Annotated in this window: 41 protein-coding genes and 15 pseudogenes; 55 read left to right on the forward strand and 1 reads right to left on the reverse strand. The window is 32.2% G+C overall.

Features of this window, described 5'->3' with window-relative positions:
- The first annotated feature begins 148 nt into the window (after positions 1-148).
- The 55 genes and pseudogenes from RFX69_RS06980 (at position 149) to RFX69_RS07245 (ending at position 41169) form a co-directional block, all read left to right on the forward strand.
- Positions 149-454, forward strand: coding sequence for a hypothetical protein (locus RFX69_RS06980; protein WP_005128981.1), 306 nt, complete (start codon positions 149-151; stop codon positions 452-454).
- A 1-nt stretch (position 455) separates the two neighbouring features.
- Positions 456-1176, forward strand: a pseudogene (locus tag RFX69_RS06985) (RHS repeat domain-containing protein); the annotation flags it as partial.
- A 332-nt stretch (positions 1177-1508) separates the two neighbouring features.
- Entirely contained in the window at positions 1509-2153 is a 645-nt protein-coding gene (locus RFX69_RS06990; RefSeq protein ID WP_289333038.1) for a hypothetical protein, read from the forward strand.
- A 150-nt stretch (positions 2154-2303) separates the two neighbouring features.
- Positions 2304-2717 (forward strand): hypothetical protein, encoded by a 414-nt coding sequence (locus RFX69_RS06995; protein WP_005111424.1) that lies wholly within the window; start codon positions 2304-2306, stop codon positions 2715-2717.
- 113 nt (positions 2718-2830) lie between these two features.
- The gene (locus RFX69_RS07000) at positions 2831-3133 is read left to right on the forward strand and encodes a hypothetical protein (RefSeq protein WP_289333037.1); all 303 of its coding nucleotides are present in this window, start codon (positions 2831-2833) and stop codon (positions 3131-3133) included.
- A gap of 126 nt (positions 3134-3259) precedes the next feature.
- Positions 3260-3667 carry a hypothetical protein gene (locus RFX69_RS07005; protein WP_289333036.1) on the forward strand — a complete coding sequence of 136 codons (408 nt, stop codon included), beginning with the start codon at positions 3260-3262 and terminating at the stop codon, positions 3665-3667.
- Between the two features lie 209 nt (positions 3668-3876).
- Complete coding sequence (locus tag RFX69_RS07010; protein WP_000945588.1) at positions 3877-4128, forward strand: hypothetical protein; 252 nt, start codon at positions 3877-3879, stop codon at positions 4126-4128.
- Positions 4129-4504: 376 nt separating this feature from the next.
- Positions 4505-4738 (forward strand): contact-dependent growth inhibition system immunity protein, encoded by a 234-nt coding sequence (locus RFX69_RS07015; protein ID WP_228130642.1) that lies wholly within the window; start codon positions 4505-4507, stop codon positions 4736-4738.
- Between the two features lie 72 nt (positions 4739-4810).
- Positions 4811-4957: pseudogene (locus RFX69_RS07020) on the forward strand (RHS repeat-associated core domain-containing protein); the annotation flags it as partial.
- Between the two features lie 33 nt (positions 4958-4990).
- Positions 4991-5209, forward strand: coding sequence for a hypothetical protein (locus RFX69_RS07025; protein ID WP_032061058.1), 219 nt, complete (start codon positions 4991-4993; stop codon positions 5207-5209).
- Between the two features lie 192 nt (positions 5210-5401).
- Entirely contained in the window at positions 5402-5830 is a 429-nt protein-coding gene (locus tag RFX69_RS07030; RefSeq protein WP_309169039.1) for a hypothetical protein, read from the forward strand.
- Positions 5831-6415: 585 nt separating this feature from the next.
- Positions 6416-6901 (forward strand): DUF4265 domain-containing protein, encoded by a 486-nt coding sequence (locus tag RFX69_RS07035; RefSeq protein ID WP_289333034.1) that lies wholly within the window; start codon positions 6416-6418, stop codon positions 6899-6901.
- A gap of 251 nt (positions 6902-7152) precedes the next feature.
- Entirely contained in the window at positions 7153-7512 is a 360-nt protein-coding gene (locus RFX69_RS07040; RefSeq protein WP_021510479.1) for an immunity 22 family protein, read from the forward strand.
- A 259-nt stretch (positions 7513-7771) separates the two neighbouring features.
- Positions 7772-8101 (forward strand): annotated as a pseudogene (locus RFX69_RS07045) (hypothetical protein).
- A gap of 187 nt (positions 8102-8288) precedes the next feature.
- Positions 8289-9098: pseudogene (locus tag RFX69_RS07050) on the forward strand (RHS repeat-associated core domain-containing protein); the annotation flags it as partial.
- Between the two features lie 12 nt (positions 9099-9110).
- Positions 9111-9779: a hypothetical protein gene (locus RFX69_RS07055; RefSeq protein WP_271050383.1), complete on the forward strand. Its 669-nt coding sequence runs from the start codon at positions 9111-9113 to the stop codon at positions 9777-9779.
- 509 nt (positions 9780-10288) lie between these two features.
- A complete protein-coding gene (locus tag RFX69_RS07060) occupies positions 10289-10594 on the forward strand; it encodes a hypothetical protein (protein WP_021510476.1) in 306 nt (101 codons plus the stop codon).
- Between the two features lie 886 nt (positions 10595-11480).
- On the forward strand, positions 11481-11951 hold the full coding sequence (locus RFX69_RS07065; RefSeq protein WP_000062299.1) for a hypothetical protein: 471 nt from the start codon (positions 11481-11483) through the stop codon (positions 11949-11951).
- Between the two features lie 198 nt (positions 11952-12149).
- A pseudogene (locus RFX69_RS07070) lies at positions 12150-12813 on the forward strand (RHS repeat-associated core domain-containing protein); the annotation flags it as partial.
- Between the two features lie 230 nt (positions 12814-13043).
- Entirely contained in the window at positions 13044-13226 is a 183-nt protein-coding gene (locus RFX69_RS07075; protein ID WP_227551827.1) for a hypothetical protein, read from the forward strand.
- A gap of 10 nt (positions 13227-13236) precedes the next feature.
- Positions 13237-13665 (forward strand): hypothetical protein, encoded by a 429-nt coding sequence (locus RFX69_RS07080; RefSeq protein WP_057053352.1) that lies wholly within the window; start codon positions 13237-13239, stop codon positions 13663-13665.
- A gap of 119 nt (positions 13666-13784) precedes the next feature.
- Positions 13785-14018, forward strand: a pseudogene (locus RFX69_RS19380) (RHS repeat-associated core domain-containing protein); the annotation flags it as partial.
- A 72-nt stretch (positions 14019-14090) separates the two neighbouring features.
- Positions 14091-14465: pseudogene (locus tag RFX69_RS19385) on the forward strand (AHH domain-containing protein); the annotation flags it as partial.
- Positions 14465-14794 (forward strand): hypothetical protein, encoded by a 330-nt coding sequence (locus tag RFX69_RS07090; protein ID WP_289333031.1) that lies wholly within the window; start codon positions 14465-14467, stop codon positions 14792-14794. The pseudogene RFX69_RS19385 and the gene RFX69_RS07090, both read left to right, overlap by 1 nt.
- Before the next feature lie 490 nt (positions 14795-15284).
- On the forward strand, positions 15285-15803 hold the full coding sequence (locus RFX69_RS07095) for a hypothetical protein (protein ID WP_000459780.1): 519 nt from the start codon (positions 15285-15287) through the stop codon (positions 15801-15803).
- A 77-nt stretch (positions 15804-15880) separates the two neighbouring features.
- Positions 15881-16417 (forward strand): hypothetical protein, encoded by a 537-nt coding sequence (locus RFX69_RS07100; RefSeq protein ID WP_001195547.1) that lies wholly within the window; start codon positions 15881-15883, stop codon positions 16415-16417.
- Positions 16418-16547: 130 nt separating this feature from the next.
- A pseudogene (locus RFX69_RS07105) lies at positions 16548-17905 on the forward strand (RHS repeat-associated core domain-containing protein); the annotation flags it as partial.
- Positions 17906-18134: 229 nt separating this feature from the next.
- Positions 18135-18266: a hypothetical protein gene (locus tag RFX69_RS07110; RefSeq protein WP_261471154.1), complete on the forward strand. Its 132-nt coding sequence runs from the start codon at positions 18135-18137 to the stop codon at positions 18264-18266.
- Between the two features lie 79 nt (positions 18267-18345).
- Positions 18346-18759, forward strand: coding sequence for an NTF2 fold immunity protein (locus RFX69_RS07115; protein ID WP_000110135.1), 414 nt, complete (start codon positions 18346-18348; stop codon positions 18757-18759).
- Positions 18760-18998: 239 nt separating this feature from the next.
- Positions 18999-19640 (forward strand): annotated as a pseudogene (locus tag RFX69_RS07120) (RHS repeat domain-containing protein); the annotation flags it as partial.
- 87 nt (positions 19641-19727) lie between these two features.
- Positions 19728-20021, forward strand: coding sequence for an HNH/ENDO VII family nuclease (locus tag RFX69_RS07125; protein ID WP_271049898.1), 294 nt, complete (start codon positions 19728-19730; stop codon positions 20019-20021).
- A gap of 18 nt (positions 20022-20039) precedes the next feature.
- Positions 20040-20492, forward strand: a complete 453-nt coding sequence (locus RFX69_RS07130; protein ID WP_271049899.1) for an SMI1/KNR4 family protein — start codon at positions 20040-20042, stop codon at positions 20490-20492.
- A 348-nt stretch (positions 20493-20840) separates the two neighbouring features.
- On the forward strand, positions 20841-21410 hold the full coding sequence (locus tag RFX69_RS07135) for a hypothetical protein (RefSeq protein WP_289333029.1): 570 nt from the start codon (positions 20841-20843) through the stop codon (positions 21408-21410).
- A gap of 187 nt (positions 21411-21597) precedes the next feature.
- Complete coding sequence (locus tag RFX69_RS07140; RefSeq protein WP_309169048.1) at positions 21598-21882, forward strand: hypothetical protein; 285 nt, start codon at positions 21598-21600, stop codon at positions 21880-21882.
- A 195-nt stretch (positions 21883-22077) separates the two neighbouring features.
- Positions 22078-22869 (forward strand): annotated as a pseudogene (locus tag RFX69_RS07145) (RHS repeat domain-containing protein); the annotation flags it as partial.
- Entirely contained in the window at positions 22857-23252 is a 396-nt protein-coding gene (locus RFX69_RS07150) for a hypothetical protein (protein ID WP_005111383.1), read from the forward strand. The pseudogene RFX69_RS07145 and the gene RFX69_RS07150, both read left to right, overlap by 13 nt.
- A 35-nt stretch (positions 23253-23287) precedes the next feature.
- On the forward strand, positions 23288-23692 hold the full coding sequence (locus RFX69_RS07155; protein ID WP_032011291.1) for a hypothetical protein: 405 nt from the start codon (positions 23288-23290) through the stop codon (positions 23690-23692).
- A 118-nt stretch (positions 23693-23810) separates the two neighbouring features.
- Positions 23811-24149: pseudogene (locus RFX69_RS07160) on the forward strand (hypothetical protein); the annotation flags it as partial.
- Between the two features lie 307 nt (positions 24150-24456).
- A pseudogene (locus RFX69_RS07165) lies at positions 24457-25456 on the forward strand (RHS repeat domain-containing protein); the annotation flags it as partial.
- Positions 25453-26001, forward strand: a complete 549-nt coding sequence (locus RFX69_RS07170; protein ID WP_000670742.1) for a hypothetical protein — start codon at positions 25453-25455, stop codon at positions 25999-26001. The pseudogene RFX69_RS07165 and the gene RFX69_RS07170, both read left to right, overlap by 4 nt.
- A gap of 312 nt (positions 26002-26313) precedes the next feature.
- Entirely contained in the window at positions 26314-26562 is a 249-nt protein-coding gene (locus tag RFX69_RS07175; protein ID WP_005128978.1) for a hypothetical protein, read from the forward strand.
- Between the two features lie 172 nt (positions 26563-26734).
- Positions 26735-27175, forward strand: a complete 441-nt coding sequence (locus tag RFX69_RS07180; protein ID WP_016684911.1) for a hypothetical protein — start codon at positions 26735-26737, stop codon at positions 27173-27175.
- 279 nt (positions 27176-27454) lie between these two features.
- Positions 27455-27772 (forward strand): hypothetical protein, encoded by a 318-nt coding sequence (locus RFX69_RS07185; RefSeq protein ID WP_001038419.1) that lies wholly within the window; start codon positions 27455-27457, stop codon positions 27770-27772.
- A gap of 202 nt (positions 27773-27974) precedes the next feature.
- Entirely contained in the window at positions 27975-28919 is a 945-nt protein-coding gene (locus RFX69_RS07190; protein WP_000731772.1) for a DUF4424 family protein, read from the forward strand.
- Positions 28920-29144: 225 nt separating this feature from the next.
- Positions 29145-29395: pseudogene (locus tag RFX69_RS19390) on the forward strand (short-chain dehydrogenase); the annotation flags it as partial.
- Between the two features lie 155 nt (positions 29396-29550).
- Positions 29551-30462 carry a LysR family transcriptional regulator MumR gene (mumR, locus tag RFX69_RS07200; RefSeq protein ID WP_261471158.1) on the forward strand — a complete coding sequence of 304 codons (912 nt, stop codon included), beginning with the start codon at positions 29551-29553 and terminating at the stop codon, positions 30460-30462.
- Between the two features lie 345 nt (positions 30463-30807).
- Positions 30808-32061 carry an NRAMP family divalent metal transporter gene (locus RFX69_RS07205; protein ID WP_001987220.1) on the forward strand — a complete coding sequence of 418 codons (1254 nt, stop codon included), beginning with the start codon at positions 30808-30810 and terminating at the stop codon, positions 32059-32061.
- A 34-nt stretch (positions 32062-32095) separates the two neighbouring features.
- A complete protein-coding gene (locus RFX69_RS07210) occupies positions 32096-32860 on the forward strand; it encodes a LamB/YcsF family protein (protein ID WP_000496067.1) in 765 nt (254 codons plus the stop codon).
- A gap of 11 nt (positions 32861-32871) precedes the next feature.
- Positions 32872-33678 (forward strand): putative hydro-lyase, encoded by an 807-nt coding sequence (locus RFX69_RS07215; protein ID WP_289333027.1) that lies wholly within the window; start codon positions 32872-32874, stop codon positions 33676-33678.
- A gap of 32 nt (positions 33679-33710) precedes the next feature.
- On the forward strand, positions 33711-35297 hold the full coding sequence (locus tag RFX69_RS07220) for an urea amidolyase family protein (RefSeq protein ID WP_289333025.1): 1587 nt from the start codon (positions 33711-33713) through the stop codon (positions 35295-35297).
- Positions 35294-37012: a biotin carboxylase N-terminal domain-containing protein gene (locus tag RFX69_RS07225; protein WP_309169053.1), complete on the forward strand. Its 1719-nt coding sequence runs from the start codon at positions 35294-35296 to the stop codon at positions 37010-37012. Before RFX69_RS07220 ends, RFX69_RS07225 begins: the two co-directional genes overlap by 4 nt.
- 303 nt (positions 37013-37315) lie before the next feature.
- Complete coding sequence (locus tag RFX69_RS07230; RefSeq protein WP_289333022.1) at positions 37316-38536, forward strand: chloride channel protein; 1221 nt, start codon at positions 37316-37318, stop codon at positions 38534-38536.
- 641 nt (positions 38537-39177) lie between these two features.
- Positions 39178-39552 carry a POTRA domain-containing protein gene (locus tag RFX69_RS19395; protein WP_375143708.1) on the forward strand — a complete coding sequence of 125 codons (375 nt, stop codon included), beginning with the start codon at positions 39178-39180 and terminating at the stop codon, positions 39550-39552.
- A pseudogene (locus RFX69_RS07240) lies at positions 39548-39757 on the forward strand (putative toxin); the annotation flags it as partial. The gene RFX69_RS19395 and the pseudogene RFX69_RS07240, both read left to right, overlap by 5 nt.
- Before the next feature lie 11 nt (positions 39758-39768).
- A complete protein-coding gene (locus RFX69_RS07245) occupies positions 39769-41169 on the forward strand; it encodes a hypothetical protein (protein ID WP_000669679.1) in 1401 nt (466 codons plus the stop codon).
- Positions 41170-41716: 547 nt separating this feature from the next.
- Here the strand turns inward: RFX69_RS07245 and RFX69_RS07250 are convergent.
- Positions 41717-41794: pseudogene (locus RFX69_RS07250) on the reverse strand (IS3 family transposase); the annotation flags it as partial.
- Between the last annotated feature and the right edge of the window lie 107 nt (positions 41795-41901).

Genomic DNA, 41901 nt, shown 5'->3' on the forward strand with positions numbered 1-41901 from the left:
TAATTCAGCGTATATCAGACTATGTAGAATTCGATGTTCAAAAAAATAAAACAGAGTGCATTAAAAACCCTAGGTATCATAATGAAAAGCTTACAATCAAAGGCGAGGTAGATAACCCGTGTAATTTAACTATTCATAGGAGAAAATAATGTTAGTTAATAATCAAACTATATTTTATTCTGGTGATGAAATGGTAGAGGTTTTAAAAGAGATAGAATATATATTAGTTTCTCTGCACAAAGTAGGATCTCACTATGCTGAAACCTTACCTGATTCTTATATCGAATATGCAGATGAAACTACAAAATTTATTGATGATAATAATATTTGTGAAAGACTAGCGAGAATTAGAAGAATTTTATCTAGTAAATTTGATAATAGTTTAGGGGAAGATGATATGGATGATTTAGAAAGAGCTTTTGAAAGTTTAGAATATTGGAAACCCAAAAAATAGCAAAATCTGTCGTCAAAAATCAAGTAAGAGTGATTTACAACTTGAGTGGGATGCATGTGGACGGCTGATTAAAAGTCCTAATGCTGAATATACAGCAGAGTACCGCTATGATGCGTTAGGACGCCGTATTCAAAAGCGAAGTAAACATCATCATACCGGTGGTGAGCATAACATCATTTATGGATGGGATAGCAATACACTTGCTTATGAGTCGAATGAGCAAATTACCAAGTATTATATATATGAGAAAGATTCATTTTTACCGCTGGTACAGACTGTTTATGCAGAAGAAATAAAGCTTCGTCAAACACCTGACTGGGCAGATAAACCCTATAGTTTACAACGTGACCCATTATGGAAAGTAACGAAAACATCAAAAGACTTTAAAGATTTTTGGTTCTATCATTGCGACCATTTAGGTACACCGCAAGAAATGACGGATCATACAGGTTCGGTCATTTGGCAAAGCTTGGGGTGAGTGTAAAGCTGAAAAAGCTAAATCTAACTTCTTTGAAGACTCTGAGATTATCAGTAATAATATCCGTTTCCAAAGGCAGTATTTTGATGAGGAGACAGGGCTTCATTACAACCGTTATCGTTATTATTCACCGTATGTAGGGCGTTTTATTTCCAAAGACCCGATTGGATTATTGGGTGGAGATAATGTATATGCTTATGCACCAAATCCAGTAAGTTGGATTGATCCTTTGGGATTAAGTACTACTAATCAAATTAGAAGAGATTCAACTAAAGGTGATAAAGAGTTTTCAACAAATCGAGCTGCAAGAAGAGAAGCCATGCGTCAAGCTGGTATACCAACCTCACAAAGTTATACTAGTTCTTTAAAATTTATGGGAAATGACTCATCTGGTAAACAATATAATGATAAATTGCAGTTACATCCACAAGGGCATGTTTTTAAAGATAAAAACCCAGTTGAATATGAGAAGCCACATTATTACGTAGTAAAAAATGGCGTAAAACAAGATGGTCATTTAACTTATGATAATGGTAATGCTAGATCTACAAATAAATATGGAGGCGATGACCATAGATGCTAAAGTGTTCTTTTGATGTTATACCAGAATTTCTTAAACTTCCTGATTATTTTAAAAAGGAATCAGTAGTAATTATTCTTGGGCGAAAAAATGAATTTATTGATTTTTTTACGAAAAATATTAATGATTATCTCTTAACTGAAAGTTTTAAAATTAATTATTCAACCCAAATTATTGTTTTGGAATCAATGGAAAAAGTGATTAATTTTAAAGGAGCATTTGGGCAAAATAAGATGTTTAAATATAATAAGGTGAAGGTGTATAGTGAAAAATTTTATATAGATAATAATTTATATATTTATGATATAGCTTATTATCATGATTATTTAGAGGAAAATATGAATCTGTTTAAAAGTGGTTTTGCAGGATTTTCTTTTTTCTCAAAAAAAGATAAAGATAGGGAGAAATATATATTTCCAATTGATTTTCAAAATAATTTTTTTGGTAATATTTATATAAATTTTGATAATAAGTTTATAAATGGTTGTTGTGATATAAAAGAAGAGGATATAGAGGAAGTATATTTAAATGGGTCTGCTAGAGTTTTGGGGGGAGATTTTTTTGAAAGATATAATAATTTAAAAAAAGACGAAAAGATAATTATAAAAAATAAAATTGATAAAATAATATTGAAGAAATAGGATTTTATTTAAAACAAGTGCGGGGTATAACTATTCCATCCAAAAGAAAAATAAGTATTAAAGATGATTCTTATTTTTCTTGCTACTTAATTTAAGTGGTAATCTTTTGATAAATTTTTTTAAAGTATGTGATAGTAGGGAAATTAAGAGTTGGATAATTTGATAGACCAATTGTATGATTTGGAACTAGAGCAAGCATATTTTGTATACATAAAATTTTGCTATAAAATAATACCTTTATTAAATAATATTAATTCAGAATATATTATAGAGTCTATTCAAAAAGCTAAGTCATTCTGGTTTGATGGTAAAAGTAATATTGATGAAAAAGAGATAATTAATAGAAGAATAAAAATAATGAAATATATAGAGGAAAAAGATATTGACTTTAATATTAATAGTGAGCCTGAACTAAAGTTTTCTATTATACCTTTATGGACTAAACCACCTTCTGAAGATATAGGTGATAGTTTAGATTGGGCTTTTACATTACTTAAAGTAATTAATATACCAGCCTATATTATTAAAACTAAACTATATGAAGCTTTAAATGATATAACTTAGTAAATAATGAAATTATTAGGTAGGACGTTTTATTTCCAAAGACTCGATTGGATTAATTGGGGGGAGATAAGGTATATACTTATACGCTGAGTCCAGTAGGGTAGATTGATCCTTTGGGATTGAGTGGTTTTGACCCCTTTACACATGGTGAAATAACATCTTTTCCTGAAAATATACATTTTGGGCAGAAACGAGTTGCACCACAATTCTCAAATATTGGTTCTCAAGCATCAGATTTAATTAGAGGGCGAGATATAAGTGATGTTGCTAAAGATCTAAAAAGTGGCAAAGTCAGCGCTAATGAGTTTGTTATTTCTTATATAATTGACCCTAAAACAGGAGTTCCTATCACTTTAAACAATAGAGGATTAGAGCAGTTAGTGAGGCAAATATTAAACCTGATAGCGCTATTTTAGTGCCATATGATAAAGCCCCGAAACATTTGTTGAAGGATGGTACTTCTAAAACTATTGATGTCACAAAAAACAAAGATGATTCTGGTGAATTAAGAAATGTTTTATGTCCATTTTAAAGGAAATAACATGAACAAGTTAAGTTTTCTAAGTTTTGAACATATATATTTAATAGGAAGTATATTTGAGTTAAATTTAATTCAAGATGATGAGTCTCTGACTATCATTATGGATGGAGAGGAAAAGGAATCTGAAGATTTAGTTTTTTTTAAAATAAATTTTAATACAGTAGCTACATGTTATTATGAGGTTAATGAAATGTGGCCTGAAGAAATTGAAAAGAAATATGATATGAGTATATTTGAAACTACTAATTGGCAAGCTGGTGTTTATAAAGTTGAGAATACGGATAAGGAAGATTTTAAAAGATTTGATCCACTAGGTAGATTGAATTTAAATAAATTTTTAATTATTTCACAAAACTGTTTTTGTGAAATAATAGCCAGATCTGAATTTAATATTGAAAAAATAAATTAAAGTTCAATTTTTTAATATAAATAGGACTTTAATAATTTTATTAAATTGTATAATTCGGGGTATGTTGTTGAGTCTATCCAAAAGCTAATTCATTTTATTTAGTATGCTCATGATCGTTTTGTTAAAGGTATACCCACCAATAAAATTAGATATAGATCAAAGTAAAGTGACTTAAAACGGGTGGGCTATAAAAAAGGATATTCTTTATAATGTTACGTAATATTGATAAAATTGTATTAGATAAACTTCATTTAATTTTAAAAAATGAAATATTTGATTATCAGATAGTTGCTAAAGAAGTATATTTAATTCGTCTTGATATAGATTATTTAGAACTTAGTGAGGATTTACAAAATTTGATTGATGAATTGATTGGAATGGATGCAGGCGAAGAGGGGGATTTTTCACTTACTAAAGATGAAATTGTAGCGAAAATAAATTCTATTGAAAATGTGAGGTAATTATTAGAACTCTTGTGAAGGTTATCTTTAATCATCCAATAGAATTCTCGAAAAAGTTAGAAATCAACTTTAATTATCAATTAAATATCCATCCTCCTAAGATATGGGTATTACAATACTTTAAACCTAAAGGAGATAGTTAATTTATGGTTATTGATGAAATGACTAATAATATTTTTAAAGAAATTGTATTCTGGTGATAAAAAGGTAATAGGAAATGGAATAGATGTGACTGGTGAGGGGCTTGGTAGTAGGTAAAAAACTATAAGTGATAGATATGATGCCAAAGTTGTGCTGAAAAGTACAGGTAATGGTAAATACACAATTTTGACTTCACACCCAGAATAGGAGTTTATTAATACAGGAAAACTTTCAAATTCATTTCCCCTTAACATATCAATTATTAGGAGCTTGGTTTAGTGATGCTGATTATGAAGATCTAAGAGATCAAGAAATAATTAATGAATATAAAAAAGTTTCTAAATCTGAAAGATTAGCTTCTTTAATTCGCGAAATGAATATAATTTTACAGATCAAAAATATTGACAAAGATTATATTTCAAAATTATCAAGTGTTTATTTTGAAGATAAAAATGATTTATTTCAATGATTGAATGAATTATATACTTATTTAACAGAAGACTAAAAAATTATAGAACTATATGTAGAGTAGAAACAGAGCTTATATTACAACCGTTATCGTTACTATTCACCGTATGTAGGGCGTTTTATTTCCAAAGACCCGATTAAGTTATTGGGAGGAGATAACTCATATGCATACGCACCAAATCCAATCGTATGGGTTGATAGTTTAGGACTTCAAAATGAATTCGGAATAGCAGGATATAAAGATAAGTCTCATATGAACGACAATCTTGACGCTCATGAGTTAATTCAAAATGCATGGTTAAGACAAAATGGGAAAATTACTGGTCGTTCAGGTGGTATTGCTAAGACTAATCCAGCGATTGCAATTCAACAAAATGATATGCATAAATATATTTCGAAACTTCAGTCTAAATATGGTATGCATGACCCGCAGAAACTGAAAAAATCAAGACATAATGCAACATATCAATAGAAATACCGCATTAACAAGAAGAGGAATGTACGATGATCTTGTTAAGAACAGAGGTTGGGAACCAGCCAATGCAAAAGCTTTTGCGACACAAAAAGCGCATGAGCTCAGAGATGAAGCTATAAAATATGGTAAGGCAAATAATTTGATACCTTGTGATAAGTAACAATTTTGATTAAATTAGGAAGTAAATTCATGAATTATATTGCAAAAATTAATAGTGAGCAGGCTGGTAGCATTGGGCGTATAGGTGGAAATATACCAATAATACTTACTGAAAAAAAAGATGAATTGAAAGATTATGTTTTCTATATGACTTTTCAAAATCATGAAAATAATAGAGAGTATTTAAGTATATTTGTTCATAAATTATTTGATGAAAGAATAGATAATAATATTTATCCAAATATTGCAGTTAAAATTTTTATACATAAATATTCAAATGAAAGTAATATTACAGATTATACAGCAAAAGAATTGAACACTAAATTTATTGCTGGATATGATGAAGTAGAAGATGATGAATTTAATTTAATTACCTATTCAAAGACACTAAATCTTATTCAAGAAGAAAACTATTATTTTGAAAATTTGAATAAAGATAATTTTGAGTTTTTTATATAAATTGATGAGGATTTTTATACAGACAATACACTTAAGGGTACTTATATCTTTGCTTATGGCGCTTTGTATATATTCAAGCAAAAAGAAACTGGTAAAATAGTTGCAGGTTTTTGGCAGCATTAAATTAATTAATGTGATTTGAGTTATTAATGTAGCTTGAAATTTAGTTATTGAAAAGTCTTTGTCATTGCAAGGTTTTTTTAATAATAAATGTTTTAAATTAAATGGTTCAAGATTTGAAGTTTTTAAAATGTGTATGAGATTAGAATAAATTTTATTTTACTATTAATAATTAAATTGAAAGGTTCTTTTAGCTTAATTTCTTATATTTTTGAAAAATTTCGTCAAAAGAAAAGATAAAATTTTAATGAGAAATGTTCTTTCAAACTTTAAAGAATTAGTTGAGTCATCAATTTTTGTAGAAAATATTAGTAAAAATACTGATAAATTTAATTTATTTTTGTGTTACATATAATAAAATGAATAGAATTGGTAATTCAGATAAAAATATTAATTTAAGCGCAGAAAATAGTGGTTATGTTAAAGAAAGTGTATCTTGTAAAGAGTAAAGTTGTGGAGCGCCATATGCATGATAATTTTAAAACTTTAAGTATTTATGCAGGAAAAACTAGCTCTGGTAAAACTAGATTAGAGGAAGTCCTCGTAGAATGTATAGATGGGAACATCTATAAGCTACTATCTGCGCCAGGATTGGCTCTAAATTTAGCAAAAGGAGATACTTTTGAATTCATTAATAGTGATGAGCCCGTAAAAATTATATGTCGAGGAGGGAATTTTAATATCCATATTTATGAAGCGAATTTAACACTTGAAGATTATGAAGATTTTAAAAGTGAACTTTTAGACTATTTAGGAGGAACTATAGATGGTTTGAGTGGAAACAATATGGCTATTACTGTACCCTCTGCCCAAGGTATTCAAAATATTAACAGTTTTTTTATTAATTTTAGCCAATTGTCAGGTAATAATTGGTCATTTACTAATATTTATAAAAACTATGAATATTTTGAAGATGAAACATTATTAGATTGGTGGGATAAGAAGTGCTAATTTGTAGAATTTTTAAGAGCATCTCTATTTAGTTAATCTTAAATTTATTAGTTCGATATTTTTCTAAGGATAATATTTTAATCAATAGCTAAGTTTTTATTATGACTGGTATAAGTTTTCTATTGTCATAGTAGTGATCTTTATCCTAATTTTTAAAAAATAATGTTAATTCTAAATATATAGGAAAGTTGTACTATTAATACCGTTAAAGATATAATTGAAAAATATATAGAATTAACTAGGGGGCTGTAATGTCTTTCAAAACTAAACTTCATCTTTGGTTGGCATTAACTGAGATAAGTGAACAAGAGTATTGGGATTATTTTGATGATTCCGAAGGATTGCCAAATTTTTGTAAAGAAGTAGGTTTGGATTGGCTAGATCAGGACTTTATGGGATATTATTTTGATAAAGAAGTAGATGATTTAAAGTTTATTATTGAAGAAACTCCAGAGCCTAAACATCATGAAAAGATGCTAAAAGACTGTTTGGAAAAAGGTATTAATAAAGCTAATGCTATGTTTTATTATTGGGGGGATGATCCAATTAAAGTTAGTAAAGATAAAAAATATAATACGCTCACCTATATTGGTGAATATGAGTGGGATTAATTTATGTTGATTATAATAAATTCTACTTTTATTTGTTATCTACTTGTTAGTAAATTTTTAGCAAAAGTCTAGTTATGTTGAATATTTAGTTAATAAAGAAATTCCTTGTTCTTTGAAGGGGGGTAAGAGATTGATTGTTAAATCATAAATAAAAGACTAGATATAGGTAAAGAGACCAAGTGGTAATATGATGAGCGTAGCCGTGTAATAAGCATTGAAAAATGCATCAAAAAAATAAGTGAGGGTTTTAAGTGTAAATATGTCTATAATTGAAATACCAAAAAACATATGTAAAAAATTTAATTCTAAGTTTGTGAAACCTTCGGAAAATGAAATGGTTGCTGTAGCTTTAGATTCATTGGAAAAAATACCAATTACAGGAATACGTAATATACTTGAAGAAGGAGAAAATATCTCATGGTTTTTCTATTGTGGAGAATTTTCTGAAGATGATGATTTCTTTAAACCAATGCATATATCTCATTTAGAAAACTATCTTCCCGAAGTTATTCCTTATTAAGCATTAGAAGAAGGTTTTAGATTTGTAATAGATAAAAAGGGTTACGAAGATGTATGGAAAGAAGAATAGATACTAAATTTATATTTTTTAACTTATTAGATATTTAGTATAATAACTCATTTCTATGAAGACTCTTTAGGATCCTACTATAAATAACTAAGTGATTCAAGAAATAAGTTATTGAAAAGATAACGTCTCTGGACAAGAAATGAATATTTTAATTAAAATAATTTTAAGAAATAAAATTAATATTAAAAATCAAACCCTAGATTGGTCAGATAGACCTTATAATATACACCATGCCCCACTTTGGGAAATTGAAAAACAGGGTAAAGAATTTGATAATGTATGGTTCTATCACTGCGAACATTTAGGCACACCGCAAGAAATGAACGACCATACAGGTGCTATTGTCTGGAAAGCTCAATATAAAGCTTGGGGCGAGTGTAAGGTAGAACCGACTAAGTCAGATTTCTTTGAGAATTCAGAAATTATTAGTAATAACATCCGTTTCCAAGGCCAGTATTTTGATGGGGAAACGGGGCTTTATTACAACCATTATCGTTATTATTCGCCGTATGTAGGGCGGTTTATTAGTAAAGATCCGATTGGATTATTGGGTGGTAATAATGTTTATGTATATGCTAAAAAACCGATTACATGGATAGATAGTAAGGGATTATGCAGTACCACATTAAACAGAAATTTAGGAGGAGTAAAAGGTGATCATTTACAAGCTCATCATATTATTCCTGAAGAAATTTGTGCCAAGCGCAAAGATTTTTTAGATGATATTGGTATTGGTGGAAATAGAGATAAAGCAGAAAATGGCGTTTTAATGCCTCCCAGTGAAGCTAAAGCAAAACAAATGAAGCGCCAATTATATCATTGTGGATCACATCCAATTTAATCTGCAGGTATTAATCAAAATTTAGGAAAAATACAGAGAGAATTTGAAAGTAAGAAAATAACCGCTTCTCAAGCTAGAGATAAAGCGGCAAATTTACAGTCAAGTATGAGACTTGTTTTAATAACATTTGGTACAAAACCAATCAGATTAAGTTAGGATTAAATAAATATGAAGTATTTTGTTTTAAGTGCGACGCAAAGTAGTCTTTGCCCAATTTCAATTGTGGATGATGCTGTTCTATATATGAATAAAGAGCAAGCTAGCCAAAATATCGAATGTGGATCTTTACCATGGTATAGTTATAAAACTAGCAAAAACTTTGATTTACCAATCGAAGGTGTACTTATCTTAAAAAGTAAAAAAATAGAAATAAGTATTAGAAATATAAATGAAAATATATATATTGTTGATGAAGTTTTTAAAAATACTATTGGAAAATATATTAATTCTGATTTTATAAGAGTTGAAGTTTTGAATGAGGGTTTGGAAATAATAAATAACAAAAATTATTATATTTTTAGATTTAATCAAATTTTTGATTTTAAAAATGTCTTAGATTTAAATAAGTCAACTTATAGATTGGATAATGATTTTTTAGTTTTAGAAAAGGCAGAGTTTTTAAATAATTTAGATATTGATATATTGAAAATTGATAACATGGATTCTGCTCAAGATACTTTTTTTATCAGTGAGTTTGTTAAAGAAGAAATTGAAAAAAATAAATATCAAGGTATAAATATTTTTGACCTTAGTTTGGCTCAATGGAGAGATTCTGATGATTTTAGTTTTATGTTTTTGAGCGAAGATGAGTTGAATAAATTTGTGTGGCCAATTTAGTAGATATCTCTCTCATATAAAAAATAATATTTGTAATTATTTTTGATTTGATAAAATGTATATAATAGTCTATTATAAACCTATTATCCAACTTTATGGGTTTTTAAAATGGAATATGAGGTATGGTTCTATTGTTGTGATCATGCCTTTTTAATCAATCCTATGTGAGAATTCAATAAATATTGGATGGAGTAATCATTGAAATAAGCATGTACCAGAAAATAAATTAAGTTGGAAGCAGATAGTAAATAGTACAAAAAATGGTAATACTGCTAAATATAAATCTGATATTAATATTCAGACAATTGAGCGAGTAGCTTGGGCTAATGGTACTAAATTAAATGTTAGTGCAGGTAAGAATTCAATATGGAAAGTATTAAGTCATCCGATATAATTGAAGCTAATAGTGGAAAAGAAATAGAATGTATGCTTATTGATTGTTCGCAAAGGATAATATATGGTCATTCGATATAAAAAGATACATACAATAAATATCTAAAGAGGTCATAATGAATATTTGGTGGAATATTGATATTAAAGATGGAGTTGTTAGTCATGACTCCATTTCTTGGATTGATGATAATTTTGTAATAAATGAAGATACAGTTTTTGATTTATCTGAAGATTTATTACAAATTTCTTTTAATAATAAAAAATTGGATGTCGGATGGTATCCGGATCTAGATGTAGAGGGTTTTTTTAGAGTTGTATTAATAAAAGATATGAATTGGGAATCACCTATAATTGAAAAAGAGTGTAGGGATATAAAGAGCTTAAAGGATAATATATCAAATATTATATCTAATAATATTTAGATGCCGAATATATTGGTTTTGAATATAAACTTTGTTTAAGTGTAGCTAAATCAAGTGAAAATAAAATTTTAAATTTTATTGAGTTTGATGTGGAAAATATTTTTAATTTATTGGGGTTAATTAATATTTTCTACTATTTTTATTGCTTAATTTAAATGAAATTATTCAAGATGAAAACTTATAATATTAGTAATTTTAGAAGATTTAGTAAGGAAGAGTAATTTAGGGGAAATATTAAGAAATTGATGTTTTTTATTAAAAATTAATTAATTTGGATAGGCAGTAAATACACATTTATTGTATAAAAAGGTTTAATCGTAGATGGGAAAAGCTATTGATGAAAAATAAGCTCTGAAAAAAATATAAATTTCAATCTGAATCTAATAAATTTTATTTTATCATATTCAGATTTTAATAAGGAGGATGGAGTTAAGTTAAATTCTTATATAAATAGTGAAAATTTAATAGATAAAGAGGTTGTAGTAATTCAGGAAATAGATTTAACAGATTTACCGTGTTTTAATATCCGAAATACAGATATTGGTATTTTTTGGGAAATATATAGTTTAAATCAAACAGATGTGTATATTATTGATAATAACTTTAATATTAAAGATGTGCTTGAATTAGTGAATAAGCTGAGCCAATTTGGTTATGTCTCTGCGTTAAAATATATTAAATTTAAATATGGATTTAAAGATCATTATATTTTTTTTTGAAAATTAATTAAAATCTGGATTTTATTCTTTGATATTGAAAGAAATAATATTTTTGATGAAGGAAAGGTGACTCAATATATGAGGATTGAAGTCTCATCAACAAATGAATTCCATGGGCATCCTATATCAAAGCAACGTTATAATTCTTATATGAAAAAGGCTGTAAGATGAGTATGAATGATTTAGAATACTTTTTAAATAAAGAATTTTTGTTACCATTAAAGATTCCTTCGAGCTGGTTTATTTCTAAGAACTATCTTTACGATGTCAATTGTAATTGGCTAAATCAGTTAAATGAAGATAATAAATTTAAGATGTCAGAGATTTATCTCTATAAAAATATTTTTTATGCTAAGTTGGAAAGGAAAATTAATAATTCGATTTATAACTTTGTTATTGATGTTTCTGTTTATCCGGAAATAGAAAATGATGAATATAAGAAATTTGAATATGAAATTGGACTAGGTCTATATGAGATGGCAAAAAAGAATAAATTAATTTTTATGAGGAATTGTAGTTTTTATAATATTTTGGATGTTCGTGATTTTTTAAATATAATTTTGATAGATGTTTATCATAACTTAGATGAGTCAATCAATAAGGGTAATATTTTGAAAAATGTAAAAGAGTGGATTTAAATTATAAATTAAGAACTTTTTAGTATATTGGAATTAAGACTGGATGATTCAGTCTTAATTAAAATTAATAAATTTTTTTAATTTTTGGAAATATACTTTGGGCAGATAAATCATTACATCTGATTAGTGATAAGCATCACAACACTAAAAATTAAAAAAAAAGAAGAAATCTGAATCTATCAAATTCTATTATGTGGTGTCTATGGCCGTATGGTGAAGAGCTGTAATAGTCAATATACGGCAGAATATCGCTATGATGCATTCAAAAGAGGAGTAAGCATCACCATACAGGTCGAGAACAGAACATCATTTATGGATGGGATGGCAATACACTTACTTATGAGTCGAATGAGCAAATTACCAAGCATTATATATATGAGAAAGATTCATTTGTACCGCTGGTACAGGCGGTTTATGCAGAAGAAATAGAGCTTCATCAAACACCTGTCTGGGCAGATAAGCCTTATAGTTTACAACGTGACCCATTATGGAAAGTAACCAAAACTGCAAAAGACTTTAAAGATTTTTGGTTCTATCATTGTGATCATTTGGGTACACCACAAAAAATGACTGACCATACTGGTTCAATTATTTGGAAAGCTGAATATAAAGCATGGGGTGAGTGTAAAGCAGAAAAAGCCAAGTCGAATTTCTTCGAAAACAGTGAAATTATTTCAAATAATATACGTTTCCAAGGGCAGTATTTTGATGAAGAGACAGGACTTCACTACAATAGAAACCGCTATTACTCACCTTATGTAGGAAGATTCATTTCTAAAGACCCGATTGGATTATTGGTGGGTCTAATATGTATCAGTATGCTCCTAATCCTATTGTATGGATTGATCCTCTAGGTTTAACAAAGATATTTAATAAAAAGACTACTCATATAGGAACAAAAACAAATATCGAATATACAGTTTATCAACAAGAAATAGACTGGGATCAAAAATTTACTACTCGTGGTGGGAAGACTGAAACAAATCTAGATAGAGCTTTAAGAGGTGATGCACATAGGATTAAACAGCTAATGGCTGGTCATCTGTTAATTTACATCACTCAAAACAAAATGCAAATAGGCCTTTATTCGAATTGTCTGGAAACAGCCATAGTAAAAATAGGGCCTTACCAGCTCTTCATCCGTATAGACCAAAACAGCATCCTGACTATCCTGTTAATAGAGATGATTTTAATGATGATAGGGACGGATATTGGAACGATAGAGCAAATAAAGAGTTAGAAAGACGAAATACTAGTAGTGGCTGTCCTTTATAAAGGTGAAATTATGTTAAGTTCTAAAGTAATTAATTATTTGAAGCAAAAAAATGCTTGGTTTGAAAATGTAGATATCGATTGTGAAAGGTATAGAGAGATTCTGAAAGAGTTAAATTTGGATACGAGCTCTGACTTTGGCATTTTCTATACACATGCAGAGGAAAATCCAGGAGGTTTTTATTCAAAAAAATTTGAATTATGGCAAATATGTTGGATGTATGAAAATAGTGATTATAGAGTTATTAATAATAGTTTAAGAAGAGATTTGAGTTTAAATGATAATTATTATGTAATTTCAGAGTTTGAGGGAGAAAGGGCATATTTTTATAATAAAGAGGAAAATAGTGTCGAAATAATTGGTTACTCTGAAAATGGAGTGGATGTTATTGAAAAGTGGGAATCATTTAATGATTTCTTAGAATGGTATTTTGAGATTTAATTTAGCTTTATAAGAGCCAACTGATCTAGAAAACGAATATAAGGCGTGAGGTGAACTCGTTTCTGCAAAGCAACGCTTTGTACAAATGCAAGACCTTGCGTCATATGGTTCATATGCTCAAAGCAGCAAAGTCAGCATTTAACTTTTTTGAAAATTCAGAAATCGTCACCAATAATATCCGCTTCCATGGTCAGTATTTTGATGAAGAGACAGCGCATCATTACAACCGTTATCGTTATTATTCGCCGTATGTAGGTAGATTTATTAGTAAAGACCCGATTGGATTGCTGGGTGGGTTTAATGTTTATGCATATGCACCGAATTCAACAAGTTGGATCGATGCTTTAGGACTAAAATCAGAATGGCAAAAGAATTGGGAGGTTGTACATGGAACATTACCAAAAGATTATGAAGTTCATCATATAATTCCAAAAAGTGCATCTTCAGTAAGAGCTGCGAAAACTATATGTCCTAATTTTGATGTAAATAATTCGGATAATTTAATAGCACTTCCTAAGAATAGTAATGTGAAACAAATAACAGGAGCTGGTTTTGGGAAAACTACACATAATGGTTACCATAAGGGGTATAGCCAAGCTGCTGAAGGAGCAATGAATATTGCTGCGAGAATGAAATCAAGTGTACCAGGATGTAAAAGATTGGCAATTATACAAGCGGGTTTAAAAAATCAATTAATTATTGGTAGACAAACTATGTATGGTAAAGGGCATCCAAATGGTGTACCAGGTGTGAAAAGCGATTGGAAAGGAACTGTTAGAAATCATGTTAGAGGTAAATAATGAAAAATTGGGATGAGGTCTTAGAGGCTGCTTCTGCATTTATTAATTTTTTAGAACAAGGAAATTTCTTTAATAAACCATTTCTGATAAGTGGAGATTATAAAATCATTACTGATGCTAAGGTTGGTATCAATTATGCTACGAATGATGACTTTGATAGTTTTGATGAATGGGAAACTGTTTCAAATTCATATGAAGTTTTTCCAGAAAGCTTTGAATGGAGCCAAAGAATTTCAGCTAAATTAGAAAAAAAAACTTTTTTGACTTTCATGAAAAAGACTTTAATGGAGCAGTCGAAAAATGGGAATATGATGAGTCTTGTTTATTAATTGAGTTAATGTATCGAGATATAGAAATAATTTTTCAATGCTATGCAAATGATTATTTTCCTAAAATTTGGAAAGATATTCTAGAAGTATATTTAAATGATGGGTTTCCCTGTGGTTGGGATGGCCATTTGCCAGAAGGAAAGTTGGTTGTTTTTTCAAATGAATAGTATTGTGAAGTAATTCTCAAGACGTAAATAAAGCCTCATTATTAAACAAATGAGGCTTTTTATTATAATCTTCCAAAAGAAAAGTATACTAAATCTCCAAGTATTCATACTAACAGTTCGAGTACTGGTCAGAATTGGAATAAAACTTGGGGAGGAATTTTAAACCAAGTTGAAGCTATGAATTTGTCACAAGCTGAATCGAAGGAAATCTTAGAGCAACGCTTGAGAACATTAGCAAGGAAAGAGCGTATTGGAAAGCACAATGCTACAGCTGTTAAAGGTACAAACTTTTTTCAATTACAGTAAGTTAAAAGGTATATGAAATGTTTGATAAATTAATGACAGATCGAGAAATTAAAGCGAAATTATTTGAAAGAAGTAGCGAAATAAAGAAATTTGGCAAACTACCTAAGCTTGATGATAATTATTTATCTTTTTTAAGTAAATATAGAGAAATAGAAATTACACCTGATATTATAATTTTTGGGTACGAAATAGCATTAAAAGAAAATCAATATCTTCATGAAAATTATCCTGAAATTAGTGAGAAAGTTTGGATAATTGGTCGTACTGGTCAAGGTGATGAGTGGTTTGTAAATAAGACAAAAAATAATATCTTGTTTTATGATCATAACCAAGGAAAGTATCTGAATATTAATCAGTTTTTAGATATGAAAATTAATTTTGAAAACTTTCTTAAAATGGCATTTTCTTATCAACAACTTGAAGAAGAATTGGATATAAACGAAGAGCTTAATAAAGTTGAACAAGATCAATTTAAGAAATTAGTCAATTCTATTAATGAAGGTTTATATGAAAGATATCCCTTTGAATATTTTTAGTTTTGTGTTGAGTTTGAGTGATTTTTAGATAAAAATATTTGATATTATTTAATTTTATTAAAAAGGGAGTCTTAATAGTGCAGGTTTGTTTTAAAAAATTATTAGAGGAAGTTGATAAATATAATGAAATAATTTATGGTGAAAGATTCCTTATTAATCCGGATAATTTTGATAATGATGATCTGTTTAAAAGCTATTTAAGTTGTATTCCTGAAAATGATTTTAATATTGATCTAGGAGGGAATATAAATGATTTTTTAGGAAAAGATTCGTTAGACAATATTCAATATATTTTTGAAGATATATTCAATGGGGAAAGTGTTACAGTATTCTTAACACAGCATGATTTAAATGTCGTATACATAAATCATAATAATGGCGAGATAGGAGCATGTATTTCAGGCGATGAATTACATATCATTGCTAAAAATTTATTTGATTTTTTTTCGCAAATTAATGTTGTACAAAATTTAATTATTGACTTATATGAATCTAACCCTAGAGGTGAAAATGGAGGATATAAGACAGGTTTCTTAGAAGAACTAAAGAAAATTCTTATAAAAGAAAATGTAGTATTGGATGTAGACTATTTTTTAGAATTTTTTTATGGTTAAGGTATAAAGGGTATTCCAAAATTAAAAGTAGTACTTCTATATATTTGAAGTACTACTTTAAAATAAGATGTTTAATAGGGTGATTTTTGAGCTCTTAAAAAACTAATTGTTTAATTATATTGTTAGAAATACTGATAAAACTTATATCTACGTAGTAAACAAAAAAATTGTAAATACTGTTAATAAATTTGAACTTGAAATAAATTTCTTGGGATACCAAAACATTAATAGTGTTTCGTATGGTAGCGGTCATGTACAAAGTTTAATAGTAAACGGCCAAGACTTTGTTAGCTCTGAGCGTGATGATTTACACCGTAAAATCGTTCGTCACTATGCCAACGGAATTAGCCAAGAACAACATTACGATACGATGGGACGTTTAACCCAACAAAATATTGTTAATGGTCATGAGTTCGGGTATCCGTCAAATGATCAAGTTAGCCAGACCCAATGCAATTCAAGAAACCCAGCAGTTGAATCAACGTTTATATCAGTACGATAAAACTGGTCAATTAACAAGAATTAATAATACGCGTAGAGGGAATATCAATTATAAATATGACCCAGTTGGGCGTTTGCTTGAGGCTAGTAGTAAGTTAGGTAAAGAAACGTTTAGTTTTGACCCAGCGAGTAATATTCTAGATTCATACCATAGTCAGAAAGTTCAAAGCCATTCACAAAAGCTAGATCAAACAGGCTATGGTTATAATCGTTTGGTTAACAACGTAGTTAAAGAATATTTAGACCAAAAATACAAATATGATGTTTATGGACAACTTGTTTGCCAGAAATCAACTAAGGGTAATTTATATCTTGAGTGGGAAGCATGTGGGCGACTGATTAAAAGTCGTAATGCTGAATATACGGCAGAGTACCGCTATGATGCTTTAGACCGCCGTATTCAAAAAAGAAGTAAACATCATCATACTGGTGGTGAGTATAACATCATTTATAGCATTTATGGATGGGATGGCAATACACTTGCTTATGAGTNNATTATATATATGAGAAAGATTCATTTGTACCGCTGGTACAGGCGGTTTATGCAGAAGAAATAGAGCTTCATCAAACACCTGACTGGGCAGATAAGTCTTATAGTTTACAACGTGACCCATTATGGAAAGTAGCCAAAACTGCAAAAGACTTTAAAGATTTTTGGTTCTATCATTGTGACCATTTGGGTATGCCACAAGAAATGACGGATCATACAGGTGCGTTCATTTGGAAAGCTGAATATAAGGCTTGGGGTGAGTGTAAAGCTGAAAAAGTTAAATCTAACTTCTTTGAAGACTCTGAGATCATCAGTAATAATATCCGTTTCCAAGGTCAGTATTTTGATGAAGAGACAGGATTACATTACAATCGCTATCGATATTATTGCCTTATTTGGGGCGGTTCATAAGTAAAGATCCATTAGGGTTTTTAGGAGGAGAAAATAAATATTTATATGCTCCAAACCCTTTAAAATGGATAGACCCATTAGGGCTTTTAGTTACTCCAAAATAGACTAGAGGTGCCAATGGGCGTGTTGAGAGAGTTCAAGCAACAGTATTAAAGAGTGATTTAAATACAGGAACTAGTACAAATACTAGTTCAATTACTGAAGCAAGAAGAATGGGAAATTGTAGTAAGGTACAAGCTGGTCATTTACTGGCTAAAAGATTAGGGGGCAAGTGGTGATGTTGGTCATGTAGTCCCACAAACTCCTGGGATAAATATGGGAACTTATCGCGTTTATGAAGGAAAAGTGACAAAAGATGTGGAAGCTAATGGTTCTGCAAAAATAGATATAAGATTTATTTACCCTAATCCAACAAGTAAAATGCTGGTAAAATGTCAAGTGGTATAATTTATCAATATGACTCAGGAGGTAAAACGCGTGTTCAACCTTTCGCTAATCCAACTCCGTATAAATAAAGGTAATTATTATGAGCGTAGAAAATGCAAAATTAGTATTAGAAAATTTTATTAATCAAATGAAAGATTGGGAGAAAAAATGGGGAAATATTTTAGAAAAAAATCCTGATCTTATTTTTAATGAGGAGGGGATGGAAAGTCGTTTAAACGAATTAGTAATGATCCAGAATGAATATTTGTCAGATAAAGCATTATCATTAAAACAAGACAGAAGAATTACTTTAACTTTTGGTATTCCTCCTGAGTATGAACAAGTCATATCAAAAGAAAATATTATAAATGAGAGGAAAATTGAGTTTTACACGAAAAATAATGAAGGTAAAGAAAGTAGATTTTATACATTAATTTATGAAAATAATAACTGGAAAATTGATATTATGAAAATTGACTCATTGGATTGGAAGTCTAGTCGACAAGTATTTTAATAAATAAGTTATATTGGTAAAGGCTATTTATTATATGAAACAGATAACCTTCATCAAATACTTGATTGGGTAGATAAGCAACATAATTTATAACGTGACCCATTATAGAAATTAATGAAAACTGGGAAATATTTTTATAATTGTGGGTCACATTTTGTCCAGACGGGCAGATTATTGACTGGTTGACCTATGGTAGCGGTCATGTACAAATTTTAATAGTGAATGGTCAAGACCTTATTAGTACGGCAGAGTGCCGCTATGATGCATTAGGTCGCCGTATTCAAAAAAGAAGTAAACATCATCATACCGGTGGTGAACATAACATCATTTATAGATGGGATGGAGATACACTTGCTTATGAGTCGAATGAGCAAATTACCAAGCATTATATATATGAGAAAGATTCATTTGTACCGCTGGTACAGGCGGTTTATGCAGAAGAAATAGAGCTTCATCAAACACCTGACTGGGCAGATAAGTCTTATAGTTTACAACGTGACCCATTATGGAAAGTAACGAAAACAGCAAAAGACTTTAAAGATTTTTGGTTCTATCATTGTGACCATTTGGGTATGCCACAAGAAATGACGGATCATACAGGTGCGTTCATTTGGAAAGCTGAATACAAGGCTTGGGGTGAATGTAAAGCTGAAAAAGCTAAGTCAAATTTCTTTGAAAATAGTGAAATTATTTCAAATAATATCCGTTTTCAAGGGCAATATTTCGACCAAGAAACAGGTCTTCATTACAACCGTTATCGTTATTATTCACCGTATGTGGGGCGTTTTATTTCCAAAGGTCCTATTGGGTTATTGGGTGGAGATAATGTATATGCTTATACGCCGAAACCAGTGGAATGGGTTGATCCTTTGGGGCTAAATCGTAACCCAATTTCATTCACTGATAGTCGTGGAACAAAATTATAAGTTACAGGATATACAGATTTAAGCCATTTAAGTGATAAACAATTGAAACAATTGTATCATGCAAATAATAATTCTGGTTTTGGTTTATCGGGTAAAGACAAACAAGGAAATACGATTGTATTACATCATTATAAGCAAAATGCAAAAGGTCCTATAGTTGCTATGCCTCAAAAGCATCATGACAAACCTCATACAAACCCTGGACAACATCCTTGTGGTAAGAAAAAAGGTGGAGGATTAACGAGTCAGGAAAGAGATGATTTTAATAATTGGAGAAAAGAGTATTGGAAAGATTCAGCGCAAAGAGAGTTACAGAAGCGTAATTCATCAATATAGTTTAAGATTTTTTGAGAAATGAAAATTGATTTGTTAAATAGATTGTCGGAGTTCTATAAAGATAACCCTGAAATGAAAGGAGTTCCATTAACTTTGAACGATATTAATCAGGTGGAAACTACTTTGCAGATAAAACTTCCTGATGGCTATAAGTTATTTGTTAGTACATATGGTGGATCATATGCAGGTTTAGCTATATATGGTTTAAAAAATGCTGAGATGATGGGAGACGAAACTGTTATTGATTTGACCAATAGAGCAAGAAAGCTTTTAGATGAGTTGAAAGTTAATAATTATATTTTAAAATCAATAGTGATTTCGGATGATGGGGCTGGAAATCCTATTTTTATAAATGAGAAGGGGGAAGTATATATTTATTATGTGGATAATGATGAGTACGAGAAGTTGGGAGATTCTTTAGGAGAGGTAATAGAAGAAACTTTCATGAGTGGTGATTATTTAAATATATGAAAATAGTATATATATTTAAATTTTAAAGACTAGAATTAACTTTAATAAAGAATGAATGGTTATGTGTAATATAATTGATTTAACTTCATATTTTAATTGTTTGAAAGTCATCTATACTATAGGTGTAAATGGCTTTAATTTTTTAACTCTAAAATACTTGATAATTTTGAAGATAAAGTAATAACTTCTTTTAAATAAATTTGGGTTGGTAAAATAAAATATAAATTTTAAAATTAAGTATGTTTTTGAAATGAATTCTATTTTACTATTAATAATTAAGTTGAGATATTTTTTATCTTAACTCTTGGTATCTCTGAGAAATTTGATAAAGGAAAAATTGGAATTTTAATGAGAAATGAACTTTCAAACTTTAAAGAATTAATTGAGTCATCAATTTTTTTAGAAAATATTGGTAAAGAAAATATTAATAAATTTAATTTAAATTATACTTGTATTTCATATGATGAAATAAATGAAATTGCTAATTCAGATAAAACTATAAATTGTGATACTGTAATAATGAATAATTTCAGATCTCTAATTTATAATGATTTAGGTCAAAATGGTTTAAAGGAATATAATAAGTTTGTTGTAGAAAATAGAAATGAATTTTTTTTAATAAAAGATGAAGTTTTTAGTATATTTTCAAGGAGAAGTCTATCTGAAGATGTAGCTTTGAGCTTCATGGAAATATATTTTAACTCAATTTTAGAGGATTATTTTAAAGAAAAATATTCAATTAATTTCTATTTCTTTCATGATTTATTAGAGTTTTTTAACAAGGGTCATGTAGTTTGTGGTTATCAGTTTTTAACAGCTAAACATAGGAAGTTATATAATATATTAAGTTATGCTGTTGATAATTTTTCATTAAAAAATTCTTTGGATAAAGATAAAATTTTAGTTTTTGTTTATTAAACAGTTTCACTCTATATTGTATGGTTTTTAGAATTCTGCAGATAGGGTGTTTATATGAAAATATTGATAAATAATTCAGGTGTAATTTGGAATTTATATCCATATTGCTATACTTTTCCCAAGTTAAGTAGTAAAGCCTCTGGTTTTCTAAGACAATGAATAAAAAATTAGGGTTTTAGGTATAAATATGTCCGTAATTGAAATGCAAAAAAATATATGTAAAAAATTTAATTCTAAGTTTGTGAAACCTTNNCCAATTACAGGAATACGTAATATACTTGAAGAAGGAGAAAATATCTCATGGTTTTTCTATTGTGGAGAATTTTCTGAAGATGATGATTTCTTTAAACCAATGCATATATCTCATTTAGAAAACTATCTTCCCGAAGTTATTCCTTATTTAGCATTAGAAGAAGGTTTTAAATTTGTAATAGATAAACAGGGTTACGAAGATGTATGGAAAGAAGAATAGATACTAAATTTATATTTTTTAACTTATAAGATATTTAGTATAATAACTCATTTCTATGAAGACTCTTTAGGATGCTACTGTAAATAACTAAGTGATTCAAGAAATGATTTATTAAAAAGATAACGTCTCTGTACAACAAATGAATATTTTAATTAAAATACTAAAATAATTTTAAGAAATAAAATTAATATTAAAAATCAAACCTTAGATTGGTCAGATAGATCTTATAATATACACCGAGCTCCGCTTTGGGAAATTGAAAAACAGGGTAAAGAATTTGATGATGTATGGTTCTATCACTGCGACCATTTAGGCACACCGCAAGAAATGACGGATCATACAGGTTCGGTCATTTCGAAAGCTGAATATAAGGCTTGGAGTGAGTGTAAAGCTGAGAAAGCTAAATCTAACTTCTTTGAAGACTCTGAGATCATCAGTAATAATATCCGTTTTCAAGGGCAATATTTCGACCAAGAAACAGGGCTTCATTACAACCGTTGTCGCTATTATTCGCCGTATGTAGGGCGGTTTATTAGTAAGGACCCGATTGGATTGTTGGGTGGCTCTAATATTTATGTTTATGCACCGAGTCCTGTCGGCTGGGTTGATCCTTTGGGATTAGAACGAATAAAATCACCTAAGACAATTCGATATAGTCAAAATGGCTATAGCCCATGTTTTGGAGATGGAGGTAATGTGAATGGTCTGGCGCATAGATTGGTAGCGGATCCGTCTTATGCCGTTAAAGTCGAACCGATTAGATTGGTGAGATTTAAAGATCTTCCACAGAATGTTCAGGCAAAGTTATTGGAACAAGGTGTCAAAAGCAATATGGTGTATTCACTCGACAATAGAAGGTTAGCCGCTGCAAAACAGTCAAAAACTGGCGTAAATACACGATGGGCTACTCCTGAAGAAATACAGCAAGAAGCCACTTTACGTCGATTCACAACAAATGATGCAGGAAAAACTATATGTCACAATTAAATTTTTTACCAATTCATACAAAATTTGGGATTCTTTCATCTCGCACTGATTTTTGGTTAAATGAGTTTAAATTTAATCCACAAGGCAATAACTTGGAAGTTGATTTAACATTTAGTCAGATTAAAAAAGATGAAAAGGGTAAAAGTTTTAAATCTTCTGAGTTGTTATCAATTGTTTTTACAAATGTGAATAACTTTAAAATGTTTCAATATGATGATTTTGAGCATATTTATTCGCATAAATCCAATTCAAATTTAGATTATACAAATTATGACAAGAATGGCTTGAATCTCTATCTTTTATGGACATATGATCACTGCTTTGAAATATATGCGAAAGGTTATTCTTTTTTACCAACTGTAAATGATAGGAATGTAACTTAATTAGAAATAGGTTATATAGAGTTTCATTTAAATCTATGAGTTTATTAGAGATAATTAAAAATAGCGATAATTCAAAGTTATTGGATTTGAGTTGTGATCAACATGAAATTATGTTGACTATAGCTCATGATTATTTTGATAAAATTATTCGTATCACTTTTCCTTTTCAAAACTTTTTTAGTAATTTTTCGAGTAAAAGTGATGGTATATGTTTTTTATCTATTGAAAATATAAAAGACATACTAAATGTAAAAAATGGAGTGTATATTCCTTCTATAGATTTTGGTGATTTTATGTATGAAGTGAGAGAAGGTAATAGCAGTGGATATGGTTTGAGAGAAAGTAAATTTAAAACTTTTTTTAAAGTTATAGGAAGCTTTAAAGTAGTCATTCCTGTTGAAAATTTTGAAAAAATCAAAATTGAATTTTTAAATAATTAATAGATAAAGTTTTAAAAGTATTAGTCTGGCTAATGTTTTTAAAACTTAAATAATTCTTAGGTGTGTTTTTAATATATAGTTGAAATATTCATAACTTTTTAACTAATTTGTAGATTTTATGAGCTTTTATACAATTTATCCGTCTGAGTATGTTGATAGAGATTTTTCTTTTGATTTGAAAGGGAAGCAAGAAATTATTGTTGATTATTTTAAATTTGACTTAAGTAATCAATTTTTAAAAAATCCTAGAATAAATCTAGATTATGATAATATTTTTTCTGATCAATTGAATGAAATATTGGAGATAGATTTTTATTATTCATCTTCAGGAATTTTACTTTTTTCAAAAAGATTTTTTAATGAAATGAAGGAAGTTCTTGCAGACGAATGTGATTTCTATCAATGTTATGTAAGAAATCAAGAAGCAGATATTTACGCCATGTATATTAAAAGAAAAAATAATTTATTAGATGAAGATGACTTTATAAAAAATGATCTTGTAATAGATGACTTTTTTATTGTTAGAGATACTGATAAACCATATATCTACGTAGTGAGCAAAAAATTTGTAGATATTGTTAATAAATTTAAATTCAAAATGAATTTCTTGCAATACTAGAATTAATAATATTTTAATAGTGAATTAATTATTTAAATTATTAATTCACTATTAGGTCTGAAGATTTTTTATTTTTGGCAATATGTGATGTTTAGAATAATGTACAGTGAGTTATATATGGGCAATACGGTTTAGTATATAAAATACGGCAGAATATCGCTATGATGCATTAGGACGCCGTATTCAAAAGTGGAGTAAACATCACCATACAGGTCAAGAACATAACATCATTTATGGATGGGATGGCGATACGCTTGCTTATGAGTCGAATGAGCAAATTACCAAGCATTATATATATGAGAAAGATTCATTTGTACCACTGGTACAGGCCATTTATCCAGAAGAAATAGAGCTTCATCAAACACCTGACTGGGCAGATAAGCCTTATAGTTTACAACGTGACCCATTATGGAAAGTAACGAAAACACCAAAAGACTTTAAAGATTTTTGGTTCTATCATTGTGACCAATTTGGGTACACCACAAGAAATGACGGATCATACAGGTGCGGTCATTTGAAAAGCTGAATATAAGGCTTGGGGTGAGTGTAAAGCTGAAAAAGCTAAATCTAACTTCTTTGAAGACTCTGAGATCATCAGTAATAATATCCGCTTCCAAGGGCAATATTTTGACCAAGAAACAGGGCTTCATTACAACCGTTATCGCTATTATTCCCCATATGTAGGTAGGTTTGTAAGTAAAGACCCAATTGGATTGCTGGGTAGTAGTAATATATATGCATATGCACCGAATCCAGTGGAGTGGATTGATCCTCTTGGATTAATGAGTGAATGTGAAAAAAGACAATTGATTTTTAATCAGAAATTAACAAAAATTAAAAGTTTAATAGCTGTACATGATTATACAAATCGCGGCAACGTTAATTTGAAAATCTCTGGAGGTGTTAGTGGCGCAATTGGTTATACAAAAGCGACAGGAACACTTGTTGGAGGAAGCGATCATATTAAAAAAGGAAAAGATTTATTAAAAGGATTCAAAGATACCATGAAGACTATTGATAAAGCACATAGCCTTTGTGATAAACATAAAGCAAGATTCCATGCTTACGGTGATCCATATATTAGAAAATTAGAAAATTCTCTAGCATTACCAACGAAAGTTCCATTAACTGGGAAGTCGACATGAAGTTTTTAAGTGAAAACATTGAAATATCAATTTTAAAGCAATGGTTGAGCGATGATTTTTTTGAAATTTGGGTTCATCCTCAGTTAGTGACAGGTTTTAATAAGAAAGATCTAAAGACTGCTGAGTTTAAATATATTGAAAATCACTATAACTCTTGTGAAGAGACTAGTGATGAATATGACGTTGTGATAACTGACTATTTGTCTGGCTGTTTAACACAGGACAGTTTTAATTTGGTTAATGAAATTTCGGTTAAAGATTTTATGTCAGCAGTTTTATATTCGATAACAAAACTATATTCATCTTATGCAGCATATCCATTTGCTTGGAATGGAGCTTATTTAGTTAGAAAAGATAATCTGGACTTTATTTTTTATGAAATATATAAAGAATTTTACTCATTAGATAGTGAGCATTTAAAAAATATATTAAGGGTTTTTTGTATTGAATTATTAAGTGGGCATATTGATGGATTAAATAGTGTAAATCAGGATAAGTATAAAGAAATAGAAGATTATAGAACCGATAAAACTTATATGTATTAGTTTTTTATGATAAATGCTTAATATTTTTTAATAGGGTAAAAGAAATAGCTTGATTCTAAAATATGCTTTTACCATTTATATGGTAATTATATTGATTTGATAAAAATTACTGGTAGATGTAATGGTTTTGGTCTGGAAGAGGATTAAATACGAATCTTTAAGTTAATATATATTAAATATTAATAGCTTTTAAGTTTTTAACTTGGAATTTATTAATAATATAATATTGTGTTTTTAAATGAGAGTCCAAAGATTAAGTGGGTCATTTTTAATTTTTATTTAAGTGTAGTAATGTAGTTTAAGTTGTTATTTATGAAATTTGAAGAGTTTAATAAACTTGTAGATAAGCTTTCGGAACAGGAAGAATATGAAAAAGTTGATGAAATCCTAGATGATCAAATAGATGAAATAATAAAGTTAGATAGTAAAGAAATCGAAAAATATTTAATGCTTTATGCCTCATTAGCAGGAGATGCTGAATCTTTAGCTAGATTTTATAAATTATTTAATAAGGCAGTATCTTTAGGAAAAATTAAACAGACTGATTTAAAAAAAATATGAGGAATTATCACCAGCTAATAGATGGTTATAGTTTGTATAAAATTTCAAAATAGAACTTTATATTTGCTATTAGGTGCTATTTTAGATAATTCTGAAAATTTTTCATATGTAAATCAAAAATTAATTTAAATTTTTATTGTAATTTTAATATAGTAGGACTAGTGCATAAGTTATGAATTTAATTAAAGATATTGAAGGGTTTTATAGAAAATATGAGATTGATTTTTCAAAAATGCCATTACATTTAACTGATGAAATTAATGAGTTTATGAGCCCTTTATGGAAGGGAACAACAGGCAAAATGAATTGGGAAATCACAAATACAGACTTTTTAAAATTGAGTTTTCCAAATGAAATTAATAATACAGTGATAAATAAAATTGTCTCGAATTTGAAATTTAAATTATTAAATGAGGAGAGCGTATATTTATATTTTTCTGGATCTGAACCAGTGATTAAGATAAATACTAACGAATTTTTTCTAAATTTATTTAACTTTATGGATGAATTTTGTTTTCTGGATTTTATTTATTTTTTAAGTATAGATAGTTCCAAAAAAGATATAAAATTAGTGGAGTTGAGAATTTTTGAATATATATGCGGGAATTTATGATTTTATGTTAATCTTGATAATTAGGGGGTTACATAAATAATTTTAAATAAATTTTTCTTGAAACACTATAAAATTAATAATCTTATTTCTTAGGTATTGAATAGAAAGAGTAAACATCCATACTTACAAAGAGCATGGTAATATCTTTACGACAACTCAACTATCAATAAAACTGAAAGAATCTAACTTTTATGATCAAGAAAAAGTAGTTATCTTAATCAGACTTGAGCACAAACTCTTAAAGTGCTCCTTTTTAGTTTGATTTTTTAGGTATTTAAAATGAATAAAATGCATGTAACTTTAGCTGTAGTGGTTGGTTTAATTATTGGTGGTGTAGTCGGTGCGATAGGTTACTCTAAAACGGCCGCACGTTATGATGCGATGACCACCGCATGTGTAATGGTGAATCAGGCAGTTGAACATGAAATCTTGAAGCCTGAACAAGTGAAAGAGTTAGGTGAGCTCACAGGTCAAACCCTTAAAAAAGATTATGCTTCTGTTGCATCAAAATTTAAGTTTTCTGAAAAGCAATTAGGTAATGCTTCTGAAGGTTCAAATTGTAGTCAGTTTATTGTTGGTGTGAACGCAGGACAGTAACCACGTGTGATGTTATAAAAATTACCTTCAATTACTTTTAATTTATAACGATCAACCGTCCTTAAGGGCGGTTGATGTAATTTACAGTATTTTATATTTTGTAGGTTTTAGAAGAATGGAAAATATTAACAGCACTTAATCTTAAAACAGCTATCATTTAGGTTGATATTTCATAAACAAAAGACGATATAGAGACTTTAAAATGAAAAAGCTTGCAATAACCTTAGCTGTTTTGATTCCACTTTCAACTTATAGCTTTGCCAATGACTCGACTGGTTATGTCGGTACAGGTGGTATTCAGTATTTAAAAAATGCACAAGTTGCGATGCAAAGTGAGGATCTATTTATTAGTAAAAAAATCATTAAAGTCGATTATCTATATAAAAACTTAAGTAATAAGGATGCGAAGGAAACCGTTTTATTTCCGCTACCACGTGTAGATAACTTTTTTGAAGCAGATTTTGCAAATACTGAAGCACTTTTAAAAAGCTTTAAAATTGTGGTGGATGGTAAAAATATAAAACCAGAAATGCATGTTAGAACGTTTATTCAAAAAGATGAAAAATCACCTTTAATGGATGTAACCGAAGAGTTTAAGCAATGCGGTTTTACTGAAAAAGACATGCTGAATCCATGGATTCGTAGTAACTATGATTATTTGAATTATCAAGATAAGCTAAACAAATGTAATAAACCACAAATGCAGAAAATTTTAGCTCAATTTGAAAAAGATGATGTGATCCCGTGGTCATCTCAAGTCATTTATAGCTGGAAGCAAACCTTTAAAGCCAATAGTTTGACCAAAATTCATCATGAATATAAACCTTTAGTCGGTGGATCTGTAGGTCTCACACCAGATGAAGATAGCAAGCGATTTTGCATGGATAAACAATTTAAACAGGGTCTTAAAAAAGCTCAGGCAGAACATTCGCCGTTTAGTGCTTTAGGTTATATTTTGACAACAGGCGCTAACTGGGCAAAACCTATTGAAAACTTTAAGTTAACGATTGAACGTGATAAAGGCGAACTAGTTTCATTTTGTTGGGATGGCAAAGTCAATAAAATTAGTCCGACTCAATTTGAAATGATAAAAACCAAGTTCGTACCAAAACAAAACTTAGACATTATTTTTGTTCATCTGCCATAAGCTCATACAAACTTTAAATTGTATAAAATGCATCACTTTTGATTGTGTGTCATAACCTAACCATGGCGCACAATAACAAGAGGAAGCCGTATGTTACTCAAGGGAAAAGTATTAGTAATTTTTTTGAGGCAGTGGCGCAATTGGCTCTGCTATTGCAAATGTTTTAATCCGTGAAGGAGCACATGTTTATTTATGCGCAAGAGATTTAAAGAAACTACAAAATTCGGTGGGCGCTCACATGCAATAGTTAATGTTGTTCAAGCGGGTTCGTATACACGTGAATTGTTTGAGTCTAAAGCACAGGTAAGGGGCTTAACATAGGACAATGGCTAGAAGGTGCTGCTCAGAGTACTATGCTAAAGCGATTACCCACACTTTCACAAGTTGCAGAAACCGTTGTTTTTCTTGCATCAGAGCATGTGAACTCAATGGCGGCAACGGTTGTAAACATGACTGCTGGTGCAATAATCAATTAGAATTCTTATCTTTCCATATTTATTTCAAAAACTTAAATTAATATTTACTATTCTGATTTAAAGAAGCTCAAATAAAAACGAATAAATGGGTAGCCTAACTCAGCTAAAAGCTTACATACTATAAAAGTAAAGGAATTTTTAAGACAGGACGAAACGTGAATTTAAAGAATCTTGAAGCATTTTACTGGGTGGTGACTTTAAATAGCTTCAATAAGGCAGCAACTAAATTACAAACCACGCAGCCTGCGGTATCTCAAAAAATCACATCTCTTGAAAATGAATTAGGTTTTAAAGTTTTAGACCGGAGCTTGCGGCAGTTTAAACTGACCCATAAAGGCATGACATTATTTAAGTATGCTGAAAAGTTTATGCGTTTAGAAACTGATTTGGTTGCAGAGCTTACCGAAGATCAGCACCTGACCGGAACCATACGTTTGGGTGTTTCCGAAACTATTGTCTATACGTGGTTAGTTGAATATATCGAAAAGGTTCAACAAGAGTTCCCAAAAATTTCAGTAGAAATTGTGGTAGATCTGACCCCTAACTTGCAAGAAGGTGTTCGGACAGGCGACTTGGACATGGCCTTTTTGCTTGGGCCAACTTTGGCTTTTGAATGTATTGAGCAGTCGCTTTGTAACTTTGAACTGAGTTTCTTGGCGGCACCATCTTTTAAAGGTGGAATTGGGCAAATGTCTTTTAAAGCCTTAATGTCGCATACCATTTTAACCTATCCAAAAATTACCTATCCCTATAAAGAATTAAAGGCAAAAATGAAAGAAAAGGGGATTGATGAACCACTTTCTATTACCAGTTATTCTTTGGCGACGTTATTGCGTCTAGCCGAGCAAGGTTTGGGTATTGCGGTCGTGCCAACCTTAACGGCATTAAAGGAAATTACCGACGGACGATTGGAAATATTAAATACGCCCATCCGTTTAAAAACCTTTCATTTCACGTCTATTTATATTCATGGTAATGACGTTGCTTTGAAAGAAAAATTAACTGAAGTAGCGGTTCAGGTTTCAGAAAGTGCCATGAAAAGACTCAATGAACAAATTAAAAAATAAGATGTTTCTTGAATGCTTTTTATCCCTATTTTTTCTTATTAAAAAAAGCTGTTTTGTAGGTAAAACGATAAAAGCAGCTTATGTACTTTAATAAGTAAAATTTATCCCACTCTTCCTTTTGAAGATAAGTTTATAAAAATCAAATACTTAAAATTTTAAATTTCTGTAAAAAGTCTTATTGTTCGTAGGGATTAGCTATGTTTTTATTTTAAACACAAGATTTGATCACCGATTGTGTTGATTGGGGAACAGGGAATCTTTGTCATTTAAAAGGATTAAAGAATATCGTTTGGGACAAAAAATGATGTTCTTGATTCAATTTGAAAATAGCGTTGTTAAGCTCAAATGGATGAGGAACGCATTAATATGTCTTTACTGAAATCTTCTTTTTTATCAGATCGCCAATGGGCCATTGTTGCCTCAATTTTTATGATGGCGACCTCTGCAATGGGGCCAGGATTTTTAACCCAAACTGCTGTATTTACAGTTAAGTTAGGTGCTGCATTTGGCTTTGCAATTTTAATTTCTATTTTGATTGATTATGTCGTCCAACAAAATATCTGGCGAGTGGTGACACTTACCCAGATGCGTGCATCTGATATTGCCAATAAAGCCTTACCGGGTAGCGGTTATTTATTGGCGTTTCTGGTGATTTTGGGTGGTTTTTTCTTTAGTGTCGGTAATATTGCAGGTGCAGCTTTAGGTTTAAATGCACTTTTTGGCCTAGACACTAAGTGGGGCGGTATTTTAAGTGGTGCCTTAGCCATTTTGATTTTTGCTTCCAAAAAAGCAACGCTTGCCATGGATAAAAGCATGATCGTGTTGGGATTGCTTAAAATCTTGCTGATTATTATTGTGGCCGTCATTGTAATGCCTCCTGTTGGGCAAGCAGTTCAGCAAACCTTTGCTCCAGACCAAATCGACTTTGCCATTATTACCACGATTGTTGGTGGTACAGTTGGTGGTTATATCTGTTACGCAGGTGCGCATCGCTTACTCGATAAAGGCGCTGTTGGACCTGAAAATATTAATGAAGTTGCCAAAGCTGCGACCAAGGGCATTGTTGTAGTCGGCATCATGCGTTATGTGTTGTTCTTAGCATTCTTAGGTGTGGTGGTAAGCGGTGCTCATATTGATTTAGCCAGTCACGATGCCAATCCGGCAGCCCAAGCATTCCAATATGCGGCAGGCACATTTGGTTTTAAATTATTTGGTTTAATTTTCTGGGCAGCTGGTATTAGTAGCACGATCGGCGCAGCATATACCTCAGTTTCATTCTTTACTGCATTTAAAAAGAACTTAACACCAAAACAGACCAACTATACGACCATTACCTTTATCGCATTAGCGTTATTGCTCTATGTGTTATTGGGTGCAACTCCGGCAGGCCTACTCATTTTCGTAGGTGGTTTTAACGGATTGGTGTTGCCAATTGGCCTTACAATTTTTGTGTATGTGGCTGCATGCCGTAAAGATTTAATGGGTAATTATAACTATCCAAAGTGGTTGCTTATTTTAGGTGGATTAACATGTTTGTTGACGTGGTGGATGGGCTATATGTCATTTACGACAGTATTTAATTATTTGACCAAACTTTAAGCCAGACGACATGAATTGATAAAGGAATAATGCCATGTTTGTAGATTTAAATAGTGATTTGGGCGAAAGCTTTGGCTCATGGAAAATGGGTAACGATGACCAAATTTTACCTGTCGTGACCAGTGCGAACATTGCTTGTGGTTTTCATGCTGGTGATCCGCTCGGCATTTTAAAAACGGTTCGTAAAGCGGTTGAACTTGGCGTGACCATCGGTGCTCATGTGTCTTACCCGGACCTTGTTGGATTTGGCCGTCGTAATATGGATTTGTCACGTGACGAACTGATTGCCGACGTGCTTTACCAAATTTCTGCGCTCGATGGTTTGGCAAAGGTGGCAGGCTCAAAAGTGCAGTACGTTAAACCACACGGCGCACTCTACAACACCATTGCACATGATCAAGCTCAGGCAGCAGCAGTGATTGATGCCATTAAAATGTATGACCCTGAACTGGTTTTGGTGGCTTTGGCGGGTTCAAACTTAGTCGAGCAAGCACGAGCTGCTGGTTTAAAAGTTGTGTCCGAAGCATTTGCAGACCGTGCTTATAACAGCGATGGTTCATTGGTGTCTCGCCGTTTAGAAGGTGCGGTTTTACACGACTCGGCATTTGTTGCGAGCCGTGTGGTGTCTATGCTTAAAAATGGTGGGGTCGAGTCAATTGATGGCGTATTTACCCCAATTCAGGCTGACACGATTTGCTTACACGGCGATACCGACGGTGCACTAGAAATGTCGGCTGCCATTAAAGCCGAGCTTGTAAAAAATAATATTGAAATTCGCCCATTTGTAAATAAAACATAAGGAAGAGCGCAATGTATAAGGATATTAAAGTCGACCCAGCTCAGCTTGAAGCCGCATTACATGCACGTTTAAAAATCCGTACAGGTTTCGATAAACCAACGGCGGGCATGGCTGCGGGTATGACGCAGGTCAACATGATTTCAGTGCCAAGAGATTGGGCATATGATTTTTTGCTCTATGCACACCGTAACCCGCAAAGCTGCCCGGTGCTTGATGTGCTCGAAGAAGGCATCTATGCAACTAAGCTTGCAGCAGATTCAGACATTCGAACTGACTTTCCACGTTATCGCATTTGGAAAGATGGCGAAATGGTCGATGAAGTAACCGATGCGAGCGAGATTTATAACGCTCATCCTGATTTGGTGACTTTCTTAATTGGCTGTAGTTTTTCGTTTGAAACGGCTTTGCAAGAAGCGGGTATTGAAGTTCGTCATATTCATGATGACACCAATGTGCCGATGTATCTGAGCAATATAGAGTGCGAACCGGCAGGGCGTATTTCAGGAAATATGGTGGTTTCCATGCGACCAATTCCGTCTCATCAAATTAGTGAAGCAGTAAAAATTACAGCGCGTATGCCAAGTGTACATGGGGCACCTGTACATATCGGGCACCCTGAAAGCTTAGGTATTAAGGATGTAAATAAACCTGACTTTGGTGATGCTTCTCGTATAGAAGCGGGTGAAATTCCAGTATTTTGGGCATGTGGGGTAACACCGCAAGCAGCAGTCATGAACTCGAAAATTCCTTTTGCGATTAGTCATGCACCGGGTTACATGTTTATTACCGATATTCCTGACCGTGCTTGGATGGGCTAAATAGCTAAAGAAGAATTAAAAAGGATAAGCAAATGCGTTTTTTATCGGTAAACGCCGATTGTTTTCTGATTGAGCTTGCGAGCTTAGAAGAAACATTGGCGTTGTACAATAAATTGCAAAATACGCAATTGAATGGAATTAAAGAATTAGTCCCCGCTGCAAAAACAATTTTGGTTTTTTTTAATGAGATCGAAACCAATTTTAAAACGCTAGTTGCTTCAATTCAGAGCCTCAAAATTGATTCTGGATTTGAGCGTAGCGGCCAAGAAGTGATTGTGCCGATTTGCTATAACGGTGAAGACCTTGCGCAAGTTGCCGAGTTACAAGGGCTGACTGTTGCTGATGTGATTAGAAAACATCACCAAAGCGTGTGGAATGTGGCTTTTATTGGTTTTGCGCCGGGCTTTGCGTATATGAGCAGTCCCGATAAGCCTTTTACCGATATTCCACGCTTAACGGTTCCCCGTAAAAAAATACCGTCAGGCTCTTTGGGGTTGGCTGGAAAATACTCTGGTATTTACCCAAAAGACAGTCCGGGTGGTTGGCAGCTGATTGGTACAACAACAGAAAAAATGTGGGATTTAGAGCGTAAAAATCCTGCATTGCTGTTATCGGGCATGACTGTACATTTTGAAGATGTCACGCATCGTCCAACTACGGTGACTGTACCGCAGCAAATCACACGTAAGGCTGAGCCGAAACAATCGGTGCCACTATTTACAATTACTGCGCCAAGTTTACAAATGCTTATTCAAGACGAAGGGCGTTTAAACCAGACCAATATTGGTGTTGGCGTGGCTGGTGCAATGGATTTATCTGCCATGCATAGTGCCAACCGTATTGTGGGTAACCTAACCGATACACCTGTCATTGAAGTTTTAAATGGTGGGCTAAAAGCCAAAATGCAGCATGCAGGCGTTATTGCGGTAGCAGGCGCAATCTCAAACATTCGTGTGAAATTTGCCGATGGTCAAACCGCAGACTTTGCAAGCTATCAACCGATTGATTTGGATGAAGGCGATGAATTTCAAATACAGCCACCAACAGCAGGCTTAAGAAATTATTTGGCAGTTCGTGGTGGTATAGACGTTGAACCAGTACTCAATAGTGCCTCGTTTGACAGCTTGGCAGTGTTAGGGCCAGAACCTTTAAAGCTTGGAGATACCATTTACCAAGGGCAGGTAAAGGCAACCAACATTAGCGTAAATGAAGTGGGCAAAAGTGATTTGCCAAAAGCTGGCGAAGTCGTTGAGCTAGATATTGTGATGGGACCACGTACCGATTGGTTCGAACAAGACAGTATTGAACTGCTATGTCAGCAAGAATGGCTCGTGACCAATGAAAGCAACCGTGTCGGGCTAAGACTTTCAGGTGCGCAGCCTTTAACTCGCAAAATCATCCATGAACTGGAAAGTGAAGGCACGTGTATTGGCGCTTTGCAAATTCCACCGAGTGGGCAGCCGGTTTTGTTTATGAATGATCATCCTTTAACGGGCGGATATCCGGTCATTGCCTCAGTTGCTAAACACCATTGGGATTTGGTGGCACAGATTCCGGCAGGTTGCCGCATCAAATTTAAAAAAATTGCCGAATTCACAGATTTTGAGAATGAAAGATGAATACAGAAAAATTATTGATTGCTAACCGTGGTGAAATTGCCGTTCGTATTATCCATGCTTGTCGTGATATGGGAATTGCATCGGTCGCGTTATATGCAGATGACGACATTGGTAGCATGCATGTCGAACTTGCAGATGAAGCATGGGGCTTGGCTGGTGCAACTGCTAGCGAGACTTACCTAAATATTCCTGCGATTATTGAAGTTGCAAAGAAATCGAAAGCGACGATGGTGCATCCGGGTTACGGCTTTTTATCTGAACGTGCTGAGTTTGCTCAAGCCGTGATTGATGCAGGCTTAAAATGGGTAGGGCCATCTCCAAGTGCCATTGAAAAACTAGGTGATAAAATCGAAGCGCGTAAAATTGCAGCTTCGGTTGGTGCGCCCTTGGTTCAGGGTACGCAAGACCCACTCAATAATGCAGATGAAGCTTTAGAGTTTGCCAAACAATATGGTTTACCAATTGCCATTAAAGCCGCATTCGGTGGTGGTGGCCGTGGCTTAAAAGTCGCGTGGAAACTCGAAGAAGTGAAAGAGCTTTATGAGTCGGCAGTACGTGAAGCAAAAGCTGCCTTTGGTCGTAGTGAATGTTTTGTCGAGCAATATCTTGATAAACCGCGCCATGTAGAAGCGCAAGTAATAGCCGACCAACATGGCAATATTGTGGTACTGGGTACACGTGATTGCTCGTTGCAACGCCGTAACCAGAAATTAGTTGAAGAAGCACCAGCACCTTTTATTAGCGATGAGATTTATCAGCAAATTTTAAGCTCGGCAAAAAATATTTGTCAGGCAGCAAACTATGTGGGTGCGGGAACAGTTGAATATTTACTGAGTCGTGACGGCAAGCTTTCATTCTTGGAAGTAAACACACGCTTGCAAGTTGAACACCCAGTGACTGAAGAAACTTCCAAAGTCGATTTGGTGGTTGAGCAAATTCGCGTGGCACAAGGCCATGAGCTTTCTATTAAAGAAACACCGAAAGCTCAAGGTCATGCCATTGAGTTTCGCATTAATGCCGAAGACCCAGCGCGTGGGTTTATTCCGGCCTTTGGTATGTTGAGTTTGTTTGAAGCGCCGTTTGGTAACGGTGTACGCGTGGACACTGGCGTTCGAACTGGTTCATTGGTATCTAGCCACTTTGACTCACTCATGGCAAAACTGATTGTCACTGGTCCAACCCGCGAAGTTGCAATTGCCCGTGCGAAACGTGCTTTAAAGCAATTTAAAATTGAAGGTGTAGCTTCGGTTTTAGACTTCCACCGTGCGGTACTCAATGAACCTGACTTTACCGATAAATTTAATGTACATACACGCTGGATCGAAAATGACTTTAAACAAGAGCTAAAGCCAACCAAACGCGGCATTCCAAACCATCAACAACCAATGTTGCTGAGCTACATTGAAATTGATGGCAAGTTACATCGTCTAGGTTTACCTGCGGGCATGTTTGCACAAGGGTCAGCAACCGCCGTTCAAGCCCAAACAGCCGAGCCAGAAGTCAGTGCCGAGCATTTACTGGCACCCATCAATGGTGTGATTAGTGCTTGGAAAGTTGAAAATGGTGAGCAGGTCACCGAGGGGCAAGTGGTTGCCATTATGGAAGCCATGAAAATGGAAGTTCAAGTACTGGCACATCGAAGTGGTGTTATTCAGATTGGTGCTGAAAAAGGCACGACCTGCCATGCAGAAACCGTGATTGCGAGTATTCACTAAGCTTTGAACTGTTTTAAATTGATTGAGTCTTAGTACGCTAAGACTCAACATAACCTTTATCTATCAAGTTGGTGAGGAAATTTTTCAACGTTGTCGTTAACGAATTTCGTCTTGAAAAAACACAGTAATTATGAGATATTTGTCACAGTTTGGTGATACTAAAAAATTAATCACCGTATTGAAAGCTCGCATATGCGGGCTTTAATTTTTAGCCCAGTTTAAGCATTTCTCACTTAATGAGCTGGCAGCATAAAAAAAATTTGAGAATTTGGCACTCACTCAAAGGCGAATTGAAGAAAGCGAATGAAAATTCTACCTTCATCTGAATATGATCAAATTCTAAAATACAGTGTCTACTGGCTCGTCATTTCGATTGTGATTGGAGCCGTTGCAGGGTTAGCATCGACTTTAATTTTTGTAGCTTTTGATATTTCAAATAAAGTGAGAAGCCTGCATCACTGGCTTATTTATTTCTTGCCTTTTGTAGGTTTTGGTATCGGTTATCTCATTAAAAAATATGGTTCGCCCATTGAACGCGGAACTCATTTACTGATTGATGAAATTCACCAACCCAAGTCGTTTATTCCAAAACGAATGAGCCCCATCATTTTTATTACTTCAATTTTAACGCAGTTGTTTGGTGGTTCGGCAGGGCGTGAGGCCCCAGCAGTTCAGCTTTCAGGTGCTTTAATTGACCACTTAAGCCATATATTAAAAATCTCGGAAGATAACCGAAAAATTTGCTTAATCGCCAGTATTGGCGCGGGCTTTGCGGGGGTGTTTGGCTTGCCTCTAGCGGGTGCAATCTATGGTTTAGAAATTACTGCCTTAGGTAATTTAAGATACTCAGCCATTTTTCCATGTTTTGTGTCGGCGCTGATTGCTTCGGCCATACCTGAGCTATTCGAAATTGTCCATCCGCATGTTTTTTATGTGATTAGTGAATTTCCAGCTATTCATTTTGGAACGCTCATGAGCCTAATTGCAGCAGGGTTGATCTTTGGTTTAGTTGCGCGTTTCTTTATTGCAGCTATTCATTTTGCGAGTGACGTTTTTTATAAATATGTTCGGTATTTGCCTTTAAGAACGATGGTGGGCGGTATCGTCATTATGCTACTTACTTTGTTCACTGCGCATCAGCAATACAATGGTTTGGGTACAGATAAAATCATTTCATCTTTTTATGTGCCGATTGAGTTCTACGACTTTTTTAACAAGACCATTTTTACCGCCATTACTTTAGGTTCAGGCTTTAAAGGTGGTGAAATTACCCCGTTGTTTTATGTGGGTGCGACATTAGGTAATGCTTTAGGGGCGGTTTTAAACCTACCAATTTCATTGCTTGCAGGCCTTGGGTTGGTCAGTCTTTTTTCAGGCGCGAGTAAGGCACCGTTAACCTCTATTATTTTAGCTGTTGAGCTATTTGGAATGAATGTTGCCACTTATGCGATTATTACTTGTTTGTTGGCAGCGCTATTTTCTGGGAATTGTGGGTTGTATCGCCGTAAAAAGTTGATGGATTGATTAATGCTTTGTAAGGAGTTGAGTGGTTTTAGGTTGCTTAATTCCTATTAAATCTTCTTTTTTAATAATAATGATAAAAATTAGCCTAGTAAGTAAAATACTTCTAAAAATATGAAAAGAATTGAATTTATATTTTATAAAAGAAGATGGAAATTAATTTTAATGAACAATTATTGTTTTCTAAATATTTAAATCATGGGTATACATTAATAAAAATTAAAAATATTTAAAAAATTTCCAAAATGTTTCAATTATGAATTTTTTATGACATTTATTGTTGATTATGAATGATTCATGTAGTTTTTGTTTGATTTTTTATCTATTTGGTAAATTAAAAATAATATTTTATGCAAAACAAAATTTTTTTTACTCACGCTTTTTTTCTTTTATATGGGTTAGCTACGCATGCTTATGCTATCGATGATATTTCTTTACCAGATCGTATACGTCAGGAACAACGTTTAAAAGAGCTTAATCAACAATTAGAAGCGCAAATCACTCAACTTCCACCTAAACCTGATACTACCCAATTGCAGGATTTTAAAACTATAGTTGTTCCGGAAGAGCCATGTGTTCAGGTCAAGAATATTAATTTTGATAGCAAAACGTTACAGGACCCTGAATATTATAAATTTCACTTTATGCTTCGGGCAATCTGGAACCATCCCCAGAAGATCATTGGCAAATGTATCGGTACGCAAAGCTTACATAACCTCGTTAATTTTGCCCAAAATGAGTTGATTAAAAAAGGATTTATTACCAGTCAGGTTACTGTTGACCCTCAAGATATCCAGCAAGGTTCTTTGCGACTTGGTGTGCAGATTGGGCGCTTACGTAAAATCATCGTAGAAGGTGAGCAACTCTCCTTATTACAACTTAAAGCAGCTTTACCCTTTAAAGAAGGTGATGTCCTGAATTTACAACAACTTGATCAGGGACTAGAAAACTTAAAACGAGCTTATACGGTAGATATACAAATTTTGCCGTCAAACGAGTCTGTTCAGGAAACTCGGTAATGGCGGCACATTAGTTGAGTTCAAGAATGTTCAATATCTTACAGATACTAAACAGCTTAGAGGCTATGCTGCAACAGGAAAACCAGTTAGTTTGGTTGTGAATATGAACACAAAAATATCCGAAACAGTAAAGAATAATATTTTATCTAATAAGGGAACAATTCAAAGATTTGATCCTATTAAACAGACACTCCACCCATATTAGGAAATTATCAAATGAAGTTTAAACGCCCTATTCATAGTAAAATTTTTACTCCAAATATGTTGAGAGAGCCCCAAGATTTTTTTAAAAGAGTACATAATTACTGTAACTTTTTCCCAGAAATGCTTCCAGAGAAGTGTGGTTTTTGGGAACCATTAAAAACCCCATTTTCACCTGAGATAATAGAAAAATTAGTTCCTAATGACAAAGGGGGAGCCGCTGATCGATTATTGTGCCAACGTTTAAAAAAGCCTCGTTATCAAGGAAGTTTTTGGCCTTCATTGCATGGAGAGACGCATAGTGAGGAATATCTTACCTCAGAGTTTACTCAAATTGATCAGCATAAATTGATAAATTATCTGAAAACTACTACCTTACAATTTAATGCGGACTTAGCAATTATTGATGCAAATCGTCATTCGGAACCACAGTTAGGAATTAAAGAAGGATGGCGTGGGGTAACACCTTTTTCCCATGAACTAAAACATTGGTTACCAGATATGTATTGGGGAACGGTATTTGGTAAACCTTATGTCGATTTATTTGGCTTAGAGTGTTTATTGTCTACCCCCGCGTATAAAGTAGAAAAGTTATCAGATGATGCTGTTTACATTCAATTAACTGAGCAAGTACAAGATATATTTGAAAAAACAGAACATGTGGATGAACAGCGTGAAATAGTTAAACATCATTTGGGTTCTGATGCCTTTTGGTCACCAGAAAAGGCTTATGTAATAAACACGGATTATAGAGTTTTAAAAGGCTTATCTGAACATAATGTAATTCATATTCCTTTGCAGACTAATTATACTGATGTCTTCCGTGTGCCTCATTTTAATTTAATATCAGATGCTTATATGCAAGCAGAAGTACCGCCGGAAAATATTTATACATATTTGAAGGAAATAAAGGAATTTGGTACCGATCAATGGATTATTCAATTGTCTCAAGCATGGTTATTACGCATGTTTGATCCTATAGCACTTGGTTATGGTGTTGAGGATGTTTATAGTCATGGTGAGGTAAGTGAAATAGAGTTTTTTTATAAACCAGATGGATATGACGCTCCTATAGAAAAGGAACTATTTATTGGAGCGTGGGATCGACCAGAGCAAGAAACAATGAGCCGTCAGAAGTATGCTGAATCCATACTTCAAGTATTAGCTAGTAATTACCCATTAGCGCAATCAGAATGGTCAAATGTAGAAAGTAAAGTTGATCATTTTGAGGAATATTCAGAAGTTTATTTAGACCAAATCGATCAACAAGAGTTTAATTTGTTTCGTATAGCAATTAAAGTAATTGTATTTGAGCGGTTTTTTGTTAAGGTCACTTTCATGGATTATTGGTGTAATGACTTGAGTGAATCTCAAGAAATTTCTAACCCAATTTTTAACTCGTTTAAAGCGAAGTAATATTTAGAAATAAATTTTATTGTTTTATATAAGGGGGGCTAATCCCTCCTTATTAGTTAAAATATTTAATTATTAAAATTGAATATTAAAGTAAAAACGGTAGAACTTCTTATTTCTAGATTTTTAGTTATTTAATAGATAAAACCTAAATAATTGTTAGCCTCCTTATAAAATTATTTTTTATACAATGAGTAATTAAATATAGAAATATTAGAAGACTATCATTTATTGAAATAGACTATTGAATTATATTGTCTGTAAATTTAAGATAAATATATAAATATTAATTTAAATAAGAAATAAATAACAAAGAAACTATTTTATTTCCTCTTACTTTTTAATGATCTATTTTAAGACAAATGTCACTTCCTACGCTTGACGCCAACAATAGCGAATACTATCCTTTGCCTGCTGGCCTACATTGCCAGTCGGTTTTAGCAGACCGAGAGCGTATAGCGCATCAAAAAAGCAATTTTTTGGTGGCGAACTCGTTCGTCCCCCATTCGTAGCGGTAGGATGATCTGCCCCCATAAAGTTGGACAGTTAGTTAAGCAGTTTTTATAAACTGGTTTCTATATTGTACAGGGGATAAACCTTGTAGCTTCACCTTGATTCTCTCATGATTTGTATTAGTTCAGACTTGATCGTACATTCTTCTTGAAAAAGAGAAAGTTACCCGTTTTGATAAAGGTGTCGAAATCTTAATCAAACAAAGGTAACTTTCTTATGTTG

Source organism: Acinetobacter sp. 148, assembly GCF_031196675.1.
Classification (GTDB): domain Bacteria; phylum Pseudomonadota; class Gammaproteobacteria; order Pseudomonadales; family Moraxellaceae; genus Acinetobacter; species Acinetobacter baumannii.

What these genes read in the sequence shown, in the direction of transcription:
- RFX69_RS06980 (WP_005128981.1), top strand. Translation starts at nt 149, where the DNA reads ATGTTAGTTAATAATCAAACTATATTTTATTCTGGTGATGAAATGGTA.
- RFX69_RS06990 (WP_289333038.1), top strand. Translation starts at nt 1,509, where the DNA reads ATGCTAAAGTGTTCTTTTGATGTTATACCAGAATTTCTTAAACTTCCT.
- RFX69_RS07005 (WP_289333036.1), top strand. Translation starts at nt 3,260, where the DNA reads ATGAACAAGTTAAGTTTTCTAAGTTTTGAACATATATATTTAATAGGA.
- RFX69_RS07010 (WP_000945588.1), top strand. Translation starts at nt 3,877, where the DNA reads ATGTTACGTAATATTGATAAAATTGTATTAGATAAACTTCATTTAATT.
- RFX69_RS07025 (WP_032061058.1), top strand. Translation starts at nt 4,991, where the DNA reads ATGAACGACAATCTTGACGCTCATGAGTTAATTCAAAATGCATGGTTA.
- RFX69_RS07030 (WP_309169039.1), top strand. Translation starts at nt 5,402, where the DNA reads ATGAATTATATTGCAAAAATTAATAGTGAGCAGGCTGGTAGCATTGGG.
- RFX69_RS07035 (WP_289333034.1), top strand. Translation starts at nt 6,416, where the DNA reads ATGCATGATAATTTTAAAACTTTAAGTATTTATGCAGGAAAAACTAGC.
- RFX69_RS07040 (WP_021510479.1), top strand. Translation starts at nt 7,153, where the DNA reads ATGTCTTTCAAAACTAAACTTCATCTTTGGTTGGCATTAACTGAGATA.
- RFX69_RS07055 (WP_271050383.1), top strand. Translation starts at nt 9,111, where the DNA reads ATGAAGTATTTTGTTTTAAGTGCGACGCAAAGTAGTCTTTGCCCAATT.
- RFX69_RS07060 (WP_021510476.1), top strand. Translation starts at nt 10,289, where the DNA reads ATGAATATTTGGTGGAATATTGATATTAAAGATGGAGTTGTTAGTCAT.
- RFX69_RS07065 (WP_000062299.1), top strand. Translation starts at nt 11,481, where the DNA reads ATGAGTATGAATGATTTAGAATACTTTTTAAATAAAGAATTTTTGTTA.
- RFX69_RS07080 (WP_057053352.1), top strand. Translation starts at nt 13,237, where the DNA reads ATGTTAAGTTCTAAAGTAATTAATTATTTGAAGCAAAAAAATGCTTGG.
- RFX69_RS07090 (WP_289333031.1), top strand. Translation starts at nt 14,465, where the DNA reads ATGAAAAATTGGGATGAGGTCTTAGAGGCTGCTTCTGCATTTATTAAT.
- RFX69_RS07095 (WP_000459780.1), top strand. Translation starts at nt 15,285, where the DNA reads ATGTTTGATAAATTAATGACAGATCGAGAAATTAAAGCGAAATTATTT.
- RFX69_RS07110 (WP_261471154.1), top strand. Translation starts at nt 18,135, where the DNA reads ATGGGAACTTATCGCGTTTATGAAGGAAAAGTGACAAAAGATGTGGAA.
- RFX69_RS07115 (WP_000110135.1), top strand. Translation starts at nt 18,346, where the DNA reads ATGAGCGTAGAAAATGCAAAATTAGTATTAGAAAATTTTATTAATCAA.
- RFX69_RS07130 (WP_271049899.1), top strand. Translation starts at nt 20,040, where the DNA reads ATGAAAATTGATTTGTTAAATAGATTGTCGGAGTTCTATAAAGATAAC.
- RFX69_RS07135 (WP_289333029.1), top strand. Translation starts at nt 20,841, where the DNA reads ATGAGAAATGAACTTTCAAACTTTAAAGAATTAATTGAGTCATCAATT.
- RFX69_RS07150 (WP_005111383.1), top strand. Translation starts at nt 22,857, where the DNA reads ATGTCACAATTAAATTTTTTACCAATTCATACAAAATTTGGGATTCTT.
- RFX69_RS07155 (WP_032011291.1), top strand. Translation starts at nt 23,288, where the DNA reads ATGAGTTTATTAGAGATAATTAAAAATAGCGATAATTCAAAGTTATTG.
- RFX69_RS07170 (WP_000670742.1), top strand. Translation starts at nt 25,453, where the DNA reads ATGAAGTTTTTAAGTGAAAACATTGAAATATCAATTTTAAAGCAATGG.
- RFX69_RS07175 (WP_005128978.1), top strand. Translation starts at nt 26,314, where the DNA reads ATGAAATTTGAAGAGTTTAATAAACTTGTAGATAAGCTTTCGGAACAG.
- RFX69_RS07180 (WP_016684911.1), top strand. Translation starts at nt 26,735, where the DNA reads ATGAATTTAATTAAAGATATTGAAGGGTTTTATAGAAAATATGAGATT.
- RFX69_RS07185 (WP_001038419.1), top strand. Translation starts at nt 27,455, where the DNA reads ATGAATAAAATGCATGTAACTTTAGCTGTAGTGGTTGGTTTAATTATT.
- RFX69_RS07190 (WP_000731772.1), top strand. Translation starts at nt 27,975, where the DNA reads ATGAAAAAGCTTGCAATAACCTTAGCTGTTTTGATTCCACTTTCAACT.
- RFX69_RS07205 (WP_001987220.1), top strand. Translation starts at nt 30,808, where the DNA reads ATGGATGAGGAACGCATTAATATGTCTTTACTGAAATCTTCTTTTTTA.
- RFX69_RS07210 (WP_000496067.1), top strand. Translation starts at nt 32,096, where the DNA reads ATGTTTGTAGATTTAAATAGTGATTTGGGCGAAAGCTTTGGCTCATGG.
- RFX69_RS07215 (WP_289333027.1), top strand. Translation starts at nt 32,872, where the DNA reads ATGTATAAGGATATTAAAGTCGACCCAGCTCAGCTTGAAGCCGCATTA.
- RFX69_RS07220 (WP_289333025.1), top strand. Translation starts at nt 33,711, where the DNA reads ATGCGTTTTTTATCGGTAAACGCCGATTGTTTTCTGATTGAGCTTGCG.
- RFX69_RS07225 (WP_309169053.1), top strand. Translation starts at nt 35,294, where the DNA reads ATGAATACAGAAAAATTATTGATTGCTAACCGTGGTGAAATTGCCGTT.
- RFX69_RS07230 (WP_289333022.1), top strand. Translation starts at nt 37,316, where the DNA reads ATGAAAATTCTACCTTCATCTGAATATGATCAAATTCTAAAATACAGT.
- RFX69_RS19395 (WP_375143708.1), top strand. Translation starts at nt 39,178, where the DNA reads ATGCTTCGGGCAATCTGGAACCATCCCCAGAAGATCATTGGCAAATGT.
- RFX69_RS07245 (WP_000669679.1), top strand. Translation starts at nt 39,769, where the DNA reads ATGAAGTTTAAACGCCCTATTCATAGTAAAATTTTTACTCCAAATATG.